At 67.9% G+C, this 57,106-nt stretch carries 58 protein-coding genes (1 of these 58 running past the window's edge); 35 read left to right on the top strand and 23 right to left on the bottom strand.

Annotated elements, in window-relative coordinates:
- The 4 genes in view from ACH47X_RS08130 to ACH47X_RS08115 are tightly spaced (each overlapping or abutting the next) and all read left to right on the top strand, a layout consistent with a single transcriptional unit that may run on beyond the window.
- On the top strand, positions 1-558 hold the end of the coding sequence (locus ACH47X_RS08130) for a hypothetical protein (protein WP_397403130.1). 570 nt of this gene lie to the left of the window's left edge; 558 of the gene's 1,128 nt are visible here — the last part of the coding sequence; the start codon falls outside the window, past its left edge; the stop codon is at positions 556-558.
- Positions 555-1,307 carry an SDR family NAD(P)-dependent oxidoreductase gene (locus ACH47X_RS08125; RefSeq protein WP_397403128.1) on the top strand — a complete coding sequence of 251 codons (753 nt, stop codon included), beginning with the start codon at positions 555-557 and terminating at the stop codon, positions 1,305-1,307. The genes ACH47X_RS08130 and ACH47X_RS08125 overlap by 4 nt, the downstream gene beginning before the upstream one ends.
- Positions 1,292-1,915: a histidine phosphatase family protein gene (locus ACH47X_RS08120; RefSeq protein WP_397403126.1), complete on the top strand. Its 624-nt coding sequence runs from the start codon at positions 1,292-1,294 to the stop codon at positions 1,913-1,915. The genes ACH47X_RS08125 and ACH47X_RS08120 overlap by 16 nt, the downstream gene beginning before the upstream one ends.
- On the top strand, positions 1,902-2,669 hold the full coding sequence (locus ACH47X_RS08115; RefSeq protein WP_397403124.1) for a TylF/MycF/NovP-related O-methyltransferase: 768 nt from the start codon (positions 1,902-1,904) through the stop codon (positions 2,667-2,669). Before ACH47X_RS08120 ends, ACH47X_RS08115 begins: the two co-directional genes overlap by 14 nt.
- 47 nt (positions 2,670-2,716) lie before the next feature.
- Here the strand turns inward: ACH47X_RS08115 and ACH47X_RS08110 are convergent, their stop codons facing one another.
- The gene (locus ACH47X_RS08110) at positions 2,717-3,193 is read right to left on the bottom strand and encodes an NUDIX hydrolase (protein ID WP_397403122.1); all 477 of its coding nucleotides are present in this window, start codon (positions 3,191-3,193) and stop codon (positions 2,717-2,719) included.
- A 214-nt stretch (positions 3,194-3,407) separates the two neighbouring features.
- On the opposite strand from ACH47X_RS08110, the gene ACH47X_RS08105 reads away from it, so the two are divergent.
- From ACH47X_RS08105 to aroA, 7 genes are all read left to right on the top strand, one after another.
- Complete coding sequence (locus ACH47X_RS08105) at positions 3,408-3,677, top strand: GNAT family N-acetyltransferase (RefSeq protein ID WP_397403120.1); 270 nt, start codon at positions 3,408-3,410, stop codon at positions 3,675-3,677.
- Positions 3,678-3,751: 74 nt separating this feature from the next.
- Entirely contained in the window at positions 3,752-4,381 is a 630-nt protein-coding gene (locus tag ACH47X_RS08100) for a GNAT family N-acetyltransferase (RefSeq protein ID WP_397403118.1), read from the top strand.
- Positions 4,378-5,628 (top strand): methyltransferase, FxLD system, encoded by a 1,251-nt coding sequence (fxlM, locus tag ACH47X_RS08095; RefSeq protein WP_397403116.1) that lies wholly within the window; start codon positions 4,378-4,380, stop codon positions 5,626-5,628. Before ACH47X_RS08100 ends, fxlM begins: the two co-directional genes overlap by 4 nt.
- 93 nt (positions 5,629-5,721) lie before the next feature.
- Complete coding sequence (gene tyrS / locus ACH47X_RS08090; protein ID WP_397403114.1) at positions 5,722-7,110, top strand: tyrosine--tRNA ligase; 1,389 nt, start codon at positions 5,722-5,724, stop codon at positions 7,108-7,110.
- Between the two features lie 292 nt (positions 7,111-7,402).
- Positions 7,403-7,909, top strand: a complete 507-nt coding sequence (locus ACH47X_RS08085; protein WP_397403112.1) for a hypothetical protein — start codon at positions 7,403-7,405, stop codon at positions 7,907-7,909.
- A gap of 71 nt (positions 7,910-7,980) precedes the next feature.
- Complete coding sequence (locus ACH47X_RS08080; RefSeq protein WP_397403110.1) at positions 7,981-8,421, top strand: hypothetical protein; 441 nt, start codon at positions 7,981-7,983, stop codon at positions 8,419-8,421.
- 127 nt (positions 8,422-8,548) lie between these two features.
- Complete coding sequence (gene aroA, locus ACH47X_RS08075) at positions 8,549-9,826, top strand: 3-phosphoshikimate 1-carboxyvinyltransferase (RefSeq protein WP_397403108.1); 1,278 nt, start codon at positions 8,549-8,551, stop codon at positions 9,824-9,826.
- 72 nt (positions 9,827-9,898) lie between these two features.
- On the opposite strand, the gene ACH47X_RS08070 is transcribed toward aroA, so the two are convergent.
- The 4 genes from ACH47X_RS08070 to ACH47X_RS08055 form a co-directional block, all read right to left on the bottom strand.
- Positions 9,899-10,429: a class IV adenylate cyclase gene (locus tag ACH47X_RS08070; protein ID WP_397403106.1), complete on the bottom strand. Its 531-nt coding sequence runs from the start codon at positions 10,427-10,429 to the stop codon at positions 9,899-9,901.
- A gap of 49 nt (positions 10,430-10,478) precedes the next feature.
- A complete protein-coding gene (locus ACH47X_RS08065; RefSeq protein ID WP_397403104.1) occupies positions 10,479-11,069 on the bottom strand; it encodes a GNAT family N-acetyltransferase in 591 nt (196 codons plus the stop codon).
- A gap of 11 nt (positions 11,070-11,080) precedes the next feature.
- Positions 11,081-11,785 (bottom strand): hypothetical protein, encoded by a 705-nt coding sequence (locus tag ACH47X_RS08060; protein ID WP_397403102.1) that lies wholly within the window; start codon positions 11,783-11,785, stop codon positions 11,081-11,083.
- Positions 11,786-11,979: 194 nt separating this feature from the next.
- Positions 11,980-12,483 (bottom strand): HAD domain-containing protein, encoded by a 504-nt coding sequence (locus ACH47X_RS08055; RefSeq protein ID WP_397403100.1) that lies wholly within the window; start codon positions 12,481-12,483, stop codon positions 11,980-11,982.
- A gap of 493 nt (positions 12,484-12,976) precedes the next feature.
- Here ACH47X_RS08055 and ACH47X_RS08050 point away from each other — a divergent pair, with 493 nt between their 5' ends.
- From ACH47X_RS08050 to ACH47X_RS08010, 9 genes are all read left to right on the top strand, one after another.
- The gene (locus ACH47X_RS08050; RefSeq protein ID WP_397403098.1) at positions 12,977-13,909 is read left to right on the top strand and encodes a hypothetical protein; all 933 of its coding nucleotides are present in this window, start codon (positions 12,977-12,979) and stop codon (positions 13,907-13,909) included.
- Complete coding sequence (locus ACH47X_RS08045) at positions 13,902-15,041, top strand: ParB N-terminal domain-containing protein (protein ID WP_397403096.1); 1,140 nt, start codon at positions 13,902-13,904, stop codon at positions 15,039-15,041. Before ACH47X_RS08050 ends, ACH47X_RS08045 begins: the two co-directional genes overlap by 8 nt.
- 140 nt (positions 15,042-15,181) lie before the next feature.
- Positions 15,182-16,621 (top strand): DUF3375 domain-containing protein, encoded by a 1,440-nt coding sequence (locus ACH47X_RS08040; RefSeq protein ID WP_397403094.1) that lies wholly within the window; start codon positions 15,182-15,184, stop codon positions 16,619-16,621.
- Positions 16,618-17,211 carry a DUF4194 domain-containing protein gene (locus ACH47X_RS08035; RefSeq protein ID WP_171104406.1) on the top strand — a complete coding sequence of 198 codons (594 nt, stop codon included), beginning with the start codon at positions 16,618-16,620 and terminating at the stop codon, positions 17,209-17,211. Before ACH47X_RS08040 ends, ACH47X_RS08035 begins: the two co-directional genes overlap by 4 nt.
- Complete coding sequence (locus ACH47X_RS08030; RefSeq protein ID WP_397403091.1) at positions 17,204-20,584, top strand: ATP-binding protein; 3,381 nt, start codon at positions 17,204-17,206, stop codon at positions 20,582-20,584. Before ACH47X_RS08035 ends, ACH47X_RS08030 begins: the two co-directional genes overlap by 8 nt.
- Positions 20,581-21,774 (top strand): Wadjet anti-phage system protein JetD domain-containing protein, encoded by a 1,194-nt coding sequence (locus ACH47X_RS08025; RefSeq protein WP_397403089.1) that lies wholly within the window; start codon positions 20,581-20,583, stop codon positions 21,772-21,774. Before ACH47X_RS08030 ends, ACH47X_RS08025 begins: the two co-directional genes overlap by 4 nt.
- 330 nt (positions 21,775-22,104) lie before the next feature.
- Positions 22,105-22,542 (top strand): hypothetical protein, encoded by a 438-nt coding sequence (locus tag ACH47X_RS08020; protein ID WP_397403087.1) that lies wholly within the window; start codon positions 22,105-22,107, stop codon positions 22,540-22,542.
- Positions 22,539-23,774: a hypothetical protein gene (locus ACH47X_RS08015; RefSeq protein WP_397403085.1), complete on the top strand. Its 1,236-nt coding sequence runs from the start codon at positions 22,539-22,541 to the stop codon at positions 23,772-23,774. Before ACH47X_RS08020 ends, ACH47X_RS08015 begins: the two co-directional genes overlap by 4 nt.
- Positions 23,775-23,777: 3 nt before the next feature.
- Positions 23,778-25,271, top strand: coding sequence for a hypothetical protein (locus tag ACH47X_RS08010; protein ID WP_397403083.1), 1,494 nt, complete (start codon positions 23,778-23,780; stop codon positions 25,269-25,271).
- An 83-nt stretch (positions 25,272-25,354) separates the two neighbouring features.
- Here the strand turns inward: ACH47X_RS08010 and ACH47X_RS08005 are convergent, their stop codons facing one another.
- The 4 genes from ACH47X_RS08005 to ACH47X_RS07990 all read right to left on the bottom strand — a co-directional run bounded on the left by ACH47X_RS08005 (position 25,355) and on the right by ACH47X_RS07990 (position 28,672).
- A complete protein-coding gene (locus ACH47X_RS08005) occupies positions 25,355-26,338 on the bottom strand; it encodes a hypothetical protein (RefSeq protein WP_397403081.1) in 984 nt (327 codons plus the stop codon).
- Positions 26,339-26,422: 84 nt separating this feature from the next.
- Complete coding sequence (locus tag ACH47X_RS08000; protein ID WP_397403079.1) at positions 26,423-27,184, bottom strand: hypothetical protein; 762 nt, start codon at positions 27,182-27,184, stop codon at positions 26,423-26,425.
- Entirely contained in the window at positions 27,184-27,933 is a 750-nt protein-coding gene (locus ACH47X_RS07995) for a hypothetical protein (RefSeq protein WP_397403077.1), read from the bottom strand. The genes ACH47X_RS08000 and ACH47X_RS07995 overlap by 1 nt, the downstream gene beginning before the upstream one ends.
- A 1-nt stretch (position 27,934) precedes the next feature.
- Positions 27,935-28,672 carry a hypothetical protein gene (locus tag ACH47X_RS07990; RefSeq protein ID WP_397403075.1) on the bottom strand — a complete coding sequence of 246 codons (738 nt, stop codon included), beginning with the start codon at positions 28,670-28,672 and terminating at the stop codon, positions 27,935-27,937.
- A 236-nt stretch (positions 28,673-28,908) separates the two neighbouring features.
- On the opposite strand from ACH47X_RS07990, the gene ACH47X_RS07985 reads away from it, so the two are divergent.
- The 4 genes from ACH47X_RS07985 to ACH47X_RS07970 all read left to right on the top strand — a co-directional run bounded on the left by ACH47X_RS07985 (position 28,909) and on the right by ACH47X_RS07970 (position 32,876).
- Positions 28,909-29,235, top strand: coding sequence for a hypothetical protein (locus tag ACH47X_RS07985; RefSeq protein WP_397403073.1), 327 nt, complete (start codon positions 28,909-28,911; stop codon positions 29,233-29,235).
- Between the two features lie 524 nt (positions 29,236-29,759).
- Entirely contained in the window at positions 29,760-30,272 is a 513-nt protein-coding gene (locus ACH47X_RS07980; RefSeq protein WP_397403071.1) for a hypothetical protein, read from the top strand.
- Positions 30,273-30,452: 180 nt separating this feature from the next.
- Entirely contained in the window at positions 30,453-32,501 is a 2,049-nt protein-coding gene (locus ACH47X_RS07975; protein WP_397403069.1) for an ATP-binding protein, read from the top strand.
- A 219-nt stretch (positions 32,502-32,720) separates the two neighbouring features.
- On the top strand, positions 32,721-32,876 hold the full coding sequence (locus ACH47X_RS07970) for a hypothetical protein (protein ID WP_397403067.1): 156 nt from the start codon (positions 32,721-32,723) through the stop codon (positions 32,874-32,876).
- Between the two features lie 268 nt (positions 32,877-33,144).
- On the opposite strand, the gene ACH47X_RS07965 is transcribed toward ACH47X_RS07970, so the two are convergent.
- Both ACH47X_RS07965 and ACH47X_RS07960 read right to left on the bottom strand, forming a co-directional pair.
- On the bottom strand, positions 33,145-33,777 hold the full coding sequence (locus ACH47X_RS07965; protein ID WP_397403065.1) for a hypothetical protein: 633 nt from the start codon (positions 33,775-33,777) through the stop codon (positions 33,145-33,147).
- Positions 33,770-34,360, bottom strand: coding sequence for an HNH endonuclease (locus ACH47X_RS07960; protein ID WP_397403063.1), 591 nt, complete (start codon positions 34,358-34,360; stop codon positions 33,770-33,772). Before ACH47X_RS07960 ends, ACH47X_RS07965 begins: the two co-directional genes overlap by 8 nt.
- A 1,132-nt stretch (positions 34,361-35,492) precedes the next feature.
- Between ACH47X_RS07960 and ACH47X_RS07955 the strand changes: the two genes are divergently transcribed.
- Positions 35,493-35,705: a helix-turn-helix domain-containing protein gene (locus ACH47X_RS07955; RefSeq protein WP_397403061.1), complete on the top strand. Its 213-nt coding sequence runs from the start codon at positions 35,493-35,495 to the stop codon at positions 35,703-35,705.
- Between the two features lie 82 nt (positions 35,706-35,787).
- Here the strand turns inward: ACH47X_RS07955 and ACH47X_RS07950 are convergent, their stop codons facing one another.
- From ACH47X_RS07950 to ACH47X_RS07930, 5 genes are all read right to left on the bottom strand, one after another.
- Positions 35,788-36,816, bottom strand: coding sequence for a tyrosine-type recombinase/integrase (locus tag ACH47X_RS07950; RefSeq protein WP_397403059.1), 1,029 nt, complete (start codon positions 36,814-36,816; stop codon positions 35,788-35,790).
- A gap of 39 nt (positions 36,817-36,855) precedes the next feature.
- Positions 36,856-37,095, bottom strand: a complete 240-nt coding sequence (locus tag ACH47X_RS07945; protein ID WP_397403057.1) for a hypothetical protein — start codon at positions 37,093-37,095, stop codon at positions 36,856-36,858.
- A gap of 192 nt (positions 37,096-37,287) precedes the next feature.
- Positions 37,288-37,605, bottom strand: coding sequence for a DNA/RNA helicase domain-containing protein (locus tag ACH47X_RS07940; RefSeq protein WP_397403055.1), 318 nt, complete (start codon positions 37,603-37,605; stop codon positions 37,288-37,290).
- A gap of 29 nt (positions 37,606-37,634) precedes the next feature.
- Positions 37,635-38,231 (bottom strand): hypothetical protein, encoded by a 597-nt coding sequence (locus tag ACH47X_RS07935; protein ID WP_397403053.1) that lies wholly within the window; start codon positions 38,229-38,231, stop codon positions 37,635-37,637.
- A 164-nt stretch (positions 38,232-38,395) separates the two neighbouring features.
- On the bottom strand, positions 38,396-39,319 hold the full coding sequence (locus ACH47X_RS07930) for an HIT family protein (RefSeq protein WP_397403051.1): 924 nt from the start codon (positions 39,317-39,319) through the stop codon (positions 38,396-38,398).
- Between the two features lie 194 nt (positions 39,320-39,513).
- Here ACH47X_RS07930 and ACH47X_RS07925 point away from each other — a divergent pair, with 194 nt between their 5' ends.
- The 6 genes from ACH47X_RS07925 to ACH47X_RS07900 all read left to right on the top strand — a co-directional run bounded on the left by ACH47X_RS07925 (position 39,514) and on the right by ACH47X_RS07900 (position 45,533).
- The gene (locus ACH47X_RS07925; protein ID WP_397403049.1) at positions 39,514-41,067 is read left to right on the top strand and encodes a TIR domain-containing protein; all 1,554 of its coding nucleotides are present in this window, start codon (positions 39,514-39,516) and stop codon (positions 41,065-41,067) included.
- A gap of 79 nt (positions 41,068-41,146) precedes the next feature.
- Positions 41,147-41,500, top strand: coding sequence for a hypothetical protein (locus tag ACH47X_RS07920; protein ID WP_397403047.1), 354 nt, complete (start codon positions 41,147-41,149; stop codon positions 41,498-41,500).
- A 20-nt stretch (positions 41,501-41,520) separates the two neighbouring features.
- The gene (locus tag ACH47X_RS07915; protein ID WP_397403045.1) at positions 41,521-41,859 is read left to right on the top strand and encodes an Imm51 family immunity protein; all 339 of its coding nucleotides are present in this window, start codon (positions 41,521-41,523) and stop codon (positions 41,857-41,859) included.
- A gap of 80 nt (positions 41,860-41,939) precedes the next feature.
- Positions 41,940-43,118, top strand: coding sequence for a sensor histidine kinase (locus ACH47X_RS07910; RefSeq protein WP_397403043.1), 1,179 nt, complete (start codon positions 41,940-41,942; stop codon positions 43,116-43,118).
- Positions 43,115-43,813 carry a response regulator gene (locus ACH47X_RS07905; RefSeq protein WP_397403041.1) on the top strand — a complete coding sequence of 233 codons (699 nt, stop codon included), beginning with the start codon at positions 43,115-43,117 and terminating at the stop codon, positions 43,811-43,813. Before ACH47X_RS07910 ends, ACH47X_RS07905 begins: the two co-directional genes overlap by 4 nt.
- Positions 43,814-43,895: 82 nt before the next feature.
- The gene (locus ACH47X_RS07900) at positions 43,896-45,533 is read left to right on the top strand and encodes an alpha/beta hydrolase (protein WP_397403039.1); all 1,638 of its coding nucleotides are present in this window, start codon (positions 43,896-43,898) and stop codon (positions 45,531-45,533) included.
- A 350-nt stretch (positions 45,534-45,883) separates the two neighbouring features.
- Here the strand turns inward: ACH47X_RS07900 and ACH47X_RS07895 are convergent, their stop codons facing one another.
- Complete coding sequence (locus ACH47X_RS07895) at positions 45,884-46,420, bottom strand: hypothetical protein (RefSeq protein ID WP_397403037.1); 537 nt, start codon at positions 46,418-46,420, stop codon at positions 45,884-45,886.
- On the opposite strand from ACH47X_RS07895, the gene ACH47X_RS07890 reads away from it, so the two are divergent.
- The gene (locus ACH47X_RS07890) at positions 46,409-46,627 is read left to right on the top strand and encodes a DUF1963 domain-containing protein (RefSeq protein WP_397403480.1); all 219 of its coding nucleotides are present in this window, start codon (positions 46,409-46,411) and stop codon (positions 46,625-46,627) included. The genes ACH47X_RS07895 and ACH47X_RS07890 overlap by 12 nt on opposite strands.
- 60 nt (positions 46,628-46,687) lie before the next feature.
- Here ACH47X_RS07890 and ACH47X_RS07885 read toward each other — a convergent pair whose 3' ends face one another.
- From ACH47X_RS07885 to treY, 3 genes are all read right to left on the bottom strand, one after another.
- Positions 46,688-47,968 carry a glutaminase gene (locus tag ACH47X_RS07885; protein WP_397403035.1) on the bottom strand — a complete coding sequence of 427 codons (1,281 nt, stop codon included), beginning with the start codon at positions 47,966-47,968 and terminating at the stop codon, positions 46,688-46,690.
- Between the two features lie 245 nt (positions 47,969-48,213).
- On the bottom strand, positions 48,214-50,022 hold the full coding sequence (gene treZ / locus ACH47X_RS07880; protein WP_397403033.1) for a malto-oligosyltrehalose trehalohydrolase: 1,809 nt from the start codon (positions 50,020-50,022) through the stop codon (positions 48,214-48,216).
- On the bottom strand, positions 50,019-52,547 hold the full coding sequence (gene treY, locus ACH47X_RS07875; RefSeq protein ID WP_397403031.1) for a malto-oligosyltrehalose synthase: 2,529 nt from the start codon (positions 52,545-52,547) through the stop codon (positions 50,019-50,021). Before treY ends, treZ begins: the two co-directional genes overlap by 4 nt.
- A 169-nt stretch (positions 52,548-52,716) precedes the next feature.
- On the opposite strand from treY, the gene ACH47X_RS07870 reads away from it, so the two are divergent.
- A complete protein-coding gene (locus tag ACH47X_RS07870) occupies positions 52,717-53,712 on the top strand; it encodes a cation-transporting ATPase (protein WP_397403029.1) in 996 nt (331 codons plus the stop codon).
- A gap of 156 nt (positions 53,713-53,868) precedes the next feature.
- On the opposite strand, the gene ACH47X_RS07865 is transcribed toward ACH47X_RS07870, so the two are convergent.
- Positions 53,869-54,342, bottom strand: coding sequence for an ester cyclase (locus ACH47X_RS07865; RefSeq protein WP_397403027.1), 474 nt, complete (start codon positions 54,340-54,342; stop codon positions 53,869-53,871).
- 82 nt (positions 54,343-54,424) lie between these two features.
- Complete coding sequence (locus ACH47X_RS07860) at positions 54,425-55,183, bottom strand: SDR family NAD(P)-dependent oxidoreductase (protein ID WP_397403025.1); 759 nt, start codon at positions 55,181-55,183, stop codon at positions 54,425-54,427.
- 149 nt (positions 55,184-55,332) lie between these two features.
- Between ACH47X_RS07860 and ACH47X_RS07855 the strand changes: the two genes are divergently transcribed.
- Positions 55,333-55,920 (top strand): TetR/AcrR family transcriptional regulator, encoded by a 588-nt coding sequence (locus ACH47X_RS07855; RefSeq protein ID WP_397403023.1) that lies wholly within the window; start codon positions 55,333-55,335, stop codon positions 55,918-55,920.
- Positions 55,921-55,945: 25 nt separating this feature from the next.
- Here the strand turns inward: ACH47X_RS07855 and ACH47X_RS07850 are convergent, their stop codons facing one another.
- Complete coding sequence (locus ACH47X_RS07850; protein ID WP_397403021.1) at positions 55,946-56,527, bottom strand: TetR/AcrR family transcriptional regulator; 582 nt, start codon at positions 56,525-56,527, stop codon at positions 55,946-55,948.
- 86 nt (positions 56,528-56,613) lie between these two features.
- On the opposite strand from ACH47X_RS07850, the gene ACH47X_RS07845 reads away from it, so the two are divergent.
- Positions 56,614-56,976, top strand: coding sequence for a DUF4267 domain-containing protein (locus ACH47X_RS07845; RefSeq protein WP_397403019.1), 363 nt, complete (start codon positions 56,614-56,616; stop codon positions 56,974-56,976).
- Positions 56,977-57,106: the final 130 nt, after the last annotated feature.

Genomic DNA, 57,106 nt, shown 5'->3' with positions numbered 1-57,106 from the left:
CGCGTCTGGGCGGCCGTTTCACAAGGGGACCCGACCGACTTCAACATCGGCTGGTCGCCACGCTCAGGGCCGGTGTGGTTCGACTACGACACCGGCGGCCTGAACGCCGTCGCTGGTGAGTTCGCCTGCTTCCTGATGTACCAGGTACTCCATGGGGCCTGGCTCACCCCGCGGTACAACCGCGACGCCTACGAAGACCACCCTGAGGCGCTGCATCGTTCCATGTTCCGCCGCCCTCGTTTTCACGCCGAGCGATCGGACACAGGCCTGACGATCACCTACACGTTCGACCCAGGACCGGTCCGAGCTCACGTCGTCGGCCGCTACCTGTCCGAGGTCGTCCTGCCGGTCGCGAACGCGCTCGGCGTACGAGATCTCTGGGCATGGCTGCGCCCCTACCTCATCGCACGTGTCCTGGGCGTCTACGACGTCACGCGCCTCGACCGTGCCGATGCCACCTTGTCGCTCGCCATACTCGCCCAGCTCGCCGACGACGACGTGAGCCCGACCGTCCCGTTCCCGTGCTTCGCCACGGCCCCGACAGGAGCGACCCGATGAACTCACGACGCCCGGTCGCGATCGTCACCGGAGCAGGCAGCGGGATCGGAACTGCGATCGCTGTACGCCTCGCACCGGACTACGACCTGATCCTGACTCACCTCAGCGACGACGCCGGCTTCGCACGTGTCTCGACCGAGGCAGACAGGCACGGTGCGGAAGTCACCACCGTGACAGGCGACCTGACGGAAACCGCTACGGTCGACCGACTGCATGGTCTTGTCGACGAGCACCACGACCGGATCACCGTGCTCGTGTCGAACGCCGGGGCATATCCCCGCATCCCGTGGGCCGAGCACGACGCCGATACCTTCCGCCGACAGGTCGACGTCAACCTCATGACACATGCCGCCGTCGCGCACCTGGCTTCTCCTGCCCTGCGCACCAACGAGGGCGGACGGATCGTCGCGATCTCATCGGTCCTGAGCCAGCTCGGTCGGGTCGACCTCGCCGGTTACATCGCGGCGAAGGCTGGGCTGGAGGGACTGGTCCGAGCACTGGCCCGCGAGCTCGGACCGGACGAGGTCACCGTGAACACCGTGCGCCTTGGATCCATCGAGGTGCCCGCAGAGCATGCGGTGGTTGACGACCACGAGGCAATGGTCGTACGTCAGCTCGCTCGCCAGGCGATCCGACGACGAGGCGCGCCGGAAGACGTCGCCGGCGTCGTGTCGTTCTTGCTCTCGGACGACGCTGCATTCATCACGGGGCAGTGCCTCACCGTTGACGGCGGGTGGCACCTGTCGTGAGCGTCACCGTCACTTGGATACGGCATGGGACCTGTGCCGACGGCTTCCACCGTCCGGACGCACACGCGCGTCCGCGAAGCCTGCTCACACGGCTCGGAGCACGGCAGGCGGAACGCGCAGCGCTGGGCCTGCGAAAGTCCGGAGCGACCAGCGGCGTGATCGCTTCCAGCACCCTCCTGCGTGCCCGCAGCACTGCCCGGATCGTCTCCGAGCTGACCGGACTCACGCTCACCCCTGCTGACTCCACGTTCGACGAATGGCGTGCGCCAGCCTGTGTGCTGGGTAGGTCGCCTGCGCAATATCCGGACGCCTACGTCGAATGGCGCAGCAGGAGAACCACGGATCCGAAGAGCGCGCTGCCCGGCGGCGAGAGTCTCGTCGAGTTCCACGGTCGTGCGCGCCGAGCGTTGGCCGCCACCGCCGTGCTGGCGGAGGCCGGCGAGCCCGTCGTCATCGTGTCGCATCGCCTCCTGATCGGTGCCGTCGCGGCGATCAGCGCGGGCGTCGACGATCCGGTAGCTGTATTCGACCACGCACGGCACTTCGAGCTCCGTCCTACGGAGGCATGGACCCACGAGAAGAGAGGCACTCCCTATGCGCCAGCATGATGAGACCCTGCTGCCCCACGAGTCTGCTCGTGAGGCTGAGACCCGCAAGGCCCTTGCCGAACGCCTCGCGACCACCCCGATACCGCCCGACGAGTTGGTCGACAACATCGCGCTCTACCTGCAGCGACGACCCTTGACCGATGTGCTCGCCATGGACGCTCTGTACCGCATGGTCCGCGACGTCCCTGGAGTGATCATGGAGTTCGGCGTCCATCGCGGCCGGCACATCGCCACCCTCACCGCGCTGCGCGGCATTCACGAGCCGTACAGTCCCCACCGCAGGATCATCGGCTTCGACACCTTTACCGGATTCCCCGACGTCAGCGTCCACGACAGCACCCGGAGCGCCGTCCCTGGCCGGTTCGAACTCGGCAGGGACTACCCCGACCACCTGCGTGCCGTCCTGGATGCCCACGAGAGAGATGAGCCGCTTGGGCACATCCGCCGGACGCTTCTTGTCCAAGGAGATGTGCGCGAGACGCTCCCGCAATATCTGGCCGACAACCCGCAAACAGTCATCGCTCTCGCGTACTTCGACCTGGACCTCTACGAGCCGACCCTGGCATCGCTCACGGCCATCCGCCCATATCTCACCCGGGGCAGCATCCTGGCGTTCGACGAGTTGGCCCACGCCAAGTGGCCAGGCGAGACGTCCGCGCTACGCGACTGGCTCGGCACGGACGTCTCAACCCTTCGTACCATTCCCGGGTTCGCGACTCCGGCCTACCTGAGATGGGACGGTCAACATCGGTGACCTGTACCCGCCCGGAACCCGGCGTGCCGGCTCTGCCGGAATGAGGGTCAGGCGGCGAAGCCAGCCTCGGCCAGCAGCGCTTCCCGGTTCGCGAGCACGAACTCCTTGAGCACCGCGGGCTTGAGGTCGATCGCATCGAGTGAGTCGTCGCCCAAGGGCACATAGTCCAGGTCGTATCCGCCGCGCTCAGGCTTGGTGAACTCCGACCCGTACCGCTCGGTCAGGTTCAGCGACGTCAGCCGGGCGACGAAGAAGTGCTGGATCGCCACGCCGGCATCTGTGGAGTCCGAAGCGAGAAACACCTGCTGGTAGCCGTCAGCCGTCGCACCGAGTTCCTCGGCCAGCTCACGACGCAACGCGGCCTCGACAGAGGCGTCGGATCCCTCGACTCCGCCGCCGGGAGAGGTCCAGTACGGGTCCTGACCGGGCTTTGTCCGCTTGATCAGTACTATCCGCCTCTCGTCGTCGATCACGATGCCCCGTGCCCCTCGACGCCCCACTGCAACAGTCTCCGCAGCGCTCATGTGCGATCTCCTTCTTCATCGGCGGGCGGGTCTCGCGCCGCCCACTACCTGGCTGGCACCCAACGCTATCCGCGCGGGGTCCCCCGAAGCCGCTGTAGAACGTGGTGTGCGTCAGGGGTTCGACGCATGTTCAGCACGCCAGCCCTCGGGGAGAACGTTCGAGCTGTACCGTCGATGGCGCTGTCGAACACGCGATCGACGTCGAGGGGAACAGATGACGCAGACCGATGCGAGCACCACCAGCGATGCCGAAGCGACGTCGGGCTCCGGGGCCTTGCGCGAGGCGAAGGTCCTGGCCAACAACACCGCCGCCATCCGCGCCTACGAAAAGGCCGGCTTCCGCACCGTCGGCACCAGACGCCGCACCGGCTCCTGGCTCGGCCAGCCCGCTGACGAGGTCATCATGGACGCCGTCCCTGAGGAGTACGGCGGACCGCAACTCGTCGAAGCCGCCGTCCTCGGTACCCAGCGACCCCAGATATGACGGGTACTTCTCGGGCCGGTCTGAGCGCAGTCCTACCGACATTCGGATTGCGGGTCCGTTGGGATGACCTGGAGTTGCGCCTGCCCGACGACGTCGAGCTGCTCGCGCTCGCCAGTCTCGCCGCCGATGGCGTGCACAACCCCGAGGTCGCCCCGTTCTCCTGGCCATGGACCCGGGGCACCCACGAAGAGGTCAAGCGGAATGTCCTCGCCCATCAGTGGAAGAACCGGGGCCGGACCGCCGCCGACGACTGGGCACTGTCGCTTGCCGCGTTCCGCGACGGCGAGATCGTCGGGGAGCAACAGATCTCCGCGAAGTACTTCCAGGTCACCCGCTCGGGGCTTACCGGCTCCTGGCTGGGGCTTCGACACCATGGCCAGGGCATCGGCACCCGGATGCGGCTCATGGTGCTGCACCTCGCCTTCGAAGGGCTCGACGCGGCAGAGATGATCAGCGAGGCGTACGACGACAATCCCGCCTCGAACGCCGTGTCCCGCCGTCTCAGGTACACGGCAAACGGTTGGCGGGCGACCGCCAGGGAAGGGCAGTCGGTCATCGAGCGCAGCTACCGCATGACCCGAGAACTATGGGACGCCCGGCCGGACGATCTGCGTGCCGAGATCGCACTCGACGGAGCGTCGTCGGTCCGCCAGCTGTTCGGAATCGATCAACCGAAGCAGTCAACGTACAGGGAGAACGCATGACACAGACCGATGCGCAGAGCGGCATCGACGCCGACCCCACGTTGAGTTCCGAAGCCTTGCGTGAGCGGATGATCGCTGAGCTCATCGAGTCTGGCGTGCTCTCGGACCCGAAGATCGAGGCAGCGTTCCGTGCAGTACCCCGCGAGGTGTTCGCCCCCGCTGGCACCCCAGCAGACCTGTCATACGCGATCCACGATGCCTTGCGGACGCGGTTCGCCGACGACGGCAAGGCCCTGTCCTCGCTGTCCGCACCAACGATGCACGCCGGCAACCTCGCGCAGGCCGAGATCCAGGAAGGGCAGCGCGTGCTGGAGGTCGGGTCCGGCGGCCCCAATGCCGCCATGCTCGCCCAACTTGTCGGACCCACCGGCACCGTGGTCAGCGTCGACATCGACGAGGACGTCAGCGCCCGCACCCGCACCGGCCTCCAACATCTCGGCCTGACCGACCGGGTCGAGGTCATCACCGCCGATGCCGCCGAACCCCTCGGGCGCGGCGTGTTCGACCGGATCATGGTCACCGTCTCCCCCTGGTCCCTCCCGCAAACCTGGATCGAGCAGCTCGCACCCGACGGGATCCTGGTCGTCCCCCTCCAGATCGCACCCGGTCTCCAGCGCATCATCGGGTTCCGTAACAAGGACGGGCGATTCGTCTCAGAGTCAACGGTCCCAGGTGGGTTCGTACCCCTCCAGGGCGCGGGGCTGTTCAACCCGCCCTCGGTCCAGCTCACCGGCCCGTCAAGCAAGCCCGTCACGTTCACGTTCCCCGGCACCAAGGTCCCCGAAGGATTCGCGGTGTCGGACGACGTCCTGGCGACCGAACCAGTAGAGGCCTGGTCCGGCGTGTTCTACAAGAACCGCACCATCTGGCTCGACCTGCTCACCTACGTCCTGGTCCAGCCGGGCGCCTGCGCGATGGAAGCCGAGGACCCGGCGGACCGCGGCTCGGACATGTCGTTCTACCCGGCCCTCGTCGACGGGGCTTCTTTCGCCGCTCTGCACCGCCGTCCCGCCACCGAGACCACGCTCGAAGTCGGCGCGATCGGCAAAGGCCCCGAAGCAGCTCGCCTCACCCGACGGCTCGCCGACACGATCGCCCACTACGGTGCCCACCACCGCTGCGCCGAACCGCTCTTCCAGTGGTGGCCCGTCGGTACCGAGCCAGACGAGGATGTCTCATCGTCCGTGGCGGTCCTGTCACGCCCACACGGCACGCTCGCGATCAACTGGCCCGTGCTCCTCACCTAGACGTCGTCTACGGCGGAGTCCTCTGCCGGTCCACCCCGCCGACAGGTTCGACCAGCACGAACTCATCACTGACCTCTGGAGTAGCAGACGACCATGACCCGCCTCGCCCAGTCCGTCCAGACCACAACCACGCTGCTGCGCGGAGCGGACCTGGCCGGCTATCAGGCGGTCACCGACCTGCTCACCGAGACAACGGCCCGCCGCACGATGGACCTCTCGGACCTCTCGCCGACCGAGCAGGCCGAGCTGATCGCAGCCCGAAGCCAGCAGCTCCAGCCGTCCGCTGCCACGCTCGCCGAACGCGTCGCCAAAGCCGCTGCCGAGGATCGTATGTTCATCGCGAAGTTCGGCATCGACCCGACCGGCTCCGAGGTCCACCTCGGCCACTCCGTGCCGATGATGCTGCTGTCCCGGTTCCAGCGGATGGGCCACCAGGTCGTCTTCATCGTCGGCGACGTCACCGCGACGATCGGCGACCCCTCGGGGCGGTCCGACGAGCGCCCCGAACTGACCGACGAGGACATCGCCCGGAACCTGGCGACCTACAAGGATCAGGTCACCCCGTTCTTCGACTTCTCACACGCCCAGTTCCGCTACAACGGCGACTGGCTGCGCGATGTGAAGCTTCCGCAGATCATCGAGATACTCGCGAAGATCCCGGTCTCGATGCCGCTGCAGCGCGAGGACTTCCGCAAGCGGCTCGAAGCCGGCCAGGGGCTGTCGATGGCCGAGCTGATCTACTCCGTCGTCATGGCCTTGGACTCGGTCGAGATCAAGAGTGACCTGGAGGTCGGCGGGATCGACCAGTTCCTCAACATGCAGATGGGTCGCAAGGTCATGGAGATCAGCGGCCAGACACCCGAGATCGTCGCGGCGACCTCGCTCATCGAGGGCTCCGACGGCACAGGCGCGAAGATGTCCAAGTCGCTGGGCAACTACGTGCCTGTCGCAGCCCCGGCCGGCGAGATCTTCGGCAAGCTCATGTCTGTGCCGGACCGGCTGGTCGAGCCCTACTTCCGCGCATTGTCGGAGTGGACCGATGCCGAGCTCACGGTCGTCATCGAGCGGCTCGAGGCCGGGACCCTGCACCCGATGGACCTGAAGAAGATCCTCGCGGGCGAGGTCACCGCCGCGATCCACGGCGTCGACGCCGCGATGAAGGCCCGTGAGGAATTCACTGCCCGGTTCTCGAAGCGCACCTTCAGCGACGTCGCCGACCTCCCGGTCGTGGCGGACCTCGACGTGCCAGTCACCGAGATCGTGAAGGGCCTCGGATTCGCGAGGTCGAACGGCGACGTGCGCCGCGTCGCAGAACAGCATGGACTGCGGATCGTCGTGGAGACCGATGGTGGGCAGGAACAGACGACGCTGACGCCGGACGACGCCCGCGAGAGCCTGGCGACGGTCCTCGCGGGGATCGACACGACTGCGGGCAAGGCCTTCCTCAAGGTCGGCCGCAAACTCGCCAAGATCGCCGGCTGAGCCCATGGTCGGGGGCGCGCCGTCGTCTTCGATCTCTTCGGAACTCTGGTCGTGGCGCTGACCGCAGTCGGTCGCTCCTCGACGGCAGCGTGCCGATCAGACCGTGGTCGCGGCCCTCGATGCGTCCCGCACTGAACCCTGCGACAAGCCGCCAGCTGTGGCGGTACTCCCTCACCCGCACGGCACACTGACCATTGGCTGGCCCGCCGCGAGACACCGGTAGCGCACCCGGCGCTTGCGCCAGAAGCATGCGATCGTCGCGACCGACGCCATCCAACGAAGGGATCACTTGATGACCGACCTCCTGGCACGTCACCAGCAGGAACTTCGCACGATCGATGACGGCCTGTTCGCGATGCGCATGTTCCCACTCCTCGGCGAGGAGGCTGTTGCCGGGCAGGTCCTCATCCCGGTTGTGGCAGCTGGGCACGAAGGTGTCGCAGAGCAGATCGGTCTGCAGTTCAAGCGGGAACTCAGCTACGACTTCAACCCGTTCGACCTGGAGTCCGACACCCTGCTCATCACATCCACCTTCCAGGCGACATTCCCCGTCGTCGCCGGGGCAGTCGGAATGGACAACGAGGACGACCACTGGGTTCTGCGTTGGGCGTGGCTCCACCCGTATGAGCGGGGCCCTCGGCACCTCGGGCGCGGCGGACAGTTCGCGCTCGCATGGGACCAGCTCGAGGAACGCTACGGGGACTTCTACGTCGAAGGCCCCTACTCCCAGGCGATGTACGCCTTCATGAAGCATCGAGGCATCTCTCCATCGCGCTTCTCAGCTGACGAGGTCGAGTGATCCCCCACCCACCCGTGTAGCAACTGCTCGTGTAGTCATCGCGTCATCACTGCCATTCCCACAGGAGCCCCGTGCCGATGATCTCCGACAGCACCCGTGAACTCGCCCGTGACCTGATCGCACGCGGCGGTGAGCTCGTAGACAGCATCGCGTTCGACGCACACGAAGCTCGCGCTCTCGTGCGCGTGTCACCGGAGCAAGCCCCTGTGGAGTTCGTCGTCGACCTGGAAGGCCTGCAGCGATTCATCGGATCCGCCCAGCAGGACGCACGCGACGTCTTCCCCGACGCCGACCCAACCGAGGGTGGCCTCCGACTCATCTCCGTGCACCTGTGGGAGGAAGTCGCCTCAGCAGATGCGCAGGTCATCACGGTTGGTGTCGATCGAAAGGGCGAGATCTGGCGCCGCACGGCGCCCGCGTCACCCCAGAGCGCCCCAACTCGGGGCAATTACCGCTGGACAGCAGACCGAGCGGAAGCCCCGGGTCCGGACCCGCAGATCGGTCCCCAGTGACCCCGGCGGAGCACACCCGGCACGATCGTTGTTGCCGACGCTCGAGCCCAGCCCGGGCGCCAGAGCAGCATTGTTCGGTGCGTGATCGTTCCGCGCCCGCGGTCTGCGGGACCGTTACCGTCGAGGCGTGACTGTGGTCGAGATCCCTGGTTCGAAGTCCATGACGGCGCGTGCGCTCTTCCTCGCCGCGGCGGCGGATGGTGACACGACGCTGGTGAACCCGCTGGTCTCGGACGACACCGAGGCGTTCGTCGAGGGACTGCGGCTGCTCGGGTACCGGGTCGAGCAGGACGCGTCGCAATGGGTGATCGGTGGAGCACCTGCCGGGCCGCCGCGCGAGTCAGCCGAGGTGTTCACTCGTGACGGCGCGACGACGTCGCGCTTCCTGCCGTCTCTGGCAGCAACCGGTCACGGCCGGTACGCCTTCGACGCCTCGGCCCAGATGCGTCGCCGTCCGATGGCGCCCCTCACCGATGCGCTACGACAGCTCGGGGCGCTCCTGGAGTTCGGTGGAGAGCCCGACCACCACCCCGTGACCGTGAACGCCGCAGGGCTCGCCGGCGGCTCGGTCCGCCTGGACGCGGGGACCTCGTCGCAGTTCCTCACAGCGCTGCTGCTGGCCGGGCCGTTGATGCGAGACGGGTTGACCGTCGAAGTCACCGATCTCGTCTCGCAGCCGTATGTCGCGATCACGACGGCGATGATGCGCGCGTTCGGCGTCGAGGTCACCCGGTCCAGGCACACGTACCGCGTCGAGCCGGGAACCTACACGGCGCGGCGGTACGAGATCGAGCCGGACGCGTCGTCGGCGAGCTACTTCTTCGGGGCAGCGGCATTGCTTGGAGAGTCGGTCACCGTGCGCGGTCTCGGCCTCGACGCGCTACAGGGTGACCTCGCGTTCGTGGACGTCCTCTCACGCGTGGGCGCCCATGTCGAACTGGGGGCCACAGCGACGACGGTCCGGGGCACTGGCAGGCTCAGCGGCATCACCGTGAACATGCGTGATATCTCGGACACGATGCCCACACTGGCGGCGCTCGCTCCCTTCGCCGACAGCCCGACGCGGATCGTCGATGTCGCCAACACCCGGGTCAAGGAATGCGACCGGCTCGATGCCTGCGCCACGAACCTGCGCGCGATGGGAGTCCAGGTCGAGACCGGACCCGACTGGATCGAGATCCAGCCGGCCACGCCGCACCCGGCCCGGATCCGCTGTTTCGGCGATCACCGGATCGCCACGGCCTTCAGCGTCACCGGCCTGCGAACGCCCGGTGTCACGCTCGACGGCCCAGGGTGCGTGAAGAAGACCTTTCCGACCTTTCATAGGACCCTGGGCGACGTTGTCCGATCGTTTACTTCTCCGACCGAGTCAAGCGGTACAACCGGGGTCTTGCGTCGTCGGTGATCGTTCTGTTCGAGCGCGTCGAACCCGTCTCGTCGTTGCCGGCTTGCTGGAACTGCCGTTCAGCCTGGCGCTTCAGAAGCGGAGTTCGGGGATCGCAGCCAGGTCGATGCCATACCGGTCGTAGACCTTCATCGTGTTCTCCCCGGTGAGGTCATCGGCGCCGAAGCCGAGCATGCCGGCGATTCGGATCACTTCCTCGGCTGATGCGGCTTCGATCTCCAGGTAGGTGGGAATCCGCGGCCAGCTGTCGATCTCGATCTCGGCGCCGTCCAGGACGAAGCTCACCCGTTTGTTCTCCTGGTACGACTTCGCGGTGAAACCGAGCATCCCGAGCAGCGCATTCGTCTCCTCGAAGCCGTCGACGACGACCTCGGTCTCATGGGTGCCGTCGATCGCGTCGCTCTTGATCTCCTTGACCGTGAGTGTCGTTTCCTGGCCTGTGTCCCGCAGCCGGATCCACTTGGACATGTCGCCAGGCACGATGTCGTAAACATACCGCCGCATCAGCTTCTCGCCGAGCTTCTGGCCACCCTTTTCGAGGATCGTCCGTTCGACGGCGGCTGGGTCGATATTGAGGATCTTGCCCTCGTGCTCGATCGGCACAACGGGTCCATTCGTTAGCAGAATCACGCTCGGTCGAATTGCGATGGGGTCATCTCACCATGCGGATCAGGGCGAAGCCGAGACTGTCGGTAAGGCCTGCGCCGTCAGGTATGAACCCGTGCTTCTCGTAGAACCTGCGGGCACGCGGGTTCACACCAGCCACCCAGAGTTCGGCGGGCCGGTCGGGCGGCAGAACGGTGTCGAGCAGGAGCCCGCTGATCCCGGTCCCGTGGTGCTCACCGAGCACGTAGAGCGACCACAGCTCATCGGCCCGGACGGGCGGCGGCACGTCCTGCTTCTTCCGCGTCGGACCAGCGATGGCGAAGCCCACCACCAGTTGGTCGACGACGGCGACCGAGGGATACCCAGCAGCGTCGTCGGAAAGGCGTTCTTGCCACCGCTGCGCACGGCGCTCGACGGTGTCGGTCTCCCAGTGCTCGGCTGGGAGCAGGTCTGAGTAGGTCTCCACCCAAGAGGTGTGGTGCACGACTGCGATCGCCTCGGCGTCATCGAGGACCGCGGGTCGCACCAGTGGCTCGCTCATCGGCTCCCGATGGCACCTGACGATCAACGGCCGCGAGGCATTTGCCGAAGCCTCGGCTCGCGAATCAGCATCCGGCCACTCGTCGCCACGCGACACCACCGCTCAGGTCACCCACGCCCACGACGGCGGTCAGGTGGGGTTCGACTGCCTTCGGGCCACTGCCAGTCAAGAGTCTCCAGCTGTGGGTGCGAGCGGACCTTCTCGATCAGGGCGCGAGATCCGGACACTCGGGTCGCGGTGAGGTCGTAGTCCGTCCACACGAACCAGGATCGGTCCGCGGGCCACCAGTTCGATGGGCTCAGACCGCGGAACAGGTCTTCATTTCGTGTCAGACTGCCGATGGCCGACAGCGTTCCCTCCAGGACGGTGAGCCTCTCGTACTCGTTGGCGGGCACCATCCCGTAGTAGGCGAAGCAGGCGACGTCAGGTCCGGAGACCTCACCCACGATGTCGAGCAATGCTGTCAATGACTCGCCATCGAAGGTGCCCTCCTCAATCTCTATGTCCGGCCAGTGAAGTTCCCTGATCAGGTACACGGCGTTCGGCGGCCATCCCCTTGCCTTCGACATTGTTGCCAGATCCTCGTCGGTGACGTCATGCCATCGGCGCCTGTGCCGTGGCCCTTCCTCGCGATCCGCGAGATCGATCGGAACCGTCAGATCGTGCAGGATCCACGTGTCGTCCTCCCAGCCTGAAGCGTCCATTCCACAGAGGTCTCCTTCCTCACGGACGTCCTGCGGGATCCACGCGAGCGCTGCCTGTGGGTCGGCTACCGGCCGGAATCCGTCGACCTCATCGGCGTCTTGCGTCATGACCGTCCTTCACCCTGCGAGTTCGCGTCATCGGTATCGGCGATGAGCCTATTGGCGGCAGTCAATGCCTGTGAAAGCGCGCCGTTTGCCTGGGGACGTCCAGCTCTCGTTCCGCAATCGGACCGCCCGCTGGAACCCGCAGATCCGCGAAACCGACGGAACATTCGATCCGGCCGACGGCGTAGCGCGGCCCGTCACGACTCCAGACCGAGCAGCCATGTCGCGATCTCGACGACGCCTTCGGCGGTCAGCCCGACAGACGATTCGACCTGGAACAGCAGCGCAGGCCCAGGATGCTCCCGTTCGACGAGCGAGCGGTCCGTCTCCGTGATGACGTCGTCGACCCACACGAACGGTCGGCCCGCCGCAACGCGGACCAGGGCGCGGGTCTTCCACCCAAGACCGTTCGGATCGCCCTCGCCATAAGCCGGCAGGTCCGCGACCAACAGCTCTGGTAGCCCGACCCGCGGCGCGATCACTTCGTTCGCGTCACTCATCCAGGCAGTCGCCCACACCAGGTCGCAGCCCAGACCCAGCAGGAGCGGACCAAGGGCCGGATCGATGAAGTCGAGCTCCGGGCGCGGCATGTCGGGGTCCTCGGGCTTACCGTCGCGAGGCTGAGGGAGCATCCCGGGCCCGCCGAACGGCAAGAGGGTCCCGTCGACGTCGAGGAACAACAGCGGGTGGGCAGCAGTCACGCATGCACGATAGCGGCCAGCGCCGGCGTGCCCCCGCCTTGCAGACGATAGGAGGCGGACGATGCGCACCGACGCGCACCGCCCGGGAGATGCAGCAGACCAGGATGCCAATCTCGAGCGACTGTGCCACGAAGCGGGCCCCACGACGACAAACAGGTGCGCGCTCCTGACCAGGGCGTACGCCCCGCACACCAACAGGTGTGCGCTCCTTGGGTGTGCGGAAAGTGCGCGCACGATCTGCATGATCGCGCCCATGAACACGAAGCCAAACGCTCCCTCGCCACATCCCACGTTGCACGGTGACCCACGCATGTCGTGCGGCCCGCGACCACCAGACACCGCGGCCAATCTGCACGAGTTGGGGGACATGGACGACCCGCGCATCGACCTGCGTGAACGCCATGTCCCCCAACCGCCTGGACTGCAGAATGCGCGCCCAGGGGGACGTCGCGTGGTACCTCGACGGGTACAGGTGCATGTCACGGTGCAGGACATGGACGCCACCGATCGCATGACGCCGCCCGGCCCGCTCGGCCAGCCGGCAGAGCCACGCAGATTCACTTCACCAGAAGGCCTGCGCCAACTCTTGCTTCGACTGCATGACGCAGGCCCCGACGTCTGGGCCACCGATCCGGAGGCAGAGGCCCTGCTTGAGCACTGCGCCCGCCGGTACGGAGCGCTGGCCCGCCGGTACCGGCAGACTCCGCACGACGCCGCGGTGGCCGCGTTCGAGGTGCTGCGTGCCGCGGCGACCGCGCGTGCCGTGGATCCGTGGGCGGTGGTGACCAGAGCGGTGGAACTGACCGTGCAGGCGAACGAGCGCGCAGACGCCCTGCTGTGCTCCACCGGCAAGGCCCGGCGCCTGATGTCCGGCGAGCACCATGACGTGGTCCGGTTCAGCGAGCGCGATGACGACGACCGCTCCTGGACGGACCATCTCGACGCGATCACTGATGCTCGGCGCCGGTCGTCGGACGACACTTCCGCCGACCCGAGTCCAGTCAACGGCGTCGCTCCCCGGGAGGTTCGGGTGGCCGTGGCGAACATCGTCGAGCTGCTCGTCGCGCTCGGCTGGCCCCGCGCCGTCGCCACGAACGGCCTGGACTACATCTGCTCCCGCCTGGTCGAGGCCGGCAACCCAGCCACCGCATTCGAGTACCTGCGGCGTGACCTGACGCCACTGACCCTGCTGGACATCCCGCACCGCTCGTGGACCGCCCTGTGCCGCATCGTCCTAGGACCCGACGATGGCCTCGGGCAGGTCTCCGGTCTCCTGCGCCGTGTCCTGTCCGGCGAACCGATCGCCACTCTGCTGACGGATAAGAAGCTCGTCAACCAGGTCGCCCATTCCTGGCTGCCGGGACGCGAGGCCATCACGCCCGCGACAGATCGATCGGGCATGACACGGGCGGCGCGCAATGCCTAACGAAGCCGACGCCCTCACCGCGGCGCTCACCGTGACAGTTGACTCGATCATCGTCGGGGCTCGCCATCGCAAGGACGCTGGCGACCTGGGTTCGCTCGCCGCGTCGATCGACCAGCTCGGGCTGCTGCAGCCAATCACCGTCACGCCGGACCGGGTGCTGGTGTGCGGGTGGCGGCGTCTGGAGGCCGTCAAGCGCCTGCGTTGGAAGTCGATCAGGGTCTGGGTGCGCTCCGGGATCTCCGACCCGGTCACAGCGCTGTTGGCCGAGCGCGACGAGAACACCCAACGCAAGGACTACACCCCGCTGGAGAAGGAAGCCCTCTACCGCGAGATCAAGGTGCTACTCCGCGAAGATGCCGAACGTCGTCAGGCCGAGACACGGTTCGGCGGGGCGCGGCGGAACGAGAACAAGAAGACAGGCGCGGTCGATGCCAGCGGTGGAGTCCACCGGACCTCACCGGGACGGCCTGAGGGCAAGACGGAGGCCGCGCGGGACCGGTCTGGACGGGGCAAGGTGCGGGAGCAGGCAGCGCTGGTCGTCACCGGCAGCAAGTCGCAGAACACGCTCGAACGCCTCAGCATGCTCGTCGACCTCACCCGCGACGCCACCCGGCCCGACCACATCCGGAGCCTCGCCACTGAGGCCCTGGCTCGGATCCAGGACGGGCACCCGGTATACCCCGAGTACGAGGCCGTCCGTGCGGCCCTCGCCGCCACCAATCCCGACCAGCAGACCATCGAGCCAGTGACCGCCGCCGACGTCCAAGAAGTCCTGGCTACGGTCAGGAAGAACGCGAATCGCCCTCACGCCTCAGGCAACGACGTGGGCACGGTCTCGGACCGCGAGAGTGCCCACCCCGCCAACAGGCTGCACTCCGCCCCGGCCAGCCTCCGCCAATGGGCTTCGATCTGGCCTGGCCTCAAGGGCTGGTCCGCCCGGTACGACCCCACGGTCATCGCTGCAAATGCGTCCGAGGCGGACTGGGCCACATTCCGCGAGGTTCTCGCGGAGACCAACGCGTTTGCTCGGCGAGCGATGGCCGCACGGAATGTGAACCGGCCGTCGTCCAACGCCGGCGGCGACCAGACACTTTTCGACGTCCCGAACCCAGTTCCAGACGAAAACGGATGACCGCGAGTGCCATGGCCCTGCGCGATCCCACGAGTCTCGGCTCCATCAAGGGGCTTCCCTGGCGGCCGTGCAGGATCCATCCGCACGGTCACCTGCTCGCGTAATACCACTGTCGGTGGCGCCGCCTACGCTGTCTCCCGATGGACCTTGACCTCGTCGATCAGCTCCGGGAGCGCCACCCCGCGTGGCGTCTGCTGCGCGCCCGCAACGCCCCTCTCATCCTGTCCTTCCTCGGCGCGCACTTCATCGACGCCAACCACGGCCCGACCCCAGCCGGCCACCTGACGGCGGCCCTGGACGACGTCCTGCTGGACCTGCACCGCACCGACCCCGACCGCTACCCCTCCGAACCCCAGGCCTACCTCGACGACTGGTCCGGCACCGAGTCCGGCTGGCTGCGGCGCTACTACCCAGCGGACTCGGAGGAGATCCACTACGACGCGACGCCCGCGCTCGAGCGGGCCTACCGGTGGGTCGAGGGCTTGCAGGCGCGGTCCTTCGTGGGCACCGAGTCACGCCTGCACACCCTGGTGGAGCTGTTGCGGCAGATCGTCCACGGCACGGAGGAGGACCCGGACGTCCGGCTAGCCGGGCTGCAGCGGCGCCGGGCGGAGATCGACGAGGAGATCGCACAGGTCAAGGCGGGCGATGTGGCGGTCATGGACGAGACCGCGGTCCGCGACCGGTACCAGCAGTTCTCTTCGACCGCTCGCGAGCTGCTGTCAGACTTCCGTGAGGTGGAGGAGAACTTCCGGGCCTTAGATCGGTCTGCGCGCGAGAAGATCGCGAGCTGGGACGGCGGCAAGGGCGGGCTGCTCGCCGAACTGGTCGGCAGCCGCACCGACATCGCCTCCTCCGACCAGGGGCGCAGCTTCCAGGCGTTCTACGACTTCCTGCTTAGCGAGGACCGCCAGGACGAGCTGGCCGGCCTCCTCGCCCAGGTGCAGGCGATTCCGAGGATCGGCGCCGACCAGCGGCTGCGCACCGTGCACCACGACTGGTCCGACGCCGCCGAGCGCACCCAGCAGACGGTTCGCAATCTGTCCGAGCAGCTGCGCAGGTTCCTCGAGGACCGTGTCTGGCTGGAGAATCGGCGTGTCCTCGACCTTGTCCGTTCCATCGAGGCGGCCGCGATCGCCGTCCGCTCATCGCCTCCGCCGGACGCCTCAGGGGTCGGCCTCGAGGTCGACCAGCCCGGTGTCGCTGTCGCGCTCCCGTTCGAACGACCCCTGTACGACACGGTCCCGGCGTCGGCAGTGGACAGCTTGATCGCGCCCGAGGAGCCCGATCCTGCCGAGATCGACGCCCTGCTGGAGCAGCGGTTCGTGGACACCGCACGGCTGGTCGACAACATCCTTGCCGTGGTGCCGCCGCGCAGCACCGCCGCCCTCAGCGACGTGGTGCTGATGTTCCCGGTCGAGCAGGGTGTCGCCGAGATCGTGGGCTATCTGTCGCTGGGTGACCAGGAGCAGGTGGCGGTCGATGTGGACGACACCGAGAAGATGGTCGTCGAGTACACCGACCCGGACGGTGTCGCGCGCCGGGTCACGATGCCGAAGGTGACGGTGACCCGCCGATGAGGACCCCGGAGGAGCAGGCGATCGGCACGGCCGTGATCGGCCTGATGCGCGGCGTCGTGTACCGCGAGTCGGACGAGACCAGGTGGGTGGCACTGGGGCGTCATGCGGGGCCGGTGCGGGACCACTTCGCGGCCATCGGCGTCGACGTGGTCATCGACGATGTGGAGGGTTACGCCTACCTGCGCGCACGGGAGGCGGAGGACGGCGAGGAGCCGCTCCCCCGCCTGGTCAACCGGCGTGCCCTGACCTACAACGTGAGCCTGCTGCTCGTGCTGCTGCGCAAACGCCTCGCCGAGTTCGAGGCGACTGGCGGCGAGGGGCGCCTGGTATTGAGCCGCGACCAGATCGTAGAGATGCTGCGGGTGTTCCTGGCTGAGTCGACCAACGAGGCGCGTGTCCTTGACCAGGCGGTGCGCACGATCGGCCAGGTCAGGGACCTGGGCTTCCTCCGCGAGCTGCGAGGCCAGACAGACCTGTGGGAGGTGCGCCGCGTCCTGAAGGCATATGTCGACGCATCGACCATGGGCGACTTCGACGCGAAGCTCACCGAGTACGCGAACGCCCAGACGGGAAGCGGGTCCGATGACTGACGCACTGTTCTCGGCGGTGGAGGTCGAGTCGACGGACAAGCTCACCGGCTACCGCCTGCAACGCATCGAGGTCTACAACTGGGGAACGTTCCACAAGCACGTGTGGTCGCTCTCGCCGGCGGGGCAGACGTCCCTGCTGACCGGCGACATCGGCAGCGGCAAGTCGACCCTGGTCGACGCCGTGACGACCCTGCTGCTGCCGGCCAACCGCATCGCGTACAACAAGGCGGCGGGGGCCGACAGCAAGGAGCGCACGCTGCGGTCGTACGTACTGGGCCACTACAAGTCGGAGCGCAATGAGACCACTGGTGCGTCGCGGCCCGTCGGCCTGCGCGATCACACGTCGTACTCGGTGATCCTGGGTGTCTTCGGCAACACCGGGTTCGACGAGACCGTGACGATCGCTCAGGTCTTCCACCAGCGGGACCGCACCGGTCAGCCCGACCGGTTCTTCGTCACCGCGCAGGCGGACCTCTCGGTCGACCCCGACTTCAGCGGTTTCGGCGCAGACCTAAAGGCCCTCAGGTCCCGACTGCGCGCGGCGGGTGCGCAGATCGACAACGGGTTCCCCGACTACTCCCGGCGAGTACGACGGCTGCTCGGGATCCGTTCGGAGCAGGCGATGGAGCTGTTCCACCAGACGGTCTCAATGAAGTCGGTGGGCAACCTCAACGAGTTCGTCCGCGGCCACATGCTGGAGCCTGCCGACGCCGCGAGCCGTGTGAGCGGCATGGTCGATCACTTCGAGAACCTCACGAAGGCGCACGAGGCCGTCCGCCGAGCGACCGACCAGCTCGCGGCTCTCGACCCGCTGATCGACTCCTGCGACCGCTACGAGGAGGCCGTCGAGCGGCACAGGTCCCACGTGCGCCAGCGGGACGCCGTCGCCCCCTACGTTGCCGAACGTGCTGCGACCATCCTCACGGCCACGCTTGACCGTGATCGCACCGCTCTGACCGCCCGCGAGGGCGAGCAGCGGGACCTGGAACGTGAGCGGCGGTCGCTCGCCCCGCAGCGGGACCGCCTCGTGGGCGAGCGGCAGAACGCGGGCGGTGACCGCCTCGGCGAGCTGGAGGAGGCGATCCCGAAGGCCAAGCAGATGCTCCAGGACCGCACCGTCCGTCGTCAGGCCTACGCGCTCCTGCTCGACCAGGCGAGCCTCAACGACGTCACGACGGCGGCGGACTTCGCGGGCCGCATGGTCGACGTCGCAGCCCGCCGCGAAGGGCTCAAGGACGAGCGTGACCGGATCGACGCTGACAGGCGGCCCCTGCTGGAGCGCCACTCCGAGATCAACCGCAGGGGCGCTGCGTTGCTCAAGGAGATCTCCGGGCTGGAGAGCCGGCGCAACAACCTTCCCGGCCGCCTGGTCGAGCTGCGCGAACGGCTGTGCACCGAGCTGGGCCTCGACGAGGCGGACCTGCCGTTCGCGGGCGAGCTCGTCGACGTGCGCGACCAGCACGCGCAGTGGCGCGGCGCCGCGGAGCGGGTCCTACGTGGTTTCGCGCAGAACCTCCTGGTGCCCCAGCGCCTGTATGAGGACGTGACCGGCTGGGTCAACGCCAACCACCTCGGCACCCGGCTGGTCTACCTGCGCGTCGCGGAGCGCCGGGTCCCCTCCCGGCCGGCGGACCGCGGGCCGGGGCTCCGCCTGTACGACGTCCTGGAGGTCGAGGACGGCGGCTTCGCCGGCTACCTGACGGCCGAGCTGGCGCACCGGGCCGACCACCGGTGCGTCGACGACGTCGGCCAGCTGCGCCGGGAGGACCGTGCCGTCACACGCGAGGGTCTGGTCAGGGATCGCGATCGGCACGAGAAGGACGACCGCACCCGCGCGGACGACCCCCGCACTTGGGTGCTCGGTCGCGGCAGCGAGCAGAAGATCAAGGCGCTCAACGCCGAGGCCCGCACGCTCCAGGGAGAGCTGACCGGCATCAACGGCCAGCTCACTGCGCTGGACACGCGGCGGAACGCCCTCGACGACAGCGCCGCCGCGCTCGCCGGCCTGGCCCAGTACACGACCTGGCGCGAGGTCGACGTGGACGAGGCCCGCGAGGCCCTGACGGCTCTCACCGGCGAGCGCGACCGTCTGGTGGCCGGTTCGTCACGGCTGACGGAGATCGACCGACAGCTCAGCGAGCTCGCCGAGCGGGAAGACAAGCTGACCCAGCGAATCGGCAGCGTCGGCGAGACGATCGGCGGCCTCAAGAGCGACGTCACGGCCGCGCAGCATCGCCTTGACCGGGAACTCGCCACCATCGACGCGCTCGACGAGGCCGCTCTCGCGGATGCCCGCGACTGCTACCCGTTGCTGGAGGAGCGGATGGGTCGCAAGGTGCCGGCCACGATCGACGAGTGCGACGCGACCGCCGCGACGCTCCCGCGCGCCATCAACGCGACCGTCGACGACGCACAGCGCCAGATGAACGGCTACGTGACCAGCATCCAGCAGCAAATGTCCGAGGTCCGGCGCCGGTGGCCCGAGGCGACCACCGAGATGGACGCCAACGTCGCGGCGATCGGCGAGTACCGGAGCCTGCGGGACCGGGTGCGCCGTGACGACCTGCCGCGGTTCGAGGCCGAGTTCAAGCACCAGCTCAACACCAACGCCGTCCGCGAGCTGACCCAGTTCTTCTCCTGGCTGCGCCGGCAGGCCGAGCAGATCGGCGACCGGGTGGAGCGGATCAACGAGGCGCTCTCGGCGATCGACTACAGCCCCGGCCGGATCGTGCGCCTGGTCGCGGAACCCACGCCGAACCAGGAGATCAAGCAGTTCCGGTTCGACCTGCGTGCCGCGACCACGAACGTGCTCAGCCCGGACGACGCGTACACGGAGCAGCGGTTCGAAGAGGTGCGCCGCATCATTGAACGGTTCCGCGGCCGGGAGAACCACGCCGACAGCGACAAGGCGTGGACGCGCCGGGTCACGGACGTGCGCAACTGGTTCACGTTCGCCGCCTCCGAGCAGGACCGGGAGACGGGCGCCGAGCACGAGCACTACACCGACTCCGACGGCAAGTCGGGAGGACAGAAGGAGAAGCTCGCCTACACGATCCTGGCCGCGTCGCTCGCCTACCAGTTCGGCCTGGAGTGGGGGGCCGAGGCCTCGCGCGACTTCCGCTTTGCCGTCATCGACGAGGCGTTCGGCCGTGGCTCGGACGCCTCGACCCGGTACGCGCTCGGGCTATTCGCCAAGCTCGGCCTCCAGCTCCTGATCGTGACCCCGCTGCAGAAGGTGCACGTGATCGAGCCGTACGTGCACTCGATCGGCTTCGTCGACAACCCGACGGGCGCCTCCTCCCGTGTGCACACCCTCACCATCGAGGAGTACCACGAGCGGCGGCGCGAGCACGCCGGGCAGGGCGGCGCGTGAGCGGCCGGGCGATGCGGCCGGCCAAGCGCTGGACGGCACCCTCGGACATCGCGACGAAGGTGCGGCGCCGGTGGGACGACGGCACCCTGTTGCGCGCCTTCGCGGCGGGCGACCCGTTCCCGGTGCTCGATGTCCCGGTCCACGGCCCGTCCGCCGCAGACCTCGGTGAGCGCTTCGACGAGGCGCGCGACTGGCTGGCGGCCTTGGACGCCGGCTCACGTGGCGGCCGGGCGTACGACCTGGTCAGCACGAGCGTCGGCGGCCGGGATCTCGGCCGCACCGAAGTTCCGGGACGCGCGGTGGTCACGTCGTTCGACCAGGCCTGGCGCCTGCTCGGCGTTCTCGACGACGTCGCGGCGTTCGGCCGCGTACTCACGACCGCCGACGCCCTCCTGCCCGACGCCGCCGTCCGCACCTGGGTGCTGGACAAGCCTCTGCGGGCCCTGGCACTGGAACCAGAGTGGCCGGCGATCACCGCCGCCTACCGGTGGCTACGGGACAACCGCGGCTCCGACAAGTACCTACGCCAGGTCGACGCGCCCGGCGTGGACACCAAGCTGGTCGAGCGGCACCGGGGCGTGCTCGCGGAGATGCTCGGTGTCAGCTCGCGCGCCGTCGCCTTCACCGCCGACCTCGGCCTGTCCGGCAAGCCCGCGATGGTCCGGCTGCGCTGCGTACCAGGATTGCTCGGTCTGCCCGACGTCGTGACGGATATGGCGCTGCGCCTGGATGAGGCCCGGCAACTCGCTCCCCGTGTCGTTACGCAGGCACTGATCGTGGAGAACGAGATCACCTATCTGAGTGTGCCGGTCCCCGCCGGCGGGCTGGTCCTATGGGGCAAGGGGTTCGACGTCGACCAGCCCGCCTCGCTCCCCTGGCTCCGGGACACCGACGTGACCTACTGGGGCGACCTCGACACACACGGGTTCGCGATCCTCGACCGCCTCCGCGCGTGGCTCCCGCAGGCGCGCTCGGTGCTGATGGACCGGGACACCCTCCTGGCCCACGAGGACCGCTGGGGACGAGAGGAGCGTCCGACGTCCGCGGCCCTCACGCGCCTGACCGACGCCGAGGCGGACGTCTACGCCGACCTCGTCAGCGACCGGTACGGGGCGCGCGTGCGGCTGGAGCAGGAGCGGATCGACTGGGCGTGGGCTTCCGGACGGTTGTCAGCTGAACACACCCTCTGAGACGAGAGCAGACGTCGAGGGTCGCGAAAGCGATCCCAACGCCACCAAGTTTGCGCCAACGCAACGACCAGTGTCACGCAATGCCTACAGCCGGTGTCGCGACCGAGGGTGAGTCGAGCAAAGGCCGCATGCGCCCTGGGCCTCCCACGCGCACGGCAGCAGTGCAACCCTCTGACCTGCAGGCGCAGGCTCGGTAGTTCGCCCGGGTGAACAACAGCCAGCGAGCACACACGACGGCGGAATCTCGACGAAGGTTGGCCAGTGGCTCATGCGCTGCCGCAGAAGGCGAGAGCGTAGGAGAGCCCAAGCCCGCGTCAGACGGAGGATGCAATGACGCACTGGCTCTATCCGGTGAACCGAGACTCCTGGGGATATAAGGCCTCGCCGACGATGTTCATGGCAGGCAAGAAGCACACCTATCCCTGGCGCCTGCCCAGGAAGCTGGAAATCACCACCGGTGACCTGATCTGGGTACGAGAGTCCATACACCCGGAGAATCCCGTGGCGAAGGTGGTCGGTGTAGGCGTAGTGCAAAGTGATGAGCCCGAACCTCATGGCGGCGCCTTTCGGTTCGACGTTCTCTTCGGTACCGACCTGTGCCGTCACCTGGCAGCCAACCCGTTCGCCCTGGTGGTCGACAGCATCCCGATGCGCGCGAGGAAGCTGAAGGACCAGGAGCAGGCCCAGCTTGCCCTGGCGCTCTTCGAGTTCACCGTGGCGGAGACGCGAACGCAGGCCAGCGGCAAGCGATCAGGGAGCCTCTGGTGAACCAGGAGATTCAGCTGATCAGCGACGGCGACGGCCTCGCTGTCATCGGGCACCCTGACGCCGTCGAACGGTTCCTCAGCGCCGAGGGTCTGCCGTCGAAGGATCTCGGACTGCAGCGGCTTGGGCCGAGCCTCAGCGCCGCGGCCGGCATCACGCAGGCAGGTTCCGAACTGGCAGCCAACTCCGGCCGCTGGGTGAAGCTGTCCAAGGAGTCGGCTCAGCTCGTCGACAAGTGGGGGCTTCGGACGAGCTCGAAGACCGGCCTGAGTTCTGGCGTGCTGAAGGGACCTAGCGGTCAGATCAAGGGGTTCGTCGAGTTCTCGACGAAGGGTCTGCTGACCAACCCGGCGGTGTTGGCAGGTGCCGCCGGGATCATGGCGCAGCTCGCAATGCAGCAGGCCATGGACGAGATCACTGACTATCTCGCCACGATCGACGCGAAGGTCGACGACGTCCTGCGCGCCCAGAAGGACGCAGTTCTGTCCGAGATGATCGGGGCGGACCTCGTGATCGAGGAAGCCATGACGATCCGCGAGCACGTAGGACGGGTTTCAGAGGTGACCTGGTCGAAGGTCCAGGCGACGTCGATGACGATCGCACAGACACAGGCCTATGCGTTGCGCCGGCTCGACGCCCTCGCGGAGAAGCTGGAGCGCAGGTCCTCCATCGGCGATCTTGCCGCGGCGTCGAAAGACGCCGAGTCTACGGTCACGGAGTGGCTCGCTGTTCTCGCTCGCTGCTTCCAGCTGCACGACGCGCTCGCGGTACTCGAGCTCGACCGTGTGCTGGACACGTCGCCGGAAGAGTTGGACCGTCATCGCGTCGCGCTGAAAGTGGCCCGCGGAAGACGCCTGGAACTCATCTCGCGCAGCACTGCACACCTCCTGACCCGCATCGACAGTGCGGCTGGCACGGCGAATACGAAGGTGCTCCTGCACCCTGCCTCGTCCAGGGCCGTGGTGCAGTCCAGCAACCAGGTGGTGACTGCCGTCGTCGACTTCCAGGGACGCCTCGGGATCGAGGACGAGCGACAGGCTCTGGAAGCGAGGCGATGGCTGGACGCCGTCACCGAGGTGAAGGACAAGGCTCTGGAAACAGGGGCCGAGGGTGTCGACGCCGCCAGGCGCATCGGCAACGGCACCCTCGACCGAGCGCGATCCGTGACCGGCAAGCTCTCAGGCGAGATCGCCACAAGAACTCTCCGCAGACGCGGGGACGAAGAGACGAGGTAACTGGTGACTAAGGCTGCCCAGCTCGCCGGATATCTGCTCGAGGAATTCATCGCCCACCTGCTGACAGCAAATGGGTACAGGCTCCTCGCTAGGGAGGACGATCCAGAGGTCCTCGAATGGCAAGGCAGCGGCCTCACCGTCAAGGGCCGAGGCGCCGTCCACCAGGCGGACGCACTTGGAGCGCTCGACATCACCATTCCGTTCTCACTGCCAGTGCGGCTGTTCGCCGAAGCGAAGAACACCACCTCGAAGATCGGCCTTGACGTCATACGCAACGCTCACGGCGTCGTACACGATGTCAACGAGTACGTCCGTATGACAGAGGGGGTCAGCCGGGCCGAGCACCTGCGGCGCGTTCAGTACCGCTACTCGCTCTTCTCGACCGGAGGCTTCACGACCGATGCCCAGAATTTCGCACTCGCACACCAGATCTCGCTGATCGACTTGTCCGGCCCGTCGTGGCGCGAGCTCGGCGAAACCCTCCGGACAGCCGCGCAGGAAATCCTCCTCGACGATTCGGAGGTGTCACTGGGTGCCGCGCGCATGGCCGTACGTCACGTCCTCGCGGTACGGAGTGCAGAGAGCGCCCGCGACCTCCGCCAGGTCGCCGCTCCCAGCACGCCACTTCTCGTATGGTGGGCCGAGGACACGGTCACGCGTGCGCTCCCCCATGACAACGTTCAAGAACTGTTTGTCGGGTTCGTAGATGCGCCGTTCGTCCTCGCTTTACGCGCCACGGATACCGAAGCGTTCCGCACGTACGCCGAGGCTGCGACCGGCCCCATACCTGTCGGAATCGGCTACGGCCACACCGGTCCGACAGGCGGCGAGTGGCTCATTTGGCCTTCGGACGAACCCGAAGCATTTACCCTGACTTTCCCGCTTCCCGGAATCCTCGAGCGTCTCCTTCTCACCGCTAACTCGGACGACGTCGCTCGGATGGCCTCCGACGCCAAGCAAGCGCTGATGCAGTCCATCACCATGTACGTCGACGGTCGGCCTGTACGCCTCAAGTACGAACGTCAGCGCCGGGCCATACCCGATCCCATCCCTGAAGACTCGACCTCGACAGACGCGCTCCGTCGAACTCTTCCGGTACCGGATGGCGTAGGCACCGAACGCTCGAGACCGCGGCCCCGGCGACGCCCTCGACCAACGGGGTGGACACGCAACACTGCCACCGATCTGATCGACCGGCTGCAGCAAGGCCAATACCTGGTCCAGCGTGGGGTGATCCGTCGAGCAGTGGCGAACGGCGGCCAGATCTCACGCGACGAGCTCTACGAAGTGGCTGGGTTCGATCCTGAGCGCTCTGTCAGAGGACTCGCGCGCTCGACCAACCGGATCACGGAGGCCCTCATCAACGAGGGACGCCTCGCCGTGGGCACACCACGGGCCTTGCGGCCGATCTATGGCACGAGCGGACGGGCCGAGGCCTACGAAGTTCCCAACGATCTGGTGCAGGCGCTGAACCTGTGGGCCGCTGGCCGGTCGTGACATAAGCGCGTCCCCCTTTTCGGGCGTGGGCCGATCACTGCCAGCGTCGGAGAACGCGCTCCAGCCAGGTGATGCGTCGGGTGCTACGCCTCTGTGTCGATCACGACCACGATCGCTGTGGGCGTTCCGGCGGCGTCGAGCTCGAGGTGCACGGCAAACTCACCGTCGCCAACCGATGTCATCGCCATCATGACGTCGGCGCCGCCGACCGAGATCGTGCCAACCTCGTGCTCGTCCGCGCGGACCTTCGCCATGACATGCCAGTGGTGCGAGTGCCGCCGGAAGTCGAAGTTGAACATCGCCTGCCCGCTCGATCGCCGTCGCGACTCCAGGTCGAGCGCCCGGTCCAGCGCGTCCTGGAACGGCAGGTCCACCCAGCCGTAGCCGACATCGCCCGGACCGGTCAGGCGCGGGGCGTCCAGCTCGACCGCGAGCTGCGCATCGTCCCGACCCCAGAACACGACGTCGGCCAGTCCATCAATCGGGTCCTCGTGCACCCACGAGCCGAGGGCATCGGCGTCGCCGATCACGAGGCGCGCCTGCTCGACGCGCAGGTAACCGAGCTCCCGGATCTGGGCGGTCGGTGCGGCGCCTAGCACGATGCGGATCTGTGTCCAGCCCCAATCACCGGCAGTCGCGGTCACGAGAAGCGGGCTGCTGGTGGAAATACCGCCGACGGGGAGCACGGGCACGCCGAAATTCAGGAAGGTGGGATCACCGTTGGCGATCGCGTACCGAACCCGCTCGCGATGCGGGACCTGGTCCGGCAAGACCTGAAGGCTGGCATCGAGACCCGCCTTCTTGGAATGCTCGGCAAACGCCTCGGTGATCTCCTCGACGCCCTGAGCCGGGATGTCATAGAGCCTGATCCCGGGCTGCCGGTCGAACGACCGTGCGGCCGCACTGGCATCGGGTCCGACGATCTCCATGTCCACAGCGGGACCCGGCCGCGCCGCGACGTCCTCGGGGCGACGGTCACCCGACCACAGGCTGAGGTAGCCACCATCGGTCAGCACGAGCTGTCCCGAGGGGCAGGTGATCTTCCCGAGTTCAACGACGTCAGCCATGTGCCGGGAGTCTAAGGCTCTCCTCGGCCGTCGTGGCGGGAGTGACCGATACCGCTCGGACCTGAGCCGGTGGGAACGTGTTTTCTATTCGATGAGCCAGTCAGCCGGGTAGCGACGACGAAACTCATCGGCCGCCTCATGGGTCCGTGCACTCATCAGAATTGTGGTCTCGTCGACCAGCACGATGACGCCATCGAACATCAGCCACCGCGCTCCGGTCTGGGTGCTCAGGTGCCCCGTGGGGAAGGGGGCGATGTCCAGCGACCTGCCACGTGCAGCGAGCTCGGCGAGGTCCTCAGGTCGTTCCAATTCCGTAGCCAGATCACCGACCGAGGGACGCATGCACGACTCGTAGACCAGCCATTGGACCACCGCTGCGGAGAACGTTTCGGTCCATGGCTCCCACGCCTCCTGAGACTTGTCCGCGAGGTCGCTACGCACGACGACGGGCGGGTCGTCGCGGTCCAGATGTTCCAGGAGGATGCCCCACCGGCAGACACCCTGGTTCTCGTGGCGGAGGATCAGCGCGCCTTCGTCGACGTACATCTGTCTCTGCACGACGGACAACAGCACGTCCTGGTTGCTGAACAGGTCATGACGACGGCCGAAATGCCGGTAGAACTCACGCACCGCCGGGGGCAGCCGAACACCGAGGTCGACCTCACGCGCCTCGGTCTGTTCCGCGGATACTCCGGATGTAGCGTCGAGCGGTTCTCCGAGCCAATACTCGGCGAACCGCGCCACAAACCGCCACGCTGACGAACGCTCTCCCGCGGCTTCTGAAACTTCGGAGATGAGGTCAAAGCGATCAGAATCATCAGTGCTCCCACCGAAGTAGTTCAGCATCACTCCACCCATCCTTCGTACGTGCGGAAGCGCTGCGCGGCTTCAGAAGCCTTGCCCTGAATCACGAACGAAGGGCAATTCTCGGAATGCTCTGGGTTGCCGCTCCATGTAGGGTGCACGACCGCAAGAGTCCCGTCATCGAGACGAGCCAGGACGTCGTCCGACGCCGCATGAAAGGCCTCGATCCCGGTGATCCTGCCGAACAGTGGATGTCTCCGCACCAGCTCACGTCTCAGCTCGGCCAGGACGGCGCTGCGGCGACTTTCGGTCACCGCATCCGACTCGCCGAACCCAGTCCACCGGGGCCAGATCATTGGGTCGCCAAGCTCGTCCGGCTGCTCTTCGAAGATCGCTAGCGGTTCGCCAGTGCTGCTGTCGCTTTCTGGGTGCCCAGGCCGCGCCAGCCATCGTGATCCAGGCAGGTCACCGAACCGCAGGTACGGTCCGTAGTTGGTATCGAGGACGCCGTGGAGCCCTTCGGTCACCGCCAGCACGAGTTGCCTAACGTCTTCGCGCACGCCGTACTCAAGCATCACCGCGTGCGCCTGCACGCTTGGCAGCGCCTGCTCAAGCACGCCTGCGTCGTACTCGGCAAGGACCGCATCGGTGGGATCGACACCGAACGACGCATCTCCCACGGTCAGTCGGTCAAAGACTGGCTCCGGTCGGTACTCTCCTGCCGCGCGAAGACGTTCAAGGATCACCATCTTCGTCTCGGCATCGGACAACAGGATCAGGGTCGGGCGCACCTCAGGCGCCCCCTAGAGGCTCGTCGGCCACGTCCCGTGTCCCGATCCCACGCCGGAAGCAGCTGACGACGACGTCGGCCTTTCCGGGCAGGTGAGCTGCGGCCCACGTCTCGAGCGTCGCGAGGAACCCCCGCAGGTCGCCTTCGATCGGGTCGAGCGCGACCCGCACCTCGTCGAGGCCCGCCGTGAACGCGACCTCCTCGGTCCGCTCGGTGTCGACGACAAGGCGGACGTCGTCCCCGTTGAACTGGACCGCAGGCCATGGACCGTGCCCGAGCCAGGGGTCACCCGCGCCGTCGGCCACGCACTGGACAAGGTCGAAGCGGCTCGACAGGTCGCTGCAGCACCCGGGCAGCAGCACGGTTCCCGTCGTCGAATCGGTGATCCGGACGCCGCCGAACAGGATCGAGCCGTCGGCACCTGGGTCGTCGAATGCATGGTTCGCGTTCAGGAACGACCACACCACCGATCCGATCTCCTCGACGGTCAGATCGGCTTGCAGCCTCGCGTGCCCGAACCCTGCGGTTCTGGTCGTAGGCCAGCCGTCGAAGCCAGCATGATCAGACAGTTCGATGACGGCGTCGGCGATAAGCACGTCCCGGACGGTACCTAGCCGCACCTTGTACCTCCGAGTCCGTGGTCGACAACCTCGCGAGTTCAGACAGGCTCGCTGGATCATGTTCCCAGAAGCGTCGTCGATGAACGACGATGTCCCGGCGTCGGTGCCGGTAGCTGTCACGCCTGTGACCGCGTGCGATCGCGCCACACCCGCCCCGGAGGTCAGGTAAGGGTGATGCCCGCTGAAACTCGTCTCGTGCGCCGTGTCACTGGGCATGGCTGTTCCACACCTTCCTGTGGCAGGAGACCCCAAACCAGGGGGGCCTGTGACGGCAGAGGAACAAGGTCGGCTGTCACACGCGACACGAACTGCGCCGTTACCTGAAGAGACGGGAAGCAGACGGGTGAGGGGAACGTGTGGACACGGAACACTGGGTACCGATTTCGCTGGCAGCAGCAGGAGTGGCGGCCGCCATGACCAAGCGGTTGGACGCCCTTCTGGACGCCATTGCCCACCGCATCCGAAGGCGTACCGAAACCACCAGCTACGTGCGGGAAACTGAAGCTGGCTCCAAGGCGGCGCTCACACTGGGCTGGGCAGAGGCTGGAACGGATACGGGGAAGCGTGAGCAGATCATCACGTTCCTGAGCCTGTACGGGCAGGCGCCCGGAACAGAAGCCACGCCGCTGCACTGCGCGCTCGACAAGAACGGAAAAACTCCTCCATCACCCGAGACACCGTGAACCGACAGCAAGTCGCGCGCCGCGAGCTCGCTCCCCACTCTCCCCGCTGCAGTGGGTCGTCGGGCTTACTGACAGCTTGGCCGGGCTGTCGGTGGTCGCCAGTACGGTTCACCGCGCCGGCCAGTTCGCCTGACGTCGGCAACTTGGTCTCAGCCACGGAGGGGAAGTATGTCGTCAGGGACGATCTGGTCGGAGTTCAAGGATGCGCTACCGCATTTCGAGAGGTTGTTCGGGGTCTCATGGGAGCGGGTCCTTGCCGGGATCGTTTACAGCCTCGCCAGCGGCTGGTTCTGGTGGGCGATGCTCACACCGACCCGCCCACGGACCCCCTCGACGGCTTGACCCGACTTCTTGAGGCGCTGGGGATCACGCCTCCGGGATGGATCAGTGACGCCGCCTCTTGGATGAGTCATCCGGAACGTGCGGGTTTGGTCGTCGCCCTCGCGGTTAGTGCAGGCCTGGCCGCGACCATCTAGGCCGGGACGCACAGCTCCGGGTCACAGATCGCGTGCGTAGTTCTCGCCGTGGCCGCTGTCCAGGGCGGAGGCAGGACCGTCCTCTACATCACGCTGGTGACGGCATTGACCCTGGTGGCGCTGTCTCTACTGCTGGCCGCAGCACAGCACTACTCCGGTCATTCCGCAGGCGAGCGTCCTTTAGAGGGTGCGCTCGGTCACCACACAGCGTTCACGTCCATCGCTGGAGGGCTCATCTCATCGTTCCCCTTCTGGTTGATCGTGCTCACACCGTTTGCCGTCGTCGCTATCGCACTCATGGCGCTTCGCGCGGATCGTGCCGTCGACGAGGCCGAAGAACTGTCCGGGAGCGCACTGCGCCAGCTTCAGACTGGCTCGGCCGCGGACCAGCGAGCCGCCGCGCAGGCACTGATCATTGCTGGCGCCCTGCTGTCAGAGCCACACGACCATGAGGCCCGACAGAGCATGGCCCGCATGCTTCGATTGGCGTACGACGGGCCGACCGGCGCGATCTCGACACGCTTCCCGCCGAGCGTTCCGCTTGACGGTGGCCTGGACTAGTCGATGACGAATCGTGCCAGGTGGCCGCTGCCGTTGACCCATCTTGATCGAGCTGTCGAACATCAGCCCGGCGCGTCCGAATCTCACCCCACGCTTTCGCTCGAGGTGGGCGCGGCGTCTCCGTCCTTCGCCCTACCCGTCGATAGGGTCTCGCGGTATCCGATCGAGGCGGAGGCAAATGTGGCCCTGACGACATCTCTGAACGGCCGTGTCCGGAACACGAGCCTTCCGAAGAGTCACGCTCTGCTTCCCGTCCTCGAGGCGGTCGTCAACAGCATCCAGGCCATCGATGCTCGTTTCGGCGAGAACGTCGAGCAGGGCCGTTTGAGCGTAAGGATCCGGCGCAGCGCGCAGGGCGAGTTGGACCTCGGGCAGATCGGACCGGGGCGGGTCCCGATGAAGCCGATCGTCGGCTTCGACATCGAGGACAACGGGGTCGGCTTCACACCGGAGAACATGGTCTCTTTCGAGACGCTCGACAGCGAGCACAAAGCCGCTATGGGGTGCCGCGGTGTGGGCCGCCTCCTTTGGCTCAAGGCATTCGAGCGAGTCACCGTCAGCAGCGCCTACAAGGAGGACGACGGCATCCTTCGCGGCCGTCAGTTCCGGTTCTCAATCGACCGCGAGGTCGAACCAGACCAGGAGCCCTCCGACGTTTCCGACGCGGGAACGCTCGTGAGCCTGGACGGGTTCAAGAAGCCCTTCCAACGGTCAGCACCGAAGTCAGTCGAGCCGATCGCCCGCGAGATCCTTGAGCACTGCATCTGGTACTTCCTGCGCGCAGGCGGCGCACCGAGAGTGACCGTTATCGACGACGAGGACGCCGAGACCGTCTCGCTGGAAAAGCTGATGGACGAGATCCTGCTCTCCAAGATGGACACCACCACGGTCAGCATCAAGGGACAGCAGTTCAACATGGTGAGCCTCCGCCTCAAACCCTCGACGCGCAACGCGATCCCCCGGCTGTACTGGTGCGCCGCGAACCGAGTGGTCGTGGAAGAGAACCTCACGGGCAAGATCCCCGGCCTGAACGGCAGACTCAAGGACGCGGACGCCACGGAGTTCGCCTACGCCTGCTATGTGTCCTCCGGCTACCTCAATACAAATGTCCGTGCGGACCGAACAGCCTTCGATCTTCCCGAACGGACTCTGGACACAGCGGCCGTCGAGGATCTCTCGCTGGACGAGATCCGCGCCGGAGTGCTCGACGAGGTCGAGAAACTTCTCGACGGACCACTCAAGGCCGCCCGTGAAGAGGGCAAGGCCCGTGTCAACGACTTCGTGGCAAGGCGCGCTCCTAGGTACCGTCCAGTCCTAGCCCGGCTCGAGGAGCTCGGAGTGACGGTCGACCCGTCCGTCAAGGACCAGGAACTCGAACTGCTCCTACACCGCAACTTGCAGAAGCTCGAAGCCGGTGCGATCCAAGAGGGCCAAGCACTACTCGCCGAGGACGGATTCGCACGGCCGGAAGACTACGACGAACGGCTGTCCCGCTACCTGGAGACAGTCACTGAGATCAACCAGTCAGACCTGGCGGGATACGTCGCACGACGCCGGACGATCCTTGATGCCCTGAGCCGCACGATCCGGCTCGACGAGCAGGGCAAGTACAGTCGGGAGGACAAGGTTCACGAGCTGCTGTTTCCGATGCGCAAGGATTCGAATGAGGTGGGCAGTGACGCCTCGAACCTCTGGATCATCGACGAACGCCTTGCTTTCCACGACTACCTCGCCTCGGACAAGCCGCTCAAGACCATGCCTATCACGGACTCCGATTCGGCCACGGAGCCCGACATCCTCCTCACGCGTATCGCGCCCGGCCCGGTCCTAGCTGCTGAGGGTGATCGGGTCCCACTTGCCTCGATCGTCGTGGTCGAGCTGAAGCGGCCGATGCGCAATGACGTGTCCGAGGACAAGGACCCAATCCAGCAGTCCCTCAACTACGTTAAGCGAGTGCGCGCTGGCGGGATCAAGACTGCATCAGGGCGCCAGATCCCGGCGAGTCCGCAACCACCGGCCTTCTGCTACATCGTCGCAGACCTCACTTCGACGATGATCGAAAGGTGCGAGAACGCGAACCTGCGCCCCATGCACGACGGCACGGGCTACTTTGGCTTCAACGACGCCGCCAAGGCGTACATCGAGGTCATAAGTTTCGACCGACTGGTCAGCGACGCATTCCAACGGAATCGGGCGTTCTTCGACAAGCTCGGCCTACCCTCCAGTTAGCTGACGCCCGGCAACATCACAGGTAGCGCCATCGCCAGGCTGGAGATCGTGCATGGCTCGTGTCCAGATCTAGGGCCTCCGACCGAGGTCGCAGACAGGCTCGCGTGGTGCTCGAGTGGACGCGATCGACTGGAACGGTTAGGACGGGGCCAATGGCTTCGCGGGCGATGCGGCCGACATCTTGCGGCCTCTCGCGCCGTCAGAGGTTGAGGTCGCTCGATGAGTTCTCTCCTCGACCTGCCCCCAGCGGCGGTGCCGTTCATGGTGAACCTGGCGTTCGAACGATTTCAAGGGCAGGAATTGCCATTGCGTCACAAGACTGCAATCTTCGTTGTGATCGGTCATCCTGGGGCCAACATTGGCCACTTGAATTGAACAACATACAAGGGTTTAGCCCCGGACCGAGCAAAGAAACCCGATCCTTCAAGTTCCGTAGGCGTCATCGCCGTGACGTCAAGCAGATACTCCCCCGTGCAATGAGACATTCTCTCGCGGAATCTATCCAGGCATGACCGATGGCGGTAGACTGCCAAGAGGTCAATATCCGCAGGCGTGCTGGAGAGCAAGACCGACCCAAACACATAAACATCGATACACGGCAACAAGATTGCGTTACGTGCAATGAGCGCCAAGGTCGCAGCAATCATTGGCGCAACATGCTTAAAACCGCTCCCCATTTGATAACTGGTATACCAGCGCGATCACCAACTTCGATGGCCTCGCTGGTGGGGTCACTATTCGGATTCGTAGCGGCGTAAACATCGAACTCACCGTACCGACCTATCGCGCTGCGGACAGAATCTGCTGTTGGCTGGTACTCGGAGCCGATATAGAGCACGAGCGGCTTTAATCCTCGGCGGTCCACGAAAACTCGACGATCGTCAAGCAACCGCGTGGCCAGGACTTGATGATGTTGGCTCAATCCGCGAAGAATGAAATCGAGTTCCCGATTTACGTAATCACCGGGATTCTGGTATCGGAGAGCACGCATTGCGTCCCCCACTCCACCCCAACCGACTCCCCGCTCCTCGCAGTAAGAGATCGCATCGCCCATAAATCGCCCTGTCTTAGGCGTGTTCATCATGAAGTCAAACGGGCCGATCTCGTCTGCCAGTTCGGCAGCCAGCGTGGCCGTCACGTCAGGTGTGGTTAGCACTCCTAGACGCACTGCTGGAAGCTCGCGACGCGTGAGCGTTATCAATGAGCCATTAAACTCAACATGATCGACGTAGTCGAGTTGCTCAAACGTCTGCCGCAGCCATTCGTAACTAGGCAAAGATGTCATCCATTCCCGTGGGGTACCGCCGCGAGACAATCCCCTCGACTCCGTGGACATGCCGGTCTTCAAGGTCTTGTATGTGTGTCCGATACTGCTCGACGACAATCCTCTCTGAAGGAGTTAGGATGTCTCGATTGCAGTCGAGAACCCTCAATATTGCTCTATGGTTTGGAATGATTGTGCCTAGAAGGCCCCTGCGCCACATCCGAGCCATCTCGCTCTCAGGGTCAAAACGATAGTCGTTTTCGGGGCCATATTGCTCATGTATCACGCGATTCTGAATCAGTCTCGGCTCGATGGCCGATCGAGCCTTATCGCGCGATGTGAACGACGCCACACCGATCGCTGTCTCTAGTGTCGTTAAGCGCAAGTTCTTCCATTGCCTAAGATCTTCGACTGGGAAGTCGTCCGGCGCCTTGTCGATCATCTTGTGGCAATTCGCGCAGAGCAGAATGAGGTTGCTCCACGCCGCTCGCTCATGATCTTGGACGGTCGCATCGCCCCTGGGCCCGCCTGCACTGGCGGCAATTATGTGGGCGGCTTCGGCGAAGTGTACGTCACCGCCGGCTTCCAGCTCCACGAACAATGACTTTAGGCATCCCGGATTCTGGCAATAGCCAGCCGAATCCGACCAGAGTCGATATCTCGTCGCGAGTGTTGGATCGGCGGCACCCCGGTTGCACGTCACGTGCCAATTCTGCCATGCCCAATTGCCTCCGTTGAGTGGTGACGATGCATGAACTACTCTGAGAAAGGGTGAACTTCGCACGTCCAATACGCAGCGGCCCAGGTGGGCGTCTAGTCGGAGAGCGTTATATGAGGCGGCGGTCGAGACCCTCGGCTAGGCGTCCAACCACGCCGCGCCCGCCCTCCGCCGGCGCAGCGGATCGACGGCATCGCACCCGCGCAGGAATCAGTCGAGATCCGTCGCCGGCTCGCCGAGACCAGCCCGAACGGCACACCGCCGACCTTGCCAGGTCCTTCCGGCAGGCCGCCACCGCACGCCGCGACGCGGGCCATACCACCCAGGCCAGCCACGCTTACCGCAAGGCCATCACCATCGAACGCGACCTGGTCAGCCAACACCCCAATCACAACACGTTCACCGCGCTGGCAGAAATCCCGGGCAGGTCTGGCCCGCATGCAACTGGCGTCCGGGCATCCGACGACGCCCTCGCCCGGCCCACGAAGCGGCACGACTCATCGACTGGCACACCAGCGACACCCGGCCCGAGAACCTGCTGCCCGCAGCACGATCGCTCGCCACCGTGCTGCACACCATCGCCGACGTCCTGGACGCCAACGGGCATCACGCTCAAGCCCGAGCCCGAGCCCGCAGAAGCGAAATCGCCACACGCACCGGCCCGTGTCTGCTCCCGTCAGCCACTGCCCAGATGCCACCTGGCGACGGGGACTAGGAAGACCCGGCCAAAGTCCGCAAATCCTCCTGACCTGGCACGTGCCTGCCGATGGCTCGCCCTGAACGCCACCAGTAACTGGTTCTGGGACGCGTAGGAGCCCTCCCAAGTCGCTCTGGCCTGCATCGGTCCCGACCTGGAACACGGGGCCGTCATCGCGGCAACCGATAGCGGTTGAAACGGTCCACGGTACCGCCGAGCCAGCCACGCGTGTGACTGCGATCTCGCGCGCCACGGCGCCGGAGTTCGCCGCACACCTGTGGCATAGAGCCGGAACTTCCGAAAGGAGCCGTCATGTCGCGCACCAACCCAGCAGCCGCCCACCCCACCCGCCTCGTCCCGCTGGCCGACGCCGCCGAGTACTTTCACGTGTCCGTTAAGACGCTGCGTCGCCGAATCGCAGATGGCACCATCGCGGGCTACCGAGTCGGCCGGCTCATCCGGGTCGACCTCGATGAACTGACACAGAACCTTGTGGTCACGATCCCGTCGGCACGTTCCGTGTGAGCCCCGGGTCGCTGGGAGCGGCGCACAACTTCCAACCATGGCGGCTGGACCTCCACGGGAGAGAGGTTCAGCCGCTCAAATCTCAAGCGGCCGTGTCCTTTTCGGACTTTGCACGCTCCGTCTCCACCCGGATCTCCTCCCCCGCCGTCACACTCATCCGCGCAGCGAGCTCGATGTCCCGCGCCATCGTCGCCTTCTGGTACCGCAGCACCACCGAAACGTCGGAGTGCCCACCACGCCGCATGAGTTCGGCCAGCGTCGCCCCCTCCTGCGCAATCCGGGTCAACCCCGTGTGCCTCAGGTCGTGGAACCGGTAGCCGTCCGGAAGCCCCGCCACGGCGCCGCGAGCGCCAGCCCAGATGCCGTTCCACCGCGACGCCGACAGGTACTGGCTACCCCGCGCAGCGCTCGGCACCACGGGCGCCATCCGTCCCCGCCCCACGTACTGGTCAAGGTGCTCGCGCAGCCGCTCGATCATGAGCGGAGGCACAGCCATAGACCGGCGGCCGCTGTCCGACTTCGGGCCCGTGAGCTTCCCCGTGCTCCCGTTCTTCTGCCGCCGCACATGCAGGATCGCCGCGGTCCGGTCGCTGTTCCAGACGATGTCGTGCCGCTGCAGCCCCAGCACCTCCCCGCGCCGCAGCTGGCACCACGCGGCGAACAGCACGGCAATCCGCCAGGGCTGCGCCACGGCCTCGTAGAGCGCGTCGACCTGTGTCGGCGTGGCGACGTCGTCCTCGGGCGTATGGGCGTCGTCGTGCCGCACCGACCTGCGGGTCGGCGTCGGCACGTCCGGCATCTTCGCGAGCAGCCCGTCACGCACCGCCGCCCGCAGGATAATCTTCAACACGTCGACGGCGTCACCCGCGATCCCGTTGTGTCTGGCATCCTCCTTGAGCACCGACGGCATCGCGACGAGCTTGATCACGAGGGCGCGCACCCGCTCGGTGTCGATCTCCCGGACCTTCATGTCCCCGAGCGGCGCCATGAGGTAGTTGCGCACCCGTCCCCGGTACGCGATCACGGTCCCCGGCCGGCGGAGCTTGCCGCCCTTGCCGGGCTCGGTCGCGATGCGCTCCAACCACCGCTCGGCGTACTCGCGGAACGTCACGTCCCGCGCGGCCGCAGCCTCAGCGGCGGCCCGACGCCGTCAGACAGCCTCGTCGGGCGGGAGCCACTCCCCTCGGCTGATCTTCGCGTGCACCGCGTTGAGCCACTCGCGAGCGTCACCCTTGGTGAGGAACGTCAGTGGCTTGTCGTCCTCGGTCCGCGCCGAGTAGGTCCTGTCGTCCGGCCCGGTGTAGCGGGCCTGCCAGCGCTTAGAGGGCAGCTTGCGCAGCCTGCCCCATGCCTCCCGCTTCTGCGGTCGTGCCGTGGTCGTCGTGCCCATCTTCGGTTCCTCCTGGTCGTGTCGGCGTGCCCCCTGCGTGCCCTTCAGGGCGGCGATTCGGGGCTCCTCACGTCCATAGGTGTCCACAACACCCCAGGACGCGAAGAGGCCCGGATCCGCGGAATTCCACGGATCCGGGCCTCTGACCAGGCCGACCGCCCTCAGGCGGCCGAGCGACCAACGAGAAGTTGATCATGTGACCAGAAGCAGCGGTCCAGACACCAGAAACCAGAGAGACAGGCGCGTCTCCTCATCTGTCGAATAGATCAACGTGCCCACCGTCCCCCGCGTGAGCTGAACCTTGTAGGTGTTCCGAGTCAGCCGTTCAAACTCATCGTCGGTGACGTCTTCTTGGTCAACGTCCCGTCGCGGCTCTTGACAGGTCGCACCGCCTAGCCGCCGCGACCCGCATCTGCTGCCTCGTGCTTCTCGTTGAACCTGGCGAACACGGGGATTTGCACACGACGGCGATTGACCAGGGCTTCGTCGAAGGCTGCCAGTCGCCCGCACTCGCCGGGACTAGTCCAGCCGTGGCCACCTCACGAAGGCTCGGTGAATCGCTCGCGATCGAGACCTGGACCTTGGTCAGCACCGAAGTCGTCGTCCTGGAGGCGATGATGCACGGGCGCGGGCACCTGCGCCTTCTTCCTGACGTTCCTCCGGACCAGCACAAAAACGGGAACGGCCACGATCAGGAGAACCACGAAGGCGATTCCGCCGGCGACCATAAGGACGTTCCCGACGCCGGACAGATGGTCTCCGACGCTCCTGTCGTCGAGCCCGGCAGGCCGCGGTCCGAGCTCGTTCGCCAGCCACTCGTACTCGATCTCCCGGGTCTCTCCCTGGTACTCGATCGCGAGGATGTCGAACTTCATCGGCAGCTCGTTCCACACCACCGTGGCGGCCGTCTTCCGTGCGACGTCACCGTCCATCGAGTCGTGCAGCAGCACGACCGTCACGATATCGACCGATTCCTCGGGGTGTTCGAGGTACTCCCTGCGCCCGGCATGCACACCCGCGTCGTCGAAACCCGCGGCTAGGAGCTTCGAATGCACAGAGGCAAGGCTCGTGAGGAACTCGCCCGAACCCGCTGTCGACGAGCATCCGGCAAGGAGAAGGAGCGTCGCGGTGAGCACGGCGAGGGCACGCCCAAGAGAGATGTCTCTGATGGAACCGTGTCCGGTCGCAGATCCATGCACGGCGCCACCCCCTATTGTCGTGACCGAATAGTCGCATATTGGTCTCCGCGCCAGCATGGCATTCACCCGGCCCGAAGAAGCAGTGCCCAGGTGTCCCAACATCAGCCCCTCCACACCCCACTGATCGCGATCACCACACCGATCAGCGCAAGCACCCCGTAGAACGGCAGGATCGACCACGACTTCCAGACGCTCCAGCCGGGCATCCATGCCCTGCGCGCGGCCGACAGCCGACCCGGCCGCGAACCAGACCGCGGCGTCGGCGCAGCGACACTGGAAGGGTCCAGCGAGAAGGCTCTGATCGGCTCCGCGTTCCGCGCGACGGCGTCGTAGAGCTGCCGGTACTCACGCTCGACACGCAGGTAGTTGGCGTCGATGTACATGAGCAGGAGCACCGTAGCCAGCCCGAGCAGCGCGAGGCCGGCGGACCGTTCGGTCACGCCGAACCCGTACAGGGCGGTGACCACCGGCAGCAGCCAGGTCTTCACGTTCGCCGAGGCACCGGCCATGCGGGTCACGACGGCCTGGACGAGCTCGAGATGCTTGCGACGGTCCTCGCCGCTCGGCCCGTCCCCCACGGCCACTCCCGTCTGGCACGCCGCGCGCAGCAGCGCCCATGCCTCGTCCTTCTCGACCTCCGAGTAGCTCGTCCCGACGGGCCAGATGCGTCCCATCGCGTCCCCGGCCCGTCTCGGCACGAGGTGCACGTGCAGGTGGAAGACCGTCTGCGTGGCGGCCGCGCCGTTCGACTGGATCACGTTGAGGCCTTCGGGGCGAAGCACCCTTCTGACGACACCGGCGAGCCGCGCGCAGACCCGGCCGAGGTAGGCGGCCTCGCTCTCGTCCAGCGTCCAGATGTCCGGTACATGACGGCGCGGAACGACGAGGACGTGCCCGACGATCGCAGGCTCGGTCGGGAAGAAGGCCACCACGCGTTCGTCCTCGTAGATCACACGGGCGTCCGGATCGTCCCCGCGCACGATCCTGCAGAACGAGCATCTGTCGGACGTCGTCAAGGTCGGCACCTCTCCGCGCAGGGCAGGACACGGGGCGTCGCCGCCGGCCGTGTCCCGGATGTCACCTTCGCGACGATCCTTCCAGACGGTTCGCGTGACAGAAACACATGCCCGAACACGTGCCACCGGGTGGTGGCGCCGGACGACGCCGGTCGGGGAGGATGACGGGCACCGAGCATCTCCACCCAGGTCAGAGGAGTGCAATGACGCGGGACGTGTACCAGCTCACCCAGGTCTTCAACGAGTCGCAGTCCTCGCGCATCACCTACGTAGCGCCCGCCGAAGCACAACGACTCAAGGGTTCGCTCATGACACCGGGTAAGCACGTCACGCTCGTCGGACCGTCCGGCAGCGGCAAGTCGACAGTCGCCGAGCAGGCACTCGCTGCGGCAGGGTTCGATGTCGGCCGGGTCCTCTCCTTCAACGCGCGGGCCCACACCCGTGCGCAGAGCATCTTCACCGTTCTGGGCGCCGAGCTCGGCGTCGGGCGGACGGTGAAGGCGGTGGAGCAGAGGCTGCGGGACTTCGACCTGATCAAGATCGAGGACGTCCACCACCTCTCGCTCAAGGCGCGCACGCAGCTCGCCTCGCGCCTCAAGCTCTGGCACGAGAGCGGCATCCGCCTCTTCATGATCGGGATAGCCAAGACGAGCGACGCCATCCTCGGCCACGACCCGGAGCTCGCGATCCGGAACGACACCTGGTACCTGGGCACGCAGAGCGACACGTTCATGGACGCGCTCATGACACAGGGGGAACGCGCCCTCAACATCCGGTTCGACGACGCAACCCGGGGCGCGGCGATCAGAGCCGCCAGGGGGTCGCCGTCGATCTTCCAGGCGATCTGCCGGGCTGCCTGCGTCGAGGCCGACGTGATGCGAACCGCCGCGGAGCCGCAGCAGGTCGCCATCGACCTCGCCGTCGTCACCCCCCAGATCGCCAAGCAGTTCGACGGTCGCTACATCCGCAGTCTCGTCCACCTGACACAGGGGCGGCGTTCTGTGCATGACGTCTACTTCAAGCTCGTCCAGCGCGCCGCGGCCAGCCCGGGATTCCGCACCGCCTACAAAGAACTGGAGGCCGCAGTCGTCGGAATCGCCGACCCGGCCGACAGAGGCCGGGTCAGGAGTGCGTTCAACCGCGCCATCGACGTCCTCCCGACCTTGATCGAGGAGAGCGGCCTGGACGAGACCCTGACCTACGAGCACCGGACCCTGCGGATCGACGACCCGGCGTTCCGCTTCTACCTCGACCACCTCGACCTCACCCGGGTCAGCTCCGGGGTAGTCCCCCGTCGACGCAGGTACGAGTACGACGTGGCGGTGTCGTTCGCGGGGAACGACCGGCCGGTCGTCGACAAGTTCGTCGAGGTGCTCGAGGAACGGCACATCAAGGTCTTCTACGACTACAACCAGCAGGCGGAACTCTGGGGGAAGGACCTGCGCCGCGGGCTCGCCCGCATCTACGGGGAGCAGGCACAGTTCATGATCATCTGCCTGTCCGACGACTACCCCGAGCGCGACTGGACGACGTTCGAGTACGAGGTCGGACGGAACGCGGCGAGCAAGCGCACCGAGGAATATCTGCTGCCCCTTCTCGTCGGGAATCGGCCACCCATCGTCGGACTGCCCGCGACCTTCGGCTTCCTCAGCCTGCAGGACCAGCCGATGGAGAAGGTCGCGGATTTCGTTCTGGAGAAGCTCGCCTCGGCGCAGGAGATCTCCCCGAACGCCCTGCGGCTACGTCGGGCGCCCTAAGATCGATCGACGTCATCCTCACCGGATCGCTGGCCCGCGTCAGTCATCGCATCATCACCGCCGACCCCTCAGGATCCCCGTGCTGATCTCCGACTCCACCCGGGACCTAGCCCGGGACCTGATCTGCCGCAGCGGTGACGTCGTGGACCACATCGAGGTCGACTCGCGCGAGGCTCGCGCCCTTGTCCGCGTGTCACCTCAGCACGCACCCATTGAGTTCGTCGTCGACCTGGAGGGCCTGCGGCGTTTCATCGAGTCGGCCCAGCAGGACGCACGCGACGTCTTCCCGGACGCCGATCCGAGTGAGAGTGGACTCCGACTCATATCGGTGCAGCTGTGGGAGGAGATCGATACCGCAGCGACTCAGGTCGTAGCGGTGGGTATCGATCGACAGGGTGCGACCTGGCGCCGCACGGAGCAGCAGTGTCGGTGACGGCTGCTACGTTCCGGCGCATGACGCTACCGAAGCTGGTCGAGACCACCCCCGGAAGGTTCTCGTTGCTGCTGCACGCAGGGACGACGCCGGTCGACGCCCTGGTCGAGGAACTCGGGCACGAGCCGAACGGATACTTCTGGGAGGGTGTCGCGCGCAGGCTGGTCGCTACCGAGGCTCCTTCGCTCGAGAGCCGGTTCAACTACGACCCGGAGGGCGACATGTTCTGCGCCTACGGCGAGGACAAAGCCGCGCTCGAAGCGCTGGGCGAACTGATGGACGGCGTCGCCAAGGACGACAGCAGGATGCGGAGCCTGGTCGCTGCAGCCGACGCGGACGGGTTCGACTTCGACGACTGAGCGCGGCCTGACAGTGCCGAAGGTGCCCTCACCACCGCTCAGACGGGTCGGTACCGTGCCCTCGCCCTAGGCTCGACCCGATGCCCACCGCACGCACCACCCCTGCCACACCACCCGCGAGCACCGCCTTCCGCCCCCGCCTGAACGACGCCGCCCTCGTCGCCATCGCCGCGGCTCTCGCCCTGATCTCGTTCCAGATCCAGACCAACGAACCGGACCCCCTCCCCACCGCCCTCCTCATCGCCGACCGCGCAACCGGCCTCCTCGGCTGCCTCGCCCTCTGGTGGCGCCGCAGGTACCCGGTCCAGATCGGCATCGCCCTGGCCACGGCCAGCGTCTACTCCGAAACGGTCACGGGCGCCGCGATAGTCGCCCTCTTCACCGTCGCCATCCACAGCTCGATCCGCGCCACCGCGACCGTGGCCGCGATCAGCGTCACGGCCCTCAGCACCTACCAGCTCATCTGGCCCGACCAGACCACCCCACCCGCCACCGTCTTCGTCATCATCGGTCTAGGCTACGCCGCGACCGTCGCGTGGGGCCTGAGCATCCGCAACCGGCGAGCCCTCGTCGCCTCTCTCCGCGAACGCGCGGCCGCAGCGGAAATTGAGGCCCAGCTCCGCGCCGAGCAGTCCGAACGCGAGGCCCGCCAGGCCATCGCCCGCGAGATGCATGACGTCCTGGGCCATCGCCTCTCCCTGCTCAGCGTCCACGCCGGCGCCCTCGCCTACGCCCGCACCGCGCCGCCCGACGACGTCGGCCGCGCCGCCGAGGTGGTCCGCGAGAACGCGCACCGTGCCCTCCAGGACCTCCGCGAGGTCATCGGCGTCCTCCGCGCCCCGGTGGGCGAACTGCCGATGCCAGCCGTGGCAGACGTGCTGGAGCTGATCGACGAGGCACGCCAAGCCGGCACGGACGTAGAACTCCACGACGAAGCCGGCCTCACCACCGGCCATCAAGCGATCCCCGACCTCCACGGCCGCACCCTCTACCGCGTCGTCCAGGAGTCCCTGACCAACGCCCGCAAGCACGCCCCTGGCGCTCCCGTCACCGTCCGGATCACCGGGCGGCCCGACGACGCCGTCGTCGCCGAGGTGGTCAACGTACCCCCGAGCACCCGCACGAGACAGCCTCAAGGAAACAGCGCCGGGCTTCAGGGGCTCCAGGAGCGCACCCGCCTCGTCAACGGCACCCTCGACTACGGCCCGACCGACCTGGGCGGCTGGCACGTCCGCCTGCGCCTACCCTGGCCGACGTGAGTGATCCCACGCCCGGCGCCGAGCCGGCCATCGACGTCCTCATCGCCGACGACGACCCCATGGTCCGCTTCGGGCTCAAGATGATGCTGAACGGCGCCCCCGACCTCGACGTGGTCGCAGAGGCCGGCGACGGCGCCGAGGCGATCGACCTGGCCCGGCGCCACCACCCCGACGTCGTGCTCATGGACATCCGGATGCCCGGCACGGACGGGCTCACCGCGACCGAGATCCTGCGCAAGGACTCCCCCGCGCCGCAGGTCATGGTGCTCACCACGTTCGACGCCGACGCCCACGTGCTGCGCGCGCTCCGCGCAGGGGCAGCCGGGTTCCTGCTGAAGGACACCCCGCCCGACGAGCTCGTCGTCGCCGTCCGGCACGCGGCCCAGGGGCGGCCCGTGCTCTCCCCCGAGGTGACCCGGCGACTCATCGCCAAGGTCGCCGAGTCGGACCAGGACGGCCGCCGCGCCACGGCCCGCGAGCGCCTCGGCGTCCTCGGGGAGCGGGAGCGGGAGGTCGCGGTCGAGATCGGGGCCGGGAGGTCCAACGCGGAGATCGCGGCGCGCTACTTCCTGGGGCTGACGACGGTGAAGACCCATGTGTCGTCGATCCTGTCCAAGCTCGGGCTGAACAACCGGGTGCAGGTGGCGCTGCTGGTGCAGGAGGCGGGGCTCGGCTCGCCCGCCGACCCGGAGTAGCGGGCACGCTCCGACTTCCGGTCGGCGGGTTCGGACCCATCGGCCGATGCGGGGAGCGGGTGAGATTTCTAGGGTCGTTGGCATGCCTTCACCCACACGACCATCCCGCTCGTCGCACGTGGTGCTTCGGATCGCCGCGGTGCTCGCCGCCGTCTCGCTGGCCGCGACCGGGTGCGCCAGTGGCGCCAGCGTTGCGCTGACGGCGTCGGCGAACAACGCCGCGCCCAGCTCGACCACCAAGGCCCCGACCCCCGACCCGATCGACTGGACCGAGTGCGGCACGGGCCTGGACTGCGCCACCGTCGAGGTCCCGCTGGAGTACAGCGACCCGGACGGCGAGCAGGTCCCGCTCTCCGTCGTCCGGCACCGCGCCACGGACCCGGACAACCGCATCGGCAGCCTGTTCATCAACCCGGGCGGCCCCGGCGTGCCGGCGTCCGACATGGTCCGGTCGATCGACCCCACGGGCAAGACCGGCCCGTTCTCGCCCGACGTCGTGGCGCGCTTCGACGTCGTCGGCATGGACCCGCGTGGTGTCGGGGAGTCGGACGCCGTCCGCTGCCTCACCGACGAGCAGCGCGCCGAGCAGGCGGCCGAGGACCGCGATCCGACCATTCCGGGCGGCAAGCCGTTCCGGCAGCTGGTCCAGGACGCCCGCACCTTCGCGAAGGGCTGCGCCACGCACCAGGACCACGCGTTCCTGGCGAGCCTGTCCACCGACAACGTCGCCCGTGACCTGGACCAGGTGCGCGCCGCGATCGGCGAGGAGCAGATCACCTTCTACGGCGCCTCGTACGGCACGGTGGTCGGCCCGATGTACGCCACGCTGTTCCCCGAGCGCGTGCGCCAGATGGTGATCGATGCCCCCGTCGACACCGACCTGTGGCAGAACGACCCGCTCCAGCTGCTCGACGACGTCGCCCGGTCCAACGAGGAGACGCTCGACCTCTGGTTCGAGACGTGCCGCGCCGAGGGCGTGGAGGCCTGCCCGTTCGGGGACGGCGACCCGGAGGCCGCGTTCGACGCCCTGATCGCCGACCTGGAGCGGGAGCCCCTGCAGGTCCCGCCGATCGAGGGCCTCACCCCCGGCGGGACGCTCGACGGCGCCATGGCGCTGGAGGGTGTCCGGGCCGCGGCGGGCGTCCGCACGCTCTGGCCGCAGCTCACGGCGGGCCTGCTCGCCGCGCAGCAGGGCAACGGCGCCTTCCTTCACTTCATGGTCGTGAACCTGACGGTCGCGCCGTTCGGTGGCCCGTTCGCCACCACCCTGCAGGAGCCCCACACCGCCGTCCGCTGCGCCGACTGGCCGTCCCTGCGGAATCTCGGCGAGCACCGCGCGGCCGCTCGCGAGATCGACGCCCGCGGTGAGCGCCTGGGCAGCCGGGCCGCGTACAGCGCGCTGAACTGCGCGTTCTGGCCGGCCGCGAACAAGGACCGGTTCACCGACGAGCTCACGGGCGCCGGCGCCCCGCCGATCCTGGTGGTGGGCGGCGAGGTGGACAACGTGTCGCCGTACCACTGGGCGCAGGCCATGACCGAGCGCCTGGAGGACGCCGTCCTCCTCACCCGGACGGACGTCGGCCACACCTCCTACCGAACGAGCGGTCCGTGCATCGACGACGCGGTGGACGCCGCGCTGATCGACGGCGTGCTGCCGGCTGAGGGAACGGTCTGCGAGGCCGTGCCGGCGGGGACGACGCGGTTGCCGGCGGGCCGGTAACGCGCCAGGTGCCGACCGGGGCGTCCGCTGTCAGCCAGCGAAGCGCGACCCCCGGTCGGCACCCGTGGACATCGTCCGCTAGAAGAGGCCTCCGCCGCGCTTGGAGCGCTTGCTGCTTCCCCACAGGCGCTTGGTCAGGTTCTTGCTCCGGCCCTTGGTCGTGCTTCCCCACGTGCCGCGCTTCAAGCTCTTCGCACGCGACTTCCTACCCCACAGACCAGCCATCAGCGACCCCCTCGTATGCAGACAGGTCTCCGAGGATACGCAAATTTTGCGATCACGTGAATCACCGCAGATGTTTGACCTGCCCGCAGGCATGGTCGGGCTCGACGACGCAGATGACCCCGCGGTCATTCATAGATGCGACCGGTCTCAAGGATCTCGCCGACGAGGCCCCAGGTCCATGTCACGGGCTCATCCTCGTCCCACAGACCGGCGGCACCGCATTCCAGCAATGAGTGCGGCTCGAAGTTGTACCACCGGTGCCCCGTCTCGGACCAGACGCCGAAGTACCGCATCTCGTCATCGAGCTGCTTGCCTCGCATGCGGTGGAGTTCCGCGGTCTGAAAGCGAATGACCTCGCGGGTGTACGCCCGTCCTTCGTCCGCGAGGCCGCCGTCAGCCGGCTGACGCGGAGGTTGTGTCGACGCCAGCCAGCGCTCATCGAATTCCGGCGCGTCGGCCGTGAACGCCTGGCAGAGAAGCTCGAAGAACAGTGCTTCGTCCATCGAGCTCGCGTGCCGCTCATCGATCAGCCTCCACAGCGCGAGCAGATACTGCTCGAGATCGCGGGCAGGGAGTTCTCGGATCTCCTCGCGGAGACGGTTGTACTCCCGCCCGCCGTCGTAACCGTCGTCGCGAAATTCGACTGACTCATAACCGGACACGGCGGGCAGACTACCGAAGGGCGTCAGGGGTATCCCCCGGTACCGTCCCCGACGTGCCTGGAAGTTCAGTGGGTCCTGCTCTTCCAGGTCGACTCCTACGACGGCGCCCTATGGGGCGACGTCGGCACGCTCTACTGGCTGGCCCGCACCAAGGACCTCGCCCGCGGCGACCTGTCCAACCCCCGGTTCGTCATGCAGTGCTGCTGAGGTCGCAGCGGGACTGAGCGGAAGCGGGCCTGGACCCAGGCGGGCAGGTCAAGCAGCACCTCACACCGAGCCGACAGCCCCCTTCTCAAGCCGCTCCACGCTCCACCACTCCACCGCGCGCCCCTGGCTGTCCGAGAACCCGACGACCGTCTCTTCGGGATCGACCAGCGCGATCCGGTGCCCGTCGTCGATCAGCTTCGTCGCCGTCTCGGACGCCGTGCGGCGCGCCACGGGCAGCACCTCGTCCACGCGGCTCAGGTCGAATACCACAAGCTCCGTCGTGGGCGGGTCCTCGATGAGCACGCGCACCAGCGACTCGATGCTGCTCAGCACGAGGTCACCCTGCAGCACGTAGACCGTCGCAGGCTGCCCCTCGACCGTCACCTCGCGTGTCTCGCGCAGCGACGACCGGGCCGGCCGGCTGGCCTCCATCAGGTGCAGTCCCAGGTCGTCGGAGAGCAACTGCATCATCTCGACGCCGCGCGCGCTGTTGCCGTGCGGGTCCAGGCGCGGGGAGAAGACGGCGACGCCGATCTGCCCGGGCAGCACGCCGATGATGCCGCCGGCCACGCCGCTCTTGGCCGGGATGCCGACCGTGGTGAGCCAGTCGCCGGCGGCGTCGTACATACCGCACGAGGCCATCACGCTGAGCAGGTGCCGGGTGCCGGACCTGCTGAACAGCCGCTCGCCGGTGTTGGGCTGCACGCCGCCGTTGGCGAGTGTCGCGGCCATCAGGGCGAGGTCGCGCACGGTGACCGACGCGGCGCACTGCCGGATGTAGCCCGTGACCGCCGTGCGGGGCTCCTGGCGCAGCGCGCCCGAGGAGTGCAACAGGTAGGCGAGGCCGAGGTTGCGGTCCCCGGTGGCCAGCTCCGAGGCGGCGACCGCCTCGTCCACCTTGATCGGCCGCTCGGCGAGCCGCGAGAACAGGCCGAGCATGCGGTCCACCGCCGACTCCTCGTCATCCTTGAGGAGGGCGTGGGTGGTGATGGCGCCCGCGTTGATCATCGGGTTGCGCGGCTTGCCGGTCTGCGGGTCCAGCGAGAGCTCGTTGAAGGCCTCGCCGCTCGGCTCGACGCCGATGTGCCTGAGCACGGTCTTCAGCCCACGGTCCTCGATCGCCTGCGCATACGCGAACGGCTTGGACATCGACTGGATGCTGAACTCGTGGTCGGTGTCGCCGCTGGCGTAGACAGTCCCGTTGACCGTGCACAACGCGACCGCCACGCGGTCGGGGTCGGCCGCCGCCAACTCCGGGATGTAGTCCGCCAGGGCGCCGGACTCGATGTGCGCCGTCTGCTCGATGATGGTGTCGAGGTAATCGAGGATTGGTGATCGCATCAGGTCTCCCCCGTGGTCCGTGCCGTCCGGCAGGTCAGGTTGTCACATTTCGCTCCGGACCGAGGGACGGGGTGGCATGGATCGACCGCCACCCGGCGGACTCGAAGACGCCGACCGGCGACTGTCCCGGGTGGTCGGCAGTTTGCAGCGCAGAGTCGGCACTTGGCATCGAGATCGGTCCAGGCCTGTACCGACCTGGATGCAGACTGCCGACGTCACAGGAACGTGCCGACCTCAGGCAGCCATCACCGCAGCACAACAACCCCCGGCCCCGACACGGTCACCGTCGTACCACCGGCTCCGCGCTCCACGACCACCCCCTCACCCCCGAGCACCACCCCGGAGTCGAGCACGACCTCCGGCTCCCCCTCCCGCTCCACCACCACCGACACCGGCCCTTCCTTGAGCGCCAGCACCACATCAACCGGCCCACCACCAGAGACGCCCGAACGCGTCATCACCACAACCCCGTCCCCGACCCGTACCGAGGTCCTCGCCGGATCCCCCGAGGCCACAGCCGCCTCCGAACGCCGCAACCCCACCAACCGCCGGTACAGCTCCAGCATCCGCCGCCCACCCCGAGACGAAGCTTCCCCCCAGTCCAACCGAGAAGCCTCGAACGTCGAGAGCTCTTGCGGATCAGGCACCACAACATCCGCCCCATACAGCTCGACCCACCCGTGCCCGCCGAACTCCGCCGCACGCCCGCACGAGATCGCCGCTGCGAGCTCCGGCTCCTCGTGGTCCGAGAAGTACTGGAACGGCGTGGTCGCGCCCCACTCCTCGCCCATGAACAGCATCGGCGTGAACGGCCCGAGCAGCACCACGGCCGCGCTCACCGCGAGCGCCCCCGGCGTCAGCACGCGCGACGGCCGGTCGCCGAGTGCCCGGTTGCCCACCTGGTCGTGGTTCTGGGAGCAGACGACGAAGCGCCGTCGGTCCAGGTCGGCCGGCACGGGCGCGCCCCAGCTCGTGCCGCGGAAGGTGGACCAGCCGCCGTCGTGGACGAAGACTTCGGTGAGCGCCTTGGCGAGCGTCTCAGGGGTGCCGAAGTCGACGTAGTACCCCTGCCGTTCGCCGGTCAGCAGGGTGTGCAGGGCGTGGTGGACGTCGTCGGCCCACTGCGCTGTCATCCCGTACCCGGCCCGCCCCTGGAACGCCTCACGAGTGGGCGTGACGGTCCGCGGATCGTTGGCGTCCGACTCGGCCACCAGCGACAACGGCCGCCCGACCTCCTCTGCCAGCAAAGAAACCGCGTCCGACAGCTCCGCCAGCACGTGCCGCGGCGAGTCGTCCACGAGCGCATGCACGGCGTCCAGCCGCAGCGCATCCACGTGGAAGTCCCGGAACCACCGCAGCGCCTTCTCGACGACGAACGCCCGCACCTCGGCGGAGCCGTCGCCGTCGAGGTTCACGGCCGCGCCCCACGGCGTCTGGTGCTGGTCGGTGAAGTAGGGACCGAACTCGGCGAGGTAGTTGCCGGACGGCCCGAGGTGGTTGTCGACGACGTCGAGGCACACGGCGAGCCCGCGGACGTGCGCGGCGTCCACGAAGCGCTGGAGCGCGGCCGGGCCGCCGTACGGTTCGTGCACCGCCCACAGGGCGACACCGTCGTACCCCCAGCCGTGATGCCCGCCGAACGCGGCGACCGGCATCAGCTCGACGACGTCGACCCCCAGGTCGGCGAGGTGGTCGAGGCGCCCGACGGCGGCGTCGAGCGTGCCCTCGGGCGTGAACGTGCCGATGTGCAGCTCGTAGACGACGGCGCCGCGCACGTCGCGGCCGGACCAGTCACCGTCGGACCACGGGAAGGTACCGGCGTCGAAGGTGCGCGACGGCCCGTGCACACCCGCGGGCTGCCAAGGGCTGCGCGGGTCGGGCCGGGGCGGGCCGCCGTCGAGGGAGAGGGCATAGTCGGTCCCGGCCAGCAGCGGACGCCGGGAACGCCACCAGCCCCCGGCGTCGGCGTCCATCGCCTCCGTGGTGCCGCTCGCCGACAGGACCAGGTCGACGCGGGACGCCCGCGGCGCCCAGACCCGCAGGTCCCCGATCATCCGCCCACCCCCTGAGCCGAACCGTCAGCACCAGCACCAGCCGCCTCAGCCACCAGCAGCGCGACCGGCCAGTCCCCCAGCAGGTCGCCGAGCCGCACCGCCCCGGCGCCGCCAACATCCCCGGTCAGCACGGACCGCCACACCTCCCCGGGCGCAGGCTCCGGCAGCACCACCGACGCCTCCAGGAGCCCCGGCACGTCCCCGAGCCGCGTCGCGACCACGACCACCCGAGGCCCGGCAGCATCCGACCGCACGAACCCCACCGCCCGCCCGGTCGTCATCGGCAGCGGCTCGTACCCGGCGTCCTCCCCGACGAACGCCCCGGGATGCGCCCGCCGCAGCCGCAACGCGGCGGCCGTCAGCGCCAGCTTCTCCTCCGCGAGCCCCACAGGCGTCCGCCCCGCATCGAGCGACCCGAGCACCGTCGCGAGCCCCTCCAGGTCCACGGGCCGCCGGTTGTCCGGATCTACGAGCGACGTCCCGGTCACCTCGGTGCCCTGGTAGACGTCGGCGACGCCGGGCACGGTGAGCTGCAGCAGCTTGGTCGCGAGCACCGAGCGCCGCACGGTCGGCGTCACCTCGGCGACCCACTCGTCGAACCCGGCACCGACCTCGGGGTGCGTCAGCAGCCCGGTCGCGTACTCGACCAACGCGTCCTCCCGGACGGCGTCAGGCGCCGTCCACGTGGTCCACGCCTTCTGCTCACGGGACGCCTTGACCAGGTACGCGGCGAGCCGCTCGGGCTCGATCGGCCCGTCCGGCGTCCAGGTCCCGGCGAGCGTCTGCCAGAGCAGGTTCTCGGTGCGCCCGTCGAGATCGGCAGGCCGCACGTCCGACGTCGCCGCCCGCAGCCGCCGCACCAGCCCGACCCAGGCATCCGCGTGGGAGGACACAGCCCCGATCCGCGACCGCACGTCCTCGCCGCGCTTCGTGTCGTGGGTGGACCCGGCGGTCATGGTCGCGGGCCACGACTCGGCGGTGTGCCGCGCGTGGGCGTGCAGCTCGTCCGGCCCGACGCCGAACCGCGCCGGCGCGCCACCCACCTCGCACAGGCTGACCAGGTGCGTCCACCGGTAGTACGCGGTGTCCTCCACGCCCTTGGCCATGACGGCGCCGCACACCTGCGGGAACCGGACCACGAGCTCGGCACGCCGCTCCTCGTCCCGTCGCCCCGCGGACCCGGCCTCGCGACCGAGCACCAGGTCGACCACGAGGTCCAGCGTGTCGTGCCGGTCCGGATCGAGGCGCGACCGGGCGACGTCCGCCGCCTGCCGCACCACACGCTCCGCCTCCGCCGGTGCGGTCTCCCCGGGGACGACGTACGCGCGGTACCGACCGAACGCGACGATCAGCTCGACCACGCAGTCCTGCAGGGACCGGAACGTGTGGTCGCGCAGCCGCACGTCCTCGCGGCAGATGTCCGCGAGCATGGTGGTCAGCAGGTGGATCTCCGCGTACAGCGAGGTCTCGACGATCTGCCGCTTGGCCCGCTCGATCACGTCGTCCAGGCCTGCCTGCTCGCCCGTCACCTCGTGCATCAGCCCGGCGAGCGGGGCCGCGCCGTCGGCGTCCACCTGGAGGGCGTGCAGCCGCCACGCCGTGTCGTAGCCGGTGGTCCCGGCGACGGGCCAGTCGTCGGGCAGGGCCTCGTCCTCCTCGAGGATCTTCTCGGCCACGACCCACGCTCCGCCGGTCGCCTCGTGCAGCCGCCGCAGGTAGCCGCGCGGGTCGGCCAGCCCGTCGGGGTGGTCGATCCGGAAGCCGTCGATCACGCCCGCGTGGAAGAGCTCGAGCAGCAGCGCGTGCGTGGCGTCGAAGACGTCGTCGTCCTCCACGCGGATGCCCGCCAGCGTGCCGACGTCGAAGAAGCGCCGGTAGTTCAGCTCCTCGTCGGCCACGCGCCAGTACGCGAGCCGGTAGTGCTGCCGCCCCACGAGCTCGGCCAGCGGCAGGTCCTCCGTCTCGGGCCGCACGGGGAACAGGTGGTCGTAGTAGCGCAGCACGGGCTGCTCCTCGTCGCCCTCCCCGGGCACGACGGCGCGGTCCAGCACGAGCTCCCCCGCCGCGAGCACGGTGCCGATCCGCGCGCCCAGCACCGGCATGAGGAGCCCCTCCCCCGCGGCGATGTCGAGGTCGAACCAGTGCGCGTACGGGGACTCGTGGCCGTGCTTGAGCGCGGACCACAGGGCCCGGTTGTGCCAGGCCGGCGTCGGCACGGCCATGTGGTTCGGCACCACGTCGACGACGACGCCCATCCCCCGCGCGTGCGCCGCCGCGGCGAGCCGTTCGAGGCCGTCCCGCCCGCCCATGACGTCGCTGACCCGGGTGTGGTCCACGACGTCGTATCCGTGCGTGGAACCGGGCGCGGCCTGAAGCACGGGCGAGAGGTAGAGGTCCGTGATCCCGAGGGCGTCGAGGTACGGGAGCGCCTTCTCGGCGTCCGCGAAAGTCAGTTCCGAACCGAGCTGGAGGCGATACGTGCTGACCGGGGTGCGGCGGCCGGGTCCAGGGAGATGGGAATGCACTGTGCCTCCGTCGCTCGGTGGGGGCTCGGACGTCCCGCGCGCTTCACACGATGGCTGATCCCGGTGCATATCGCCAGGCCACCCGGGTGAATCTCTCATCCTGGTCTCACGTACTTCTCATGATGGGCTGGAAGCGTGGTCCTTCCGCCCGACGGAAGGAACGGACCGCATGTCCAAGCTCTCGAACATGATCGGCCTCGCCAAGAAGGTGCTTGACTCCCAGTCCGGGCAGCAGCAACAGCAGGGCGCGCCGCAGGGCGGAGCCACGGGCCAGCGATCCTGGCAGTCCACCCTGCAGGACGTCGCGAACGCGGTACGGGGCAACCAGCAGCAGGGGCCGCAGGGTCAGGGCTACCCCGGCCAGCAGGGCTACCCCGGCCAGCAGCAGGGTTACCCGCCAGCACCGCAGGGGTACCCGGGCGCTCAGCAGGGATACCGCGCTGCTCCCGGCACCGCCGACGCCGACCGCCAGGCCATCGCCCGCTACGACTACCTCATGCAGACCGCCGACCCGCACCAGGTCGAGCGCATCCACGCCGAGTCCTTCGCGCGTCTGACGCCGGCGCAGCGCCAAGCCGTGCTGCAGCGCATGCAGACGGAGCTGCCGCCGCACGAGCAGCCCCGCTCCGCCGACCACGCCGAGCTGGCCCGGGCGGCAGCCCGGAGCGAGGCTCGGCGGCCAGGCTCGATGCGGTCCGTGCTCGCCAAGGTCGGCACGGGCGGCGCCGTCGCGGGCGTTGCCGTCGGCGCGGTCGGCATCCTGGGCGCTGTCGCCGCCGGGGCGGTCGTCAGCAGCGTGGCCGGGCCGCTCCTGGAGAACGCCGCGAACCTTGGCGTCGACTTCGAGTCGCTCGCGGCGGGGGTCGACGTCGAGGGCCTGACGGCGGCGGCCGGCGAGTACGGGGCAGGCGCCCTGGGCGAGGCCGCCGCCGGGGTCGAGGGTCTCGGCGCCGGTGCGATCGACCAGGCCACGGCGGGCGTCGAAGGCTTCGGGGCAGACGCGCTGGGCCAGGCGACCACGGGCGTCGAGGACCTCGCCGGCACGGCCGAGGGCGCGGTGTCCGGCGTCGGCGACCAGGTCTCCGGCGTCGGCGACCAGGTCTCGGAGGCGGGCCAGTCGCTCTCGGACATCGCGGAGAAGTTCGACCCGCGCAACTTCTTCTAGGCCGCTCCGGCGCGACGACGACCGGGTTCCGGAAGTCGTCGCGCCATAAACGCGGCGCGATCCGTCGCCCGATTCTGGTTCGCCACGTCCGCCGCCGTGCTGGTCGACGTCGGCCCGCTGGCTGCTCCCTGGACGGGCGCTCAGCAGGGCACGGCGCTAGGCACTTGTCCCGGCCGCCTGCGCCGCTCTGATCGCCGACGCGAAGTCGGGAGCGGCCCCGAGCTGAGCGAGCCACACATTCGCTGCGTTGTAGCAGTTGAAGGTCTCGATCTTTCCGGCCCGGAGATACCAGAGATCCGCCGTCGGTACATCGATGCGGCGACCGGTCGGCGGGATCTCGCCGGCCGACGTCGGGAACCCACCGCGATGCGTCCCCTGAATGCGCAGCTCGACAGCGACGACATCGCCCATGGCGTGCACGCCGGCCAGCTCACGGTGGATGTCGGGAAAGGCAGAGGCGAGACCCGCCAGCGCCTGGGGAATCTGGTCCCCACGAAAGGTCAGCCCGTTCGGCACGTCGTTGAACGTTCCGTCCTCGGTGAACAAGGCACGAAAACCAGGTCCGTCGAGAACATCCCCTTCCGCCAGCCGGTAGGCCTCGCGCACGATCTCTTCGCTCTTCGTCGTCACTTCTGCTCCTTCTTGTCGCTGGGGCACCCACGAGACGTGGCCCGGGGCTGTGCACGTTCGGCGCGCCTGAGGCACGGTCCCGTCAGGGGAAGACCTGCACCTCGCCGCCGTCCACGAACAGTTCGCTGCCGGTCATGAAGCTGGACTGGTCAGAGGCCAGGAAGAGGACGGCGTTCGCGATCTCGGCGGGATCGGCGGTACGGCCCAGCGGTGTGCTGCCGGCCATGCCGTCGAGCATGGCGCCCTCCTCCTCCGGGTTCGCGGCGAGGCCGCGGAGTCCAGGGGTGTCGGTGGGACCCGGCACCACGGTGTTGACGCGCAGGCCACGGGGTGCGAGCTCGGCCGCCCAGACCCGGCTGAACTGCCGCAGTGCCGCCTTGGTGGCGGAGTAGACGCCGAAACCGGCGACGCCGCGGCTTGCCGAGCTCGAGCCGGTGAGCACGATGCTGCCACCGTGGTTCAGCAGCGGGAGTGCCTTCTGCACCGTGAAGGCCGTGCCTCGCACGTTGATCCCGAAGGTGTGGTCGAAGGCCTCGGGGGTGAGCGAGTCCAGGGGCTGGTTCGCATCGCCGCCCCCGGCGTTGGCGAAGAGGACGTCGAGCCTGTTTCCGTCGTCTGCGATGCGGCGGAAGAGGCTGTCCAGATCGGCCAGGTCGGAGACGTCGCTGCGGATCGCTATCGCCTGGTCGCCGAGCAGGCGAGCGGCGGCTTCGAGCTCCTGCTCGCGGCGTCCGGTCATGTAGACGAGCGCGCCCTCGGCCACGAATCGCTCGGCCGTGGCGAGCCCGATGCCCGTGCTCGCGCCGGTGATCAGGGCGGTCTTGCCGGTCAGCTGGCCCATGTGTGTGCATCCTCCGTAGCGCGGTGCGTGCTGTCCCCGGGACCGTGATGGTTCCGGCCCGGGAAGAGGTCACGCCGCGGCCGTTCTTGACCGCTCGGTCCACCATATGCTTGGTGGACCAGCCGGTCAAGAACCTCTACGCTGAGCACATGGCGAGGCCACGACAGTTCGACGAGGACGAGGTGCTGCGGGCGGTCTGCGACCAGTTCTGGGACGCGGGCTACGCGGCGACCTCGCTGCAGGACCTCATGCGGGTCAGCGGCCTGGGCAAGGGCAGCCTGTACGCCGCCTTCGGCGACAAGCACGAGCTGTTCCTGCGGGTGCTACGCCGGTATGTGGCGTCACTCGACCGCGCGGTTCGCCGGTCGATCGACTCGGCGCCGAGCGCGCTCGAAGGGCTGCGCTCCTTCGTGATGATGCCGGTGGGAGACCCCGAGGGCGTGGCCGCCCGGCGCGGCTGCCTGCTCGCCAACAGCACCACCGAGCTGGCGGCCGCCGACCCGGCCGTCGCAACCGAGGCGCGACAGGCGTACGAGAGAACCACGGCGGTTCTGGCCGAGGCCGTACGACGCGCCCAGGACGCCGGCGACCTCAGCGCCACGACCGACCCGGTCGGCACGGCCCGGGCTCTTCTGGCCGCACAGCAGGGTCTGACCTTCATGGGACGCACCGGGATGGATGTCGCCACACTGGAAGCAACCGCCCGCTCCCTCGCGGACCAGCTCGTGCCCACCTAGCGGGCGGCGGCCGGCGCCCGCTAGGTCAGCCGTGCGCCGCCGCGAACCGCCCGAGCAGCAGCTTCAGCCGCTCGTCGTGCAGCGACATGGGAAGGCGGCCGCTGCGCTCCAGCATGGCCAGGCCGTGCAGGCTTGCCCAGAAGGTCTCGGTGAGGACGCCGGGATCATCGTCCCCGGCCAGCGGCTCGACCGCCTGGAGCAGCTCGCCGAACCCCTCACGGAGGTAGGCCGGGCCGTCCGCGGTGGCGAACTGCACCTCGACGGCGTGAGTGAACATGGCGTCGTACAGCGCCGGGCGCTCCCGGGCGAAGTCCGTGTAGGCCGTCGCGACCGCGGCCAGGGCCGCGGACCCGTCGCGGACGGCGGCGCGCGCGGTGCGCAGCTCCTTGACCAGCTCCTCGAAGCCCTGGGCCGCGACCGCCGTCATGATGGCGCTCTTGCCCTTGAAGTGGCTGTACAGAACAGGCTGGCTGTACTCGATCTCGGCCGCGAGCCGGCGGGTCGTGACCGCGTCCCAGCCCTCCGCCTCCGCCAGCTCGCGCGCAGCCTTCACAATCAGCGCCTCACGCTGAGCCCGCTCGCGCTCGCGGCGCGCCCCTGTTGCCATGCCCAGATCCTAGCACTGCTAGGAATTCTGTCCTCGCTCTGCTAGCGTCGCTACATCATCTATCAGTGCTAGCAAGGAGATCCGACATGACTGTCGTCGCGTACGCCCTGGCCGTGGCCCTCAACCTGTTCATCCTGTTCATCGGGGCGCGGTTCCTGATCAGCCCGTTCCCCGCCGCGGCCGGCTACGGCGTCCCGGCCACGCAGGACCGGGCCTACCTCGAGATCAAGGGCCTGCGGGACGCCACGTTCGGGATCGTGGGGCTGGCGCTGCTCGCGTTCGCCGGGGCGCACGCCGCCGCCTGGTTCATGCTCGCCGTCGCGGTGGCCCCGCTCGGCGACACCCTGATCGTGCTGCGGCATGGCGGGCGCAGGTCCGTCGCATTCGGGATCCACTTCGCCACGGCTGTCGTCGTCCTGATCAGCGCGGCGCTGCTGTTCGCCGTCTGATCAGGCGGTAGATCTCCGTGGGCAGCAGCGTCGAACGTAGGGGTGGGGGGGGGCGGGGGGGGGGGCGGGGGGGCCCCCCCCCCGGGGGCCCCCGCGGGGGGGAGGGGCGGCCCGGGGGGGGGGGGGGGCG

Origin of the sequence: Promicromonospora kroppenstedtii, from assembly GCF_044389675.1 — a bacterium.
GTDB classification, from domain to species: Bacteria; Actinomycetota; Actinomycetes; order Actinomycetales; family Cellulomonadaceae; genus Promicromonospora; species Promicromonospora kroppenstedtii.
Note: the sequence above shows the minus strand (reverse complement) of the source record. Positions and strands in the feature narration are given on the sequence as shown.

Excerpts from the sequence above, each read along its gene's own strand:
- ACH47X_RS07925 (WP_397403049.1), top strand. The coding sequence starts at position 39,514 with ATGACGCGGGACGTGTACCAGCTCACCCAGGTCTTCAACGAGTCGCAG.
- ACH47X_RS07850 (WP_397403021.1), bottom strand. The coding sequence starts at position 56,527 with ATGGCAACAGGGGCGCGCCGCGAGCGCGAGCGGGCTCAGCGTGAGGCG.
- ACH47X_RS08000 (WP_397403079.1), bottom strand. The coding sequence starts at position 27,184 with ATGCTGAACTACTTCGGTGGGAGCACTGATGATTCTGATCGCTTTGAC.
- ACH47X_RS08060 (WP_397403102.1), bottom strand. The coding sequence starts at position 11,785 with ATGACGCAAGACGCCGATGAGGTCGACGGATTCCGGCCGGTAGCCGAC.
- ACH47X_RS08045 (WP_397403096.1), top strand. The coding sequence starts at position 13,902 with ATGCCTAACGAAGCCGACGCCCTCACCGCGGCGCTCACCGTGACAGTT.
- ACH47X_RS08050 (WP_397403098.1), top strand. The coding sequence starts at position 12,977 with ATGGACGCCACCGATCGCATGACGCCGCCCGGCCCGCTCGGCCAGCCG.
- ACH47X_RS07910 (WP_397403043.1), top strand. The coding sequence starts at position 41,940 with ATGCCCACCGCACGCACCACCCCTGCCACACCACCCGCGAGCACCGCC.
- fxlM (WP_397403116.1), top strand. The coding sequence starts at position 4,378 with ATGACACAGACCGATGCGCAGAGCGGCATCGACGCCGACCCCACGTTG.
- ACH47X_RS07870 (WP_397403029.1), top strand. The coding sequence starts at position 52,717 with ATGTCCAAGCTCTCGAACATGATCGGCCTCGCCAAGAAGGTGCTTGAC.
- ACH47X_RS07945 (WP_397403057.1), bottom strand. The coding sequence starts at position 37,095 with ATGGGCACGACGACCACGGCACGACCGCAGAAGCGGGAGGCATGGGGC.
- ACH47X_RS08005 (WP_397403081.1), bottom strand. The coding sequence starts at position 26,338 with ATGGCTGACGTCGTTGAACTCGGGAAGATCACCTGCCCCTCGGGACAG.
- ACH47X_RS08105 (WP_397403120.1), top strand. The coding sequence starts at position 3,408 with ATGACGCAGACCGATGCGAGCACCACCAGCGATGCCGAAGCGACGTCG.
- ACH47X_RS07900 (WP_397403039.1), top strand. The coding sequence starts at position 43,896 with ATGCCTTCACCCACACGACCATCCCGCTCGTCGCACGTGGTGCTTCGG.
- ACH47X_RS07970 (WP_397403067.1), top strand. The coding sequence starts at position 32,721 with ATGAGTTCTCTCCTCGACCTGCCCCCAGCGGCGGTGCCGTTCATGGTG.
- ACH47X_RS07845 (WP_397403019.1), top strand. The coding sequence starts at position 56,614 with ATGACTGTCGTCGCGTACGCCCTGGCCGTGGCCCTCAACCTGTTCATC.
- ACH47X_RS08030 (WP_397403091.1), top strand. The coding sequence starts at position 17,204 with ATGACTGACGCACTGTTCTCGGCGGTGGAGGTCGAGTCGACGGACAAG.
- ACH47X_RS08110 (WP_397403122.1), bottom strand. The coding sequence starts at position 3,193 with ATGAGCGCTGCGGAGACTGTTGCAGTGGGGCGTCGAGGGGCACGGGGC.
- tyrS (WP_397403114.1), top strand. The coding sequence starts at position 5,722 with ATGACCCGCCTCGCCCAGTCCGTCCAGACCACAACCACGCTGCTGCGC.
- ACH47X_RS08020 (WP_397403087.1), top strand. The coding sequence starts at position 22,105 with ATGACGCACTGGCTCTATCCGGTGAACCGAGACTCCTGGGGATATAAG.
- ACH47X_RS07855 (WP_397403023.1), top strand. The coding sequence starts at position 55,333 with ATGGCGAGGCCACGACAGTTCGACGAGGACGAGGTGCTGCGGGCGGTC.
- ACH47X_RS07885 (WP_397403035.1), bottom strand. The coding sequence starts at position 47,968 with ATGCGATCACCAATCCTCGATTACCTCGACACCATCATCGAGCAGACG.
- ACH47X_RS08115 (WP_397403124.1), top strand. The coding sequence starts at position 1,902 with ATGCGCCAGCATGATGAGACCCTGCTGCCCCACGAGTCTGCTCGTGAG.
- ACH47X_RS08125 (WP_397403128.1), top strand. The coding sequence starts at position 555 with ATGAACTCACGACGCCCGGTCGCGATCGTCACCGGAGCAGGCAGCGGG.
- ACH47X_RS08040 (WP_397403094.1), top strand. The coding sequence starts at position 15,182 with ATGGACCTTGACCTCGTCGATCAGCTCCGGGAGCGCCACCCCGCGTGG.
- ACH47X_RS07955 (WP_397403061.1), top strand. The coding sequence starts at position 35,493 with ATGTCGCGCACCAACCCAGCAGCCGCCCACCCCACCCGCCTCGTCCCG.
- ACH47X_RS07915 (WP_397403045.1), top strand. The coding sequence starts at position 41,521 with ATGACGCTACCGAAGCTGGTCGAGACCACCCCCGGAAGGTTCTCGTTG.
- treZ (WP_397403033.1), bottom strand. The coding sequence starts at position 50,022 with ATGATCGGGGACCTGCGGGTCTGGGCGCCGCGGGCGTCCCGCGTCGAC.
- ACH47X_RS08085 (WP_397403112.1), top strand. The coding sequence starts at position 7,403 with ATGACCGACCTCCTGGCACGTCACCAGCAGGAACTTCGCACGATCGAT.
- ACH47X_RS07860 (WP_397403025.1), bottom strand. The coding sequence starts at position 55,183 with ATGGGCCAGCTGACCGGCAAGACCGCCCTGATCACCGGCGCGAGCACG.
- ACH47X_RS08035 (WP_171104406.1), top strand. The coding sequence starts at position 16,618 with ATGAGGACCCCGGAGGAGCAGGCGATCGGCACGGCCGTGATCGGCCTG.